Genomic DNA, 40,557 nt, shown 5'->3' with positions numbered 1-40,557 from the left:
ATAAAAAATAGTATATGAGGAGAAATTCATTATGGCTAAACATGAAAAGACTATCGAGTTATTCCAGATGTTAGTAACCATGCTTTCGCAGCAGTCTGTCGGACACAGAATAGAGTCCAGAATTTTTGCCAGCCAGGGTTTGTCAAAACTTGGGGAGAAATATGCAGAACACGCAGAGGAAGAGATGCAGTTTGTCGGGAAATTCATTGACCGTATTATTGATCTTGGCGGCGTCGTCAAGAACGGTGTAGTGAAGGAAGCTCCGGTATACGAAGATATCGAAGAATGGCTTACATATGATGTGGAGCTTTCAAAAAGCGGCTTAGGCCAAGTTGGCGAGATCCTTGAAACCATGATTGGCGATCCGATTTCCTATGATCTATTTAAGGATTATGTTAAGGACGAGGAAGAAGATATGCTGTGGGGGGAGCAGCAGCTTGAGCTTATGAAATTGATAGGCAAACAGAATTGGTTGATGAAACAGATATAAAATGGCGTATCAACCAGAACTTAATGGGAAGGATCTGCAGACATTGCAGGTTCTTTTTTTTGCAAAAGTGATAGAATGTTATTTGGTTCACAAGACTGATATAATTGGAGAATACATAAGAATTTGGAGGTGGAACCCATGAAAAGGCTGCTGCTGATCGTGCCGGTTCCGCTGGCTGTTCTGTTGAGCGGCTGCTAGAATGCTTTCGGATTCATCAATGCGAAATGGATTTCATGCAGAGTGATCTGTTTCCGGTGACAGGATTACCCTGAACTCCGATCACTCTATACAGGAATAAGTATAAGAACAAATTCAGATTTGCCAGTGAAGTGATATGAACCGAGAGGAATGTGGGCAGATGACTAGTGATACAGCACAGGATTTGCAAGGTCTTAAGGCAGCAGGCCAAGTAGTAGGTTACACTATAGCGGAAATGAGAAAAAGTGTAGTTCCAGGTATGACAACCGCTGAGCTGGATAGGGTGGGAGCAGCGATTCTGGAGCGGTTCGGCGCGAAGTCTGCTCCCAAGGTCACCTATAATTTTCCGGGAAGCACCTGCATCAGTATCAATGAAGAGGTAGCTCACGGAATTCCGGGCTCCAGGGTTATTCAGGCGGGTGATCTGATTAACATTGATGTTTCCGCCGAGCTTAACGGGTATTACGGGGACGCTGGGGTGTCTTTTCAACTGCCGCCGTTCAATGAAGAGATTGTCCATCTATGCCGCAGCACCGAAGAGACCATGATGAGTGTTATCAATCACCTGAGAGCGGGGATGAAGGTTAACGAAATCGGCCGCATGATGGAGCTGGAAGCCCGCAAACGCGGGTACAAAGTAGTGCGGAATCTCTGCAGCCACGGCATAGGCAGATCGCTGCATGAGAAGCCTTTTGAGATCCTTCCGTTTTATAACCCGCGTGTAACCACTGTGCTGCAGGAAGGGCAGGTCATCACGGTTGAGCCGTTCCTCTCAACAGGAACGGATTTCGTGGAGCAGCAGTCGGATGGATGGACACTGAGTGTGAAGGACAGCAGCCGGGTAGCCCAGTATGAGCATACGATCGTAGTCACCAAGGGTAAGCCGATTATCCTGACAAGTGCCTGAAAGGCTCATTATACGAAATGGAGGTTATCAAATGGACAATACACCGCAAGTAAGTAATGCCTTTGCGACTTTTATGAAGGAAGCTCCACAGCAGCAGCAAGCCTGGATGGAGACGGTTCAGAAATTGGATGCCGCAAGCCATCTGGATCCGAAGACAGAAGAAATTGCCTATATTTCGGTGTTGGCGGCGATGCGTCTTGAAAGCGGTCTGCCTTTTCATGTGAAGCATGCCAAGGCGCTTGGAGCCACGAGAGAAGAGGTTATCAGTGCAGTCCTGCTGGGCTTGCCGGCTGCTGGTAACGGGGTTATTCAAGCCTTACCGGTGGCTTTGCAGGCGTATGACAGCGAATAATTCGTGGAATTGCCGGGAGGAGAAGGATAAGATGCGTATAGCTTTTGTACTTTTTGATGGTATCACTTTTCTGGATTTTGCCGGCTTTTATGATGTGATTCGCCGTTTGGGGGCCTATGAAGCAGACCAAGGGCTGGAGATGGACATCTGCGGTTTCACCGGACAGGTGGAGGATGAGCAGGGACTGGTTGTTCAGATCGGCAAGGTTCAGCCGGATCTGGGGCAATATGACCTGGTCTTTGTTCCGGGCGGAATGGGGACGAGAAAGCTGCTGGACGATGAACCCTTCATCTCCTGGCTTCGGCGAGCCGAAGAGGTCCCCTATAAGGTGTCCGTGTGCACGGGTTCATTGCTGCTGGGAGCGGCCGGATTTTTGCAGGACCGCTGGGCTACGACTCATCCTTCCGCTTATGAACTGCTGGAGCCGTATTGCGAACAGACAGTGAAGACGCGGATTGTACAGGACGGCAAGGTCATTACAGGAGGCGGAGTTTCTGCCTCCATTGATCTGGGACTATATATAATGTCGCTTCTGGCAGGAGAAGCTGCCATGCTTGCTGTCAAGAAGCAAATAGATTACCCCTATGATGTGCAGGGAATCATTTGCAGACAGTAGAAGCGCAGGGAAACGGGGCAATGAGATGAAAGAAAGTCCAAACCTACCGGCAACACTACAGCAGCAGATGAACAACCGTGATCAATGGCCGGTGCTTACCCATGATATGCTTCAGAAGAGCGGCCTGCCCGGACCGAGGGCCAACCTCGCACTGGCGGGCAGCTTTGCCAGCCTTTGTGCCAAACCTGATGTGACGGAGGATGCCTGGGAGCTAATCACTGCCTGGGCGCAGATCCCTGAGTCTGAAGCTGCTGCAGGTGATCCGGAGGAATTCCTGGTGTTCTGTGCAGTCTGGGCCTGCGGAGCCCATTATGCCCATGGGGCTGTCGGACGGCGGAGCCAGGCGGAAGGATTCCTGCGAGCGGCGATGAATGACGCCAGATGGAGGATTCGTGAGGCCGCAGCAATGGGGCTGCAATCCATTGGCGAGTATGATTTTGTGCTGCTTAAGCAGTTGCTAGAAGGATGGCGTGCGGGGTCTACACTGCTTGAGCAGCGCGCTTTTGTTGCAGCACTGGCACATCCGCCGCTGCTGAAGCCTGAGCCCAATGTTCTGTATTGTCTGGAGGTGGCAGACGGGATTATGGAGGGAATCAGCAGAGAGACTTCAAGGTCCGCCGACCCGGAGCATTTTCGCGTGTTGTCCAAGGGTCTGGAATATAGTCTGAGTGTATTTGCCGCCAGACTGCCGGAGCCCGGATTTGCCATGCTGCGTAAATATGCGGAGAGCAGAGATGCCCGGCTGATGAAGATTGTGAAGAGCAACCTGGGCAAATCAAGGCTGACCAAGAAGTACCCTGTTGAGGTTGCCGAGCTACTGCAGGTATTGACAACCGGATAGAATGTAACTATTATAGTTGCATCTATGGGGTAACGCACTAAGGAGAGATTTCCATGAACATCAGCACCCGGTTTGCGGTGGCTATTCATATTTTGACGCTGATCGATAGCAACAAGGAAGGCAAAAGCACCTCGGAATGGATCGCAGTCAGTGTCAACACCAACCCGGTGGTGATCCGGCGGATTACAGGCATGCTGCATAAGGCAGGGCTGGTTGAGGTCCGTCCCGGTGTAGCGGGAGCGAAGCTTACGCGAAGCCCGGCCGAAATAACATTACTGCAAATTTATAGAGCTGTGAATGCGGTAGAGGCGGATTCGTTGTTCTCTATTCACGAGCATCCGAATCCCAGCTGCCCGGTTGGCCAGAATATTGCCGGAGCCATAATCCCTGTCTTTTCTCTCGCTCAGCAAGCGATGGAAAATGTGCTGCAGGAGGTTACACTGGATCAGATTGTGAATCAGATTCCGGTGTCTTGAAGTGGGTTTAGCGTCTCTGTAAGGGTATCCCCATCATCATATTGATGACTGCGGGATACCTTTTTTTGTGCTTAGACGTGCGAGCCTAAAGCCATTATGGTAAAATCAGCCTGATCACAAGCACAGGAGGAACTCCACCGCCCGGAGCTTGCTGTCAGAAAAGGCCTGCTCCTCAAGCATCCGGTACTTGCTTTTACTGGAGAAGTATCTGAAGGCCGAATCCAAAACGATCCGCGCTACGGGAATTTATATGTTGTGCCAAAGGCAGATTTGCCGTATGTATATGTGAAAAAGAACAGGCTTGGGTGGACAGCCGCTTCGGGTGGAAGCGGGCCATAAGAGTATCCGGCTGCTAAATTTAACGCGAATGGGTAAATAAAATTTAAGAAAACATTTAGCGGGAATTTATGTAATTTTAAGGTTCGGGGAGTATAGTTGAGTTCTCCACCCCCCAGTGGATAGATTTTTGCTTAGATCCTGCTGTGCCTCGGCGGGATCTTTTTATTGTGCGTAGCACCGGATTCGACAATTTCAGCAAACCTTTATTTGTTCTTCATACGCTTTTAAGCTTCAGGGCTTATAGTAATCCCATGACCCCCTTATAAATAGACCTTGGCCCTGCCGGACGTTGGCGGGGTCACTTTTTTTGTATGAGAACATGTACGGCAAGCTGGCTAAGGCTGTCTATTGCTTTACACAATATTCCAAGTGCAGTAGACTAACACCATGCATTCGCCGAAGGGAGAGGATTGATGTTGATTTTTGCACTCGGTTTATGGTTGATGGGTCTGGTGGCGCTTTTGATCGTAATCAGAAAGGCTGTGGACGGATCCCGGACTTCAGACAAACTGGATATACTGATTGACGAAATCCGGCTGCTGCGCAAAGAGATCAGAGAGAACAAGCATATTATTGATAAGCGGATGTAACGCGGATTGCAAACATATATGGAAAGGAGTGTTATGCCCTGATCCTTTATCATAAGAAAGACCTCAGTGTTAGAAATCTGGAACCGGAAGACGCTAAGCTGCTGGTGAAATGGCTGTCGGATCCGGTTGTCCTGGAGTATTACGAAGGCCGTGACCGTCCGCATGATCTGGCAATGGTGCAGGAGCATTTTTACGAAGATACCCCGGAGGGGATGATCCGCGCTATTGTCCGTTACGGGTCGGAGGATATAGGCTACGTTCAGTTCTATCCCATTGATGACGATGAGCGGGCAGAGTATGGATATACGGATTTTGCAGGTTCGATTTACGGAATGGACCAGTTTATCGGTGAACCAAGACTCTGGAATAAGGGCATTGGCTCGCAGCTGGTGCGGGAGACGGTTATCTTCCTGCTGGAAATCACGCGGGCGGATAAAATTGTCATGGACCCGCAATGCTGGAACCACCGGGCGCTGCGGGTGTATGAGAAAAACGGGTTTGTGCGTAAAAAGCTGCTTCCGGAGCATGAATGGCATGAAGGGGAATATAAGGACTGCTGGCTTATAGAATACTGCGGTACCTGAACCAAGGAGATGCTTATGAAAAATCAATTATCGCTTCTAGCGGCTAGCCTGATTCTGGGATTATCTATTATTATCGGCTGTGTGGTTATCAGCAATGATCGGCAGGCAAGCAGCAGGCAGGCAGCCGAAGCACAAGCTTTGGAGAATAAGCCCATGCTCACACTTCAAGAGACTGCTATCTTACTGGGAATCAGCGAAGATCAGGTGAAGAACCTTATGAAGGCGGAAAATTCCCCTTTAAGAAATGAGGGTTCCTTTGGGGGCACAAGGATTCCATTCATCAAGGTCGATGACCAGTTTCTATTCAGTAAGGTAGATTTAATGGAATGGATTCAAGCCGCAACGTCTGAAAGAAGAGTCTATAGCGGTGATAAAAGGCTTAATTGAACGAAGAGATACTACATATCAGTACAGCATCGGAGGGTACATACGTGGAGAAAATCGCCATTATTTCTGATATTCATGGCAATGTAACCGCTCTGGAGGCCGTTTTGGCGGATATCCGGCAGCGCAAGATCAACAGGATCTTCTGTCTGGGGGACCTTGTAGGCAAGGGACCCAATTCGGATCTGACGGTTGACCTGATTCGGCAGCATTGTGAGAAAGTGGTCAGGGGCAATTGGGATGAATACATCGCAAATGAAAGTGAGTTTGAGGCGATACAATGGCACCAGGCCCTCCTCGGACCCGGGCGAATAGCGTATTTGAGCAAGCTGCCATTCTCCATCGAGTTCTGGATGAGCGGAAAATACATCCGTCTGTTCCATGCTTCACCGCGGAGCGTAAATGAGCGTATCCAGCCCTGGGACGATCTGGCGCTGCGTTTATCGCTGTTTGAACCTTCAGAGCTGTGTGGCGAACAGCTGCCGGCGGATGTGGCCGGATACGGGGACATCCACGGGGCATATCTTCAGCATCCGGGAGGAAAAACTTTATTTAATGCAGGGAGTGTCGGCAATCCGCTGGATATTACACAGGCCTCGTATACCGTTCTGGAGGGAGATTACGGCAGCCGTGATCAGGCATCGCTGAATCTGCAGTTCGTAAGGGTTCCATATGATATTGAGCGGGCTGTGCAACAGGCCATAGACTCACAAATGCCCCAATTGGAGCCGTATATTCGGGAGCTTAGAACAGCAGAATACCGGGGCAAGGACGCATGAATACAAGCTGTAGCTGGCTGGAATGGCATCCAGTTCAATTCTGATCAAGCCTGACCGCGATGGGGTCGGCTTTTTTTTATGAGAAGGTAATTGACAAACTTATGGAATGCTACTAAACTAAAGTTAGTTAATATGTAACTGAAACTGTTACAATCATGAATGGTAATATTGGAACTTGTTAAGACTAACCGCAATCGCGGGAATTGGATATCTTAGTTAAATCCAGGAGGGGTTTATATGACAACAGCAGCAACACTACCGCAAACTTTGGAAATTGGACTTGTGCAGATTCGGGTAAGCGATTTGGAGCGTTCGCTTGATTTTTATCAGAATGTAGTTGGACTGAAGGTGCTCCGCCAGACTGGGCGTGAAGTGGAAATGACGGCGGACGGCCAGCATGTACTCCTGGTCCTGCGGGAGATTGAGAATGCGCGGGTGCTCCGACGCAATTCTGCCGCAGGACTGTATCACTTCGCCATTCTTGTACCGGACCGTCCGAGCCTTGGACTGGTGCTGCGCAATCTGATTGATTCGGGAATTCATGTCGGCCAGGGAGATCATCTCGTCAGTGAGGCATTGTATATTCAGGACCCGGATAATAACGGAATTGAGATCTATCGCGACCGTCCGCGGGATACCTGGAAGTATGAGGCCAACGGGAACGTTGTGATGACAACAGATCCGGTGGATGTGGATGGTCTGCTGGCCGCTTCAGAAGGTCTGGCATGGACTGGACTGTCTGCAGGTACCGTGATCGGGCACGTTCATTTCCATGTGGGCGATCTTGGCGAGGCCAAGAGATTCTACGTCGATACGCTGGGCTTCGAGCAGACGGCTGCGTACGGTGATGCGGCGATGTTCATCTCGGCCGGCGGGTATCACCATCACATGGGACTGAACGTTTGGGCAGGACAAGGTGCTCCGGCAGCACCGGCCGATGCGGCGGGCATTGACTATTTTACCCTGCTGCTGCCAAGTGTTCAGGAACGTGATGCCGTAGCTGAACGGGTGCGTTCCGCCGGATACAGAGTGGATGTGGCGGATGGCATAGTAACGGTTATCGACCCATGGAATATAGGTGTTAAGCTGCTGGTGAAGCCGTAAAGAACAGCAAAACTTGTTCATCTTCGCGCATTCCCCTATAATATGTGGAAATAAATGAGCGAAAGGATGGATGTTTTGAATCATTTCAAAATGGCATATGTTGTCCTTTGTCATAAGAACCCGGAGCAGATCAACCTGCTGCTGGAATCGTTAACGGATGAGCATGTGGAATTCTTTCTCCATGTGGACCGCAAAAGCGGGATCGAGGCGCAGATTATCCACCGGGAAGACATTCATTTTGTGAAGCAGCCTGTGGATGTACAGTGGGGCCATTACGGTCAGATTGAGTGCATCCTCAAATCCTTTGAGCTGATAAGTGAGCAGGGGCACTTCGATTATATTCATATTATAAGCGGGCAGGATCTGCCGCTGGTTCCAAACCGGACGATCGTTGACTTTTTCAAGGAAAATCAGGGTAAAGAGTTCGTCAAACATCTACAGTTGCCGAATGATGCGGAAATGTGGGGGTGTATGTACAGAGTGTCTGTGTATTATCCGAGATTCCTCGTCTCGCGGGCCAAAACGGTCTCGGAGATCCGCAACCGGTACATTAACCTGGTGATGTCGGTGCCGGTGCTGAAGCGCAGCCTGAAGAATCTGCCGGATGCCCTGTACAAAGGTTCGAACTGGATGTCGGTTACCGGAGAGTGTATGGAGTACATTTTGGAGTATATCCGTAGTAATCCCGGTTACGTCCGTTTGTTTAAAAACTCTTTTTGCGGAGACGAAATCTTTTTTCATTCGATTATCTTGAACAGCAGCTTTAAGCATAGGGTTGTTAATGAAATCAAACGCTATACCGATTGGGACACCGGACCGGAATTCCCGAGAACACTCCGGGCTGAGGATTACGAACGAATCCGGCAAAAGGGAACGGAATGCTTTTGGGGCCGCAAGTTTGATCTGGATGTGGACCGGGAGATTGTTCAGGATATCCTGCAGCTGGCCTGATGCACTACTATACTTAGGAGGTACTTATCATGAAAATTGCAGTTATTGGAGCAAGCGGCAAGGCAGGAAGCGAAATCACCAAGGAAGCGCTGGACAGGGGGCATGAAGTTACGGCATTCGTCCGGGATGCGTCCAAAGTAGCGGGCAGCAAGGCCGCAGTCGTGGAGAAAGATGTTTTTGCTTTGACAGGAGAGGATTTGAAGGACTTTGATGCTGTGGTTAATGCCTTTGGCGCCCCATTTGGGGAAGAGCATCTGCATGTGGATGCCGGAAATGTGCTGATTGAAGCGCTGAAGGCTGCGCCGGATACACGCCTGATCGTTGTGGGCGGAGCGGGAAGCCTGTATGTGGATGAAGCCAAAACCGTGAGAGTGGTGGATACCCCGGGATTCCCTGATTTTGTGAAGCCAACGGCCTTGAACCAGGGCAAGAATCTAGAGATTCTCAAAGGCACTAAGGACTTGAAGTGGACCTTTGTCAGTCCATCTGCGAACTTTGCCGTAGGGTCCAGAACGGGTGCCTATGAGAAAGGCAAGGATCATTTGCTCTCCAATTCCAAAGGCGAAAGCTATGTCAGCTATGCGGATTATGCTATTGCCATTGTGGATGAGCTCGAACAGCCGCAGCATATCGGTGAGCGGTTTACGGTAGTTTCGGAGTCCTGAGTAAATAGCCGCAAAGCTTGAGCTGGATCGTTGTTAAAATAACAGGCAGGAGTCAGACCGGTGTACACGGTCCCGCTCCTGCTTATTATGTTTACCGGAGCATCCCTCCCGTAGTACGGAATTAATGGTCTCCCTGGGCCAGTTCGGCAATCCGCCGGTTCACATCACCACGGAAGAGGCCGCCGTGATAGCAAATCACCTGATCGATTTCAAACTCAGCAAATTTGTGCAGAGACTGGAGAGCTGTAGCCATGTCGGGTGTAGCTGCCGCATCGGGACCGCTGAGCTGGCCGCCGCGCACGGTCAGTGCATCGGCTGCGATCAGCGTACGGCTGGCGTGATGATATAAGCTCAGATGACCAGGGCTGTGGCCCGGAGTATGAATGATGGTAATTCCTCCTCCGATGGGCAGATACTCCCCTCCGGTGAGCGTCTGATCTACTCTTCCTTTGGGCGGATGTGCCAGCACATGGAGAAAAGCACGCTTCCACTCCTCCGGTACTGACGGCGGAAGCGCGGCTTCGGCGGCAGCCACTGCGTCAGGAGTAAGCTTCAGCAGCATCTTGTCGCCTTCGATATAAGGCCGCTCGATTTCATGTGCGAATACGGTGATCTTGGATTGGCTCTGTTCCAGGAGAGCCTGGAGGCTGCCGATATGATCGATATCCTGGTGTGTGATCAGGATGGTCCGCACAAGGTCCCAAGGTACAGAAGCTTCGGCGGCCGCTTCCTTGAACTTCTGTGCAGCTCCCGGTACTCCGGTATCGATTAGTACAGCTCCTGCTTCGTCCCAGATCAAGGCAGGGCAGAACGTGTCTGTTCCGCCCATCACCGGCACGGTAATCTCCAGCATTTCAATTCCTTTGGCGATATGCATAATATCCCTCCATTACAATAGATAAGAATGTGCCGTCAGGCTAATGCATATCATACATAAACTTTGAAGTGGTTTCAAATCCAAAAACTTATATTATAACACGAATAAATATTTTTGTCAACCATCTAAACGATGAACAATTTCAGTTTTTTGTAAAGCATGCTTTACATTTAGCGGTGAAAATGATATTGTTCTATGTAAAGCTAGCTTTACATGACCTGGAGGAACAGCGATGAAGAACAAGCTTGAGGCAATCCGAAAGCAGCAGGGCATTAAGCAGGAAGAGCTTGCGGAGGCCTTGGAGGTGTCGAGACAGACGATCTGCTCATTGGAGAATGGGAGATACAACCCGTCGATCATTCTGGCTTTTAAGCTGGCAAGATACTTCAAGCTCAGCATTGAGGATATTTTTGAATATGAAGAGGAGGGAAGCAACGGTCATCCCGAGAAAGGTAGGTTAACCCATTAGCAATGGTAAAGCCGATTACATGATTTTACATCAGGGGAGTTGAGGGTTTGGAGACGTTTCTTGCTGTACTGTTAATGCTGGGACTGATCGCGGTCTCCAATATCGTGAACCGGTTCATCCCATTTGTGCCGATTCCCCTGATTCAGATTGGACTGGGTGTTATTGCGGCCGCGTTCCCGACGGGAATCCATATGACCTTTGAACCGGAACTGTTTTTTGTGCTGTTTATTGCTCCGCTGCTGTTCAATGACGGGCGGCGGACGCCCCGCGACGAGCTCTGGAATCTCAGGGCACCTATCCTGCTGCTGTCCCTTGGGCTGGTCTTTGCAACGGTATTTGTCGCCGGATATGCCATCCACTGGATGATTCCGTCCATACCGCTCGCTGCTTCCTTTGCGCTGGCTGCCATTCTCTCGCCTACCGATGCTGTTGCAGTCAGTGCGCTGGCCGGGAAGGTGCATCTGCCAAAGAGTATCCACCGCATCCTTGAAGGAGAGTCGCTGATGAATGACGCATCGGGGCTGGTCGCTTTCAAGTTTGCCATTGCTGCGGCGGTTACGGGGATGTTCTCGCTTCCCAAGGCGACGATAAGCTTTGTGTGTATCGCGGCTGGAGGATTGCTGCTTGGAGCGCTGCTGTCATTTGTGCTGATCCGGCTTAGTGTGTTTATCCGCCGCTTCGGTATGGAGGATGTTACCATTCACGTGCTTCTGCAGATCCTTACGCCCTTTATTATTTATCTGGTCAGTGAAGAGATTGGCGTCTCGGGCATTCTTGCTGTAGTGGCAGGGGGCGTAATGTATGCCATCGAGAAGGACAGGGCTGTATCGCCGCAATACAAGCTCCAGCTTGTCTCTGCAAGCACGTGGTCGGTGCTGCTGCTGGTTCTGAATGGTCTGGTCTTCCTGATGCTGGGGGTATCGGTTCCGGACGTCGTTCAAGTGATTTACAACGATAGTTCCTTGAACAACTTCATGGTGGCCGGTTATGTGCTGGCGATCTCAGCGCTGCTGATTGTGCTGCGGTTTCTGTGGGTGTATGCATACTCTTTGTTTGAGAGCCGGAGGCTCAAGACACCGCGATCTCCGCTGAAGTCGCAGCTCATTACATCGATTTCGGGTGTGCGGGGAGCGGTTACACTGGCAGGTGCCTTCTCGATTCCGCTGGTTTTGGGTGATGGTTCACCTTTCCCGCAGCGGGACCTGATTATCGCTCTTGCGGCAGGTGTCATTCTAGTGTCACTGTTGATTGCAAGCATATTTTTGCCGCTCCTTGCGGAAGAGGAAGACACGGTTGTGGTGGAGAGTGTTACGGTCAATTCGGAGCTGTCGGCAAGATCGGTAGTGATTGACGCTGGAATGAGTATGCTGCGAAGCTTGGTCTCGGAGAATCCGCTGCCCGGGAATCAGCCGGTATTGCTGGAATTCACAGACAAAATTGATAAGCTGTGCGCTCCGAAAATGGGTGACGATCCGGAAGCGGAACACTTCCGGCAGCTGGGGGTCCAGGCGAAGCGGAATGCGATTGCTGCTGAGCGTACGGAACTGCGCCGGATGCTCGAGAACGGCTCCGTCGCGGCTCCCGTAGCATCGAAGATGGAAGAACTGCTGGATCACAAGGAAGCCTTGATGTGCAAACGGCTCGACACCCAGATCAAATTTTCGCTCACTGAAATTCAGCGCTTGTTCTCGGGGTTATTCTCCGGCAGGCTGAACGGCGATGAAGGGCGGCTGGCAGCGCAGAATGCCGAGAGTGCCCGTATGGCCAAGATTTCAATGTGCCAGGCTGCCATCTCTGCCGTTAGCGCCGGAATGAGTGAAGAGAACCGTCTGGCTTCACAGAAGGTTATTGACAAATATGAGCAGATGGAGTCCCGGCTTATCGAGGGGGACGGCTGGATTAAGGATGGCGTTGTCGATGACCAGAAGCTTGAGCTGAAGCTGCAGGCGATTCAGGAACAGCGGAATACGGTGCAGCAAATGTATCAGAACGGGGCCATTAACCTGAAAATTGCCGGAAAGCTCCGCAAATTTGTCGATCAATTGGAAACAGCGATCTGGGAGGATTAATCATGGGGGGAATAGCAGCGAACGGTTTGTCTTTTATGGAAATTGGGGAGGAGCACCTGGCTGAAGTAGTAGATATTTATAATTATTACGTATTGAATACTACGGTTTCTTTTCACACCGTGCCGCTGGATTCGGCTTCTATGCGCGAGTCGGTGTTAAGCGGTGACCCGCGTTTCAAGTCCTACGCCATTCTGCAGGACGGTGAAATGCAGGGCTATGTTCTGATTGCCAGACATAAGAACAAGCAGGCCTACGATACCTCCGGTGAGATCAGCATCTACCTGAGACCCGGCAGCGGTGGACAAGGACTCGGCGGCAAAGCGCTGAGCTTCATTGAGGAACGGGCATCCGAGCTCGATTTTCATGTTCTGGTGGCAACGGTATGCTCAGACAATGAACCAAGCCGCCGGCTCTTCACCAGACACGGATATGAGCAAAGCGCGCTGTTCAAAGAGATCGGTAACAAATTTGGCAGATGGCTGGACATTGCAAGCTATCAAAAAATAATCTGACTAAGTACAAAATACCTTTTGACCATAACATATATATCAGGATATAAAGACAAAACCACTCCTCAAAATGGAGTGGTTTTCCTTTGCATGTAATTCTCATACCATTCAACTTTTTCATTCTTAATTACACTAAGGACTTCAGTTAAAGCTATGCCGTTTAAATGTAATAACAAATCATAATCAATGTCTTGTCTCCTAAGCCAAATATGAGCCAACGATTCACCACAACTACCTTTTACCTTGTCACTAACGTTGTTATTATTCGACGCTTTAACCAAGGCTTGAATTATTTCATCATCGTCAAAGTCTGCTAGATCTATGACACTATCATCCTTTTCGGCTTCACTAGCTGTTGAAACAAATAGAATTTCAAGCAATAGTTCCCTTCTATTTGTCTCCATTAAAATAATCTCCTTTAATACAATTCACCTACTCATATATCATTGAAGCGCATATTTTTGGTTTACTAATTCGTGAATCTCCATTACATATTCCTCCCAAAAAATGTTTTTCTACGTTGTGCTTATCTATGATAAGGCTCACCGTATTTTATTTGACTACTCACTTTTTGGAGGAATGTACTGTCCTAACAATGGTTTTAATACTTCAAGACAATAATTAACACCAATAACAATTGAATTAAACTCCCAATGCAAATCAATGTTTTCCATCCAAAACTCATACCCAATATCTAACATGGCACAAAGCAGATCACCAGTGTACCCCTCTCCTGATACAAACTCGTTCTCGGCTAATCGTTCAAGAGCAATAGGGACAAGATACGCTAAACAGAATTTCTGACCAATCATTAACCTTAGGTCTTCATTTGTGAAATCTTTTAGTGGTACTGTTCTAAGACGATGAACGTTTTTAACAAGGTTAGAATTGTATGTAGGTTCGCCCCAATCATCTCCATCTAATTCCTGCAAAGATTTTGTTATATCGAAATTAATTAAAGGATTTCCCATACAAAATATCCTCGTTTCATTAGAATGAAATCCAATGTTTTATGTATCCTTACGTCAATTAACAAACCAAGCATCTGCCACGAAATCATTCCAGTAAAGGTATAAACCTTTTGCTTGGACTTTCCATTCACAAAATCCATTGTCTGAACCAAATATTTTATACAAGTTATATTCGGCGTGCTCTTTACGTTCAAATTCCAAGATTTCTAAGTCCTTGAAATCAGTACATGCAATTCGTTGTGGTAAATGTTAATTGATTCAATATCAACAATTATTTGATATTCGTTTAATTCTATTTTTTCTACAACAGCATCATGAAAATCTAATAAGTCAAAGTAGGAATCTGTTGTGGAACACTTCCATGATTGCATTTCTTTTCACCTCCATAAAATTTCTCTTTTCCTATAAAGGTTTCCAGTTGGGGGTTCTTTCATCAGCGTACAGACCTCAATTAATTATACCATATGCTGGTATTTATAGGCTGTCGTATCGCTTCAAGTTTTACTCAAAGTCGGTCGATGGAAGTGCTTTGGGTGTATTCCATTCTGCCGGTTTGTAGGCTTACAAATGATCTAGTTTAAGATTAAAGAACCGTAGCCTGTATACCCCCACTTCCCTCATCCTATGAATGTCAAAAACTATACAATTGGACAAGGTTCTTTTGCCCATCAAAACAATAACGATAACTTTGTGCTTACTTATGATACGGCTCACCCGAACGCCCCGACGTAAGAAAAAAAGCTGCTCCTACTTGTCATCTTCATGACCTTGTAGAGCAGCTTTTTTATGCTTCGGTAGAGAGGTATGTTACTGGGCTTGCCGTTTACGGCGGGCTTAAGTGCTTCGGACATGCTTTCGCCGGAACATCTGTCCGAGCACTTCACTGAGCACAAGTCCGGTTGCGATGGCTCCAGAGAGGAGCAGAGCCTGAACAGCAAACTGGATGGCCAGATTGTTGTCGTTCTCGACGAACTTGCGCATGGCATCATAAGCCAGACCTCCCGGGACCAACGGGATAATGCCGCCGACGCTGAAGATAATGACCGGCATTTTGTAGATACGGGCAAAGACCTGGCTGATCACCCCGACCACTACCGTAGCCGCGAAGGTAGCGACCACAGTGTCCCATCTTTCATCAAGCTGCAGATACAGCATCCAGCCCACCATCCCGGCAAAACCGCATTGTATCAATGCTCGGACCGGCGCATTAAACAGAATGCAGAAGGTGGCAGCAGCAATAAAGCTGGTTATCAGTTGCAAAATCATGAACAGTTAACCTCTTTCACATAGGGGATCAAAAAAGTGACAGCACAAGCCCGATGCCTGTTCCGATCGCAAACGCCGTCAGGAATGCATCGGCTCCCTTGGAGAGGCCGGAGACTAAGTGTCCAGCCATCAGATCACGGACTGCATTCGTAATGAGTAGTCCCGGCACCAGCGGCATGACCGAACCGATAATAATCTTGTCCATTTCCTGACCTATACCGAGCCTCACGGAGAGGAATGCGAGTAGTCCAATCAGGAAGGAAGCAGTGAATTCCGCGAAAAAACGGATCTGTACCAGCCGGTGAAGGTATGTTGCTGCGGCAAATCCCAGTCCGGACACCAGGATGGCCGGCAGCGCATCCCATAGACTGCCTTTGAACATCACGGTGAAGCAGGCTCCTGTCAAGGCAGCGGCTACTATCTGCAGCCACGCCGGATAAGCATGAGCTGCATCGTCCACTACACCCAGCCGCTCACGGGCTTCATTGGCGGTAAGCTGGCGTTCACTCAGGCGCCGCGAGATGTCGTTGACCTCGGATACCTTTTGCAGATCTGTGGTCCGCTCCGCGATACGAAACAGCTTCACCGGTTCCGTCCGGCTGGTGGTGAACATAATGACGGTTGGCGTCACATAGCTGTGTGCTCCCGGAAAACCGAGCGATGCTGCCATACGGCTCATGGTGTCCTCCACGCGGTAGGTTTCCGCACCGCTTTGCAGCATGATTTTGCCCGCAAGCAGGCACAGGTCGATAATATCATGCGCAGAAGTATTGCTGTTGTTGCTTGTGCTATCCAACTTCGTTCGATCCTCCCCTGGAGTGTTATATATTCGATTGTCGCTGCAATTTCTCAAAAGATCAACCTATATTCATAATGTTCACTTAAATAATAAAAATTTATTAAAATATTGAAATAGATATTCGCTTTTTATTTCCAACTTTCGATATAAAAATGGAGAAATCTAACATAATATGATAACACTTCCCACTTGATGGGCCGAAAGGAGAATACAATGTCAGGCTCTTTTCCGGAGGATTCACTGCTTGATTTGTTTATATTTGAGACCCTGCAATCGCTGCAGCAGCACGAAACCCTTCAACCTGAGAATAATAACCTTATCTTCCGGATTATGCATACAATCAAAGGCTCGGCTGCTGTGATGGGTTATACGAATATTTCTCTTTTTGCCCATATTATGGAAGATTTTTTTTATCTACGTGGCCACCCCGATGCTCCATATAATGCATCTGAGCTGTCGGACCTCATTCTGCAAGGTTTGATTTTACCAAGCTGGAGACGATCATGATCAAGAATGGAGATCACGCAGACGGAGACTGTGCGTTGCTGGCTGAAGAACTGAAAGCCTATTTACAGTTTCTAAAAACCGGGTCTGCCGGTACATCAGAGGTGAGGACACCGGAGGAAATAGCACTGAGAACGGACATTGTATACTCTGAAGCTGATCTGTCCAAAGGGGCATCCGCGCGTTTCAGAGCGTTTCTGCGTTTTGAAGAGAACTGTCAGCTGGAGAATATCCGCGCATTCACGGTAATTCATCAACTAGGTGAGACCATGGACTGCAGTTTTACCTACTTGCCTGAAGATATTATAGAGAACCCTGACAGCGCAGAGGTGATCCGCCGGGATGGTTTTGTAATTGTGCTGGAGACACAGGAATGCGGGGAAGCGGTTGCGGCATTTTTGCGAAATGCTCCTTATGTAAGTGAAATGGCTATGGAACAGCTCGAAACGGAGAATACAGCTGCTGTTCTTCCGGCTCTGCCTGGAGCTCCTGAGACAGCGCCCCAGACGATTGAATTACCGGCTCCTGAGCAGAAGCTTCCGTTTGTGCCGGCCCGGGAGAAGAAGCCCAAAGAGGGTGGCCCGCCCGAAGGCGGGAGATCCGTTTGAAGCGAGGGATGAACTTCTGCGTGTGCGGCCGGATGTGATGATCTGCGATGTGCAGATAGAAGCAGGCTGCACTCGCTGCGATTCCCCGGCTGCTGTTGTCCATGCTGCAATAGCGCTTTTCCTCGCTGCAGCCGCCGATTTTGCCGGCCCAATGCCGCTGCGCCGTGTGGGATCTTCCGCATCGACCAGCGGCTGGTTGCTGTACAGCGGGCGCAGTGTCTTGCTTTTATTATAATGGGAACGTATGATCGTGTATATGTGTATTTAGTTCTGCTTTCCGTCTTCAAGGGTACATAGACCGGTTGCCACTCCGCCGGAGAGGATGGTCAGGATGGAATGAAAAAAAGTTTCCTTGGAGATCAGCAGGCCGCCTGCACCAATAATCAGCATATCCGTCAGAAAAATGATGACCCCCACATTAAGCGGAATGTAGCGCTTCATGAACTTGGCCAGCAGATCGGTACCGCCTGTGCTCGCATTGAAGCGCAGCATGAGCCCAAGACCGCTGCCCATCAGGAACCCGCCGATGATCGCGCTGGAGATCGAACCAAGCTCCACATAATACAGAAAGTAGTATTGAAGCGGTCCCAGAAGCTCGATCAGAAAGGAGGAAACCATAAGCCCCATCACACTGCTGTAAAAGATATCCCGCTCTTTGATCCAGGCAAGCAAAAAGACCGGGAGACTGCAAAAGACGATGGCAAGTCCGATTTTTGCTCCGGAAATATAATTAATAATGAGGGCGATGCCGATAATTCCCCCATCAAGTATTTTGTAGGGAACCAGAAAGAAGTTCGTGCCTGCGGCAATCAGCAAGCTGGACAGCAGGATGATGGCATACTTTGGTAAAAATCGCATATTCAACATCTCCAGATTTTAAGGCATGTCTTCAGGGAGAACATGTCTTAATGAATATGCGCATCCATGGAAAAAAATAGCTGAAAAGCAAAAAATCCTGCTTGCGCAGGATAAACAGTCTGAAATCTTAGGCGTGAACGGGTTCCCGCTTCTTGAGTTCGAGCGGGGGAGGGACCAGCCAGCCTTTCTCCTTGTTGAGCTTCAGCAGAGCCAAGCCGAGTGCAGCCATTTGTGCATGAATCTTCATGAACATCATACCGATATCTTCGCGGATGGACATGCCCATGATTTGGCTGCATACGACGAGACTCAGTGAGACACCGCTTGAAAGGGCTGCGGCAATTTCCTGATCGGAGAACCGGGCTCCTGCCGGAATATCCTCCATCTTGACAGAGGGGCGGTCCGGCAGAGATGGCGGAGGTGTAAACCCATTGTTCTTCAGCAGCTTATCACAGTCTTTGATTTCATGCTGGGCCTGATCCATGAGGTCATCAATGATTTTTTTGAGATCCTTGTCCCCGGCATGGTAATGATAAGCCTGATAAGTGGATATGGCCATTTTGGCTGCAGCCGAGAACGTCCAGAGATTGAAAATTTCGCCGTAGTGCAAAGGTTCGTCTTTAGGATTGCCGTTAAGAACTCCCATGATTACATACCCCTCTACAATAAGATTATGAACGTAATTTAGCATGTCCGGCGGAAGAGGTTTTATTCGGGTGACGAAGCCTTATGACAAGCATACTTGAAATTTACACGCAAGGCAGGAGTGATACGAATGAGCTTTATCTATAAAGTGCTGGTGAGTGATATGGAGCTGCTGGCTGCCGCGCTGTCGGAGATCAATGTAACCGTAGCCGTAAAAAGCGGAGCAGGGATTGTGGAGCCCGGGGGGCCCATTAGAGCCTATACACCCCACTCCGTCCGAATCCGGGGATTGTCCTATAACCGGGACCTGCATGAATTCCGGGTTAGCGGGGAGGCGCGCTAGTCCTGCTTCCTAATCTTTGGCGCATTCTTCGGCTCTTCTAGCTGAACCGGAATATTCCATGACGCGGAGTTTAGCGGGAATAACGTTTGCGGAAGCGCAGCGGTGAAATGCCAACTTTGTGGGCGAAACGCCGCGAGAAATAGGCCGTACTCTCAAACCCGGTGCGTTCGGCAATGCCGGCGATGGGAATCTCCGTCTTGAGCAGCAGCAGTTTGGCCTGCTCCAGCCGGTAATCTGTTAAATATTCCATGGGAGTCAGCCCGTAAACCCGCTTCATGCAGCGGGCCAGGTAGTTATAGTGGAAATGCAGCGCATCCGCCAGGCTGATATTGGTCAGCGGCTCTGAATAGTGATTACGCAGATAGGTTTCGGTCAGCTCGGCAATCTCTGCGGCAGGACTTCCTCCCGTATCCTGCTGCGCGAGATCCAGCATCCGCAGCATATCCTCGAAGATGCGCTGCTGCTGCCATACCGCGCTGGAACGTCTTCCACGGTTCAGCTGAAGCAGCAGCTCGGCCTGGCCGCTCCGCTCCAAGGGATCAGGCAGCGGACCGAACTGCGGCACACGGATGGTATAGGGGTGGGTGAGGAACTGCTGGAAGTGATGTTCCCGGCTGGCATATACCGGTTCACCTTCGGCCTCAATCCATTCACCTACGGTGTGAAAATGCAGCCATACAAAGGAAGTTGTCTCTTCACAGGGCTTGACCGAATAATGGTAGCGGTCGGGCAGCAGGAGAAGAGTATGCCCAGCCGGCACCGCCCACTGTTTATCTTCTTCCCCAATGAACAGACAGCCCTGTTCAACGAGCAGCAGATCGAATTTTCCCATGCGGCTGCGGCTGGGATGCTGATCCCCCGGCTGATACAAGGTACGGTCGCCTTCCAGGAAATATGGAAAGGGCGGTGCCGCCAGATGAATATAGGATGGATTATGTGCCATTTTCTGCTCCTTAATAATCGTTTATTTGTTGGACACACTGCAAATATATCAGTGTGAAATAGTACAAAAACAGGGTTGCTTCTGATCCTGTTTTTTATTTATTTTACCGTCTATAATTGCAATTAGCGAGAAGAAAATAAACATGGAGGAGTAGTGGAACATGAACAAAATATCGGAGATTCATCAAGCAGCGGGCCAACCGTCCGTAACCATTCAGGATGAATTCTGGGGTCGTTATATCCGTCTGGTGCAGGATGTGGTCATTCCATATCAATATGAAGCGCTTCATGACCGTGTACCGGATGCGGAGCCGAGCCAAGCGATTGCCAACTTCGAAATTGCCGCGGGGAGAAAAAAAGGGCAGTTTCACGGCTGGGTGTTCCAGGACAGCGATGTCGCCAAGTGGCTGGAGGCGGTAGGCTACTCGCTCCGTCTGAAGCGTGACCCGGAACTGGAATCCCGGGCTGACGTGGTCATTGACCTGATCGCCGAAGCGCAGCAGCCGGATGGCTATCTGAACACTTATTTTACTGTTAAGGAACCCGGCAAACGCTGGACGAACCTGCAGGATTGTCATGAGCTGTACTGTGCAGGCCATTTTATTGAAGCTGCGGTTGCTTATTATGAAGCGACGGGCAAGGACAAGCTGCTGAATATCATGCGCCGGATGGTCGATCATATCGATTCCATATTTGGACCGGAGGAAGGCAAGCTGAAGGGCTATGACGGACATCAGGAAATCGAGCTTGCCCTGGTGAAGCTATACCGGTTGACAGGTGAGGAGAAATATCTGAAGCTAAGCAGCTTTTTTATTGATCAGAGAGGCCAGGAGCCGAATTTCCTGCGGCAGGAATGGGAAGCCCGTAACCGGGTTGCGCATTGGAGCGGAACACCGACAGACAGCATGGATCCAGCCTATAATCAGGCCCATCTCCCGGTGAGGGAGCAGAGTAAGGCGGTGGGGCACGCCGTCCGTGCGGTCTATATGTATACGGCGATGGCAGATCTGGCGGCGATCACCGGAGATGAAGCCTTGCGCGATGCCTGTGTGAGATTATGGGACAACATGACGGGCAAGCAGATGTATATTACCGGAGGTATTGGTTCCACACATCAGGGTGAGGCCTTCACCTTCGACTACGACCTGCCCAATGACACGATTTATGCAGAGACCTGCGCTTCAATCGGGCTGATCTTTTTTGCCCGGCGGATGCTCGAAGTGGACCCGGATGCGCGCTACGCGGATGTGATGGAGCGGGCGCTCTATAATAACGTTCTTGGCTCTATGGCGCAGGACGGCAAACACTATTTCTATGTGAATCCGCTTGAGGTATGGCCTAAGGCCTGTACCTGCAATCCGGATAAGCATCATGTGAAATCCGAGCGTCAGGGCTGGTTCGGCTGCGCCTGCTGCCCTCCGAATGTGGCCCGGCTGCTGACCTCGCTGAATCAGTATATCTATACGGTTCATGGCGACACGCTGTATACCAACCTGTACATTGGCAGTGAATTGAAGACAACACTGGGCGGGACAGAAGTAAGGGTCAGTCAGCAGAGCAGCTACCCGTGGGAAGGAATAGTCACGCTGGAGGTGAATCCGGCTCAGCCGGGAGAGTTCGGCCTCGCTCTGCGCATTCCTTCCTGGAGCAACGGCGCGGAGATCCGGGTGGGCGGCGAAAAGCTTGATATGGATGAGGGCCTAACGAAGGGGTACTGCGTGATCCGCAGAGTCTGGAACGCCGGGGATATCGTCGAGCTGAAGCTGCCTATGGAAGCGCACCGGGTCTACGCCCATCCTGAGCTGCGTGCAGATGCCGGGAAGACAGCCATCCAGCGGGGCCCGCTGGTCTATTGCCTGGAGGAGACCGACAACGGTGCGCCGCTGAGCTCAATTACATTAAATGAATCCGCTTCGTTCACGGAACGCTTTGAGGGTTCGCTGTTGGGCGGAGCGGTAGTGGTAAAAAGCAAAGGCAGCCGGATAGAGCAGGCAGGCTGGAGCGGAGGCTTATACAGCAAAGCGAAGGCACCTGTGGCAGCCGCAGAGATCACAGCCATTCCCTATTACCTGTGGGGCAACCGCGGCAGCGGCGAGATGAAGGTGTGGATCCCGGAAAGCAAGGCGTAGACTGCTAGGGCATGTTCTGAACTGTGTGCATCAGACAATTTCCAAATAACCTCAACCACCCGGCGTACCGCTGAGCAGCGGACGAACGGGTGGTTTTTGTACTTGTATTTGTTAGGTCCAGAAGCTTATGATAACGATACTTTATTATTTAATTAAAACTTTCCCTATACCCTTGGCAAGGCAGCATGTTACCATTACGGTTGTACGAAAATATACCAGTAGTGGGGGTATTTAGATATATGCGCATCAACTTACAAGCTTGGATACTGGAAGCCGATATGGTGAGCATGCAAAGTGCAATGTCTTCGGGTGAGTGTACATCCGAAGCCCTCGTACTTGCATATATAGAACGCATACATAGTTATAATTCTTTGATCAATGCCGTATTAGAGATCAATCCGGATGCGCTTGAAATAGCCAGGAATCTTGACCTTGAGCGAAATTCAACAGGTAGTAGAGGGCCGCTGCACGGAATTCCACTCCTGCTTAAGGATAACATTGATACGCATGACCGGATGCATACGAGCGCTGGTTCAATCGCATTAGCTGAGTCGTTTGCTCCTGAAGATTCGTTCATTGCCGCAAAGCTCCGCGCTGCCGGCGCAGTTCTTCTAGGTAAGGCCAATATGACTGAGTGGTCGAATTTTATGTCTAACCGTATGCCGGCTGGATACAGTTCCAGAGGCGGGTACGTATTGAATCCGTATGGACCTGGTAAGCTTTTCGTCAGCGGGTCAAGTTCAGGATCGGCTGCAGCGGTAGCAGCAAACCTGGCAGCAGCAGCGATAGGAACAGAAACCGCGGGTTCGATTATTGGGCCGGCCAGCCAACATTTTCTCGTCGGAATAAAGCCTACTGTAGGGTTTGCGAGCCGCAGCGGTATTATCCCGATCTCCATAAGTCAGGATACACCAGGACCCATTTGCAGGACGGTCACTGATGCAGCAACTTTACTCGGGACAATCGCCGGGGTTGACGAAAACGATAAGGCAACATGGAATAGTCCGCATCGTACTTTTCATGATTACACAACTTATCTCGACCGGGACTTTCTACGTAAAGCCCGTATTGGGATTCCCAGACATTACTATCGGTCATTGGATGAAGAAAGACTTTCTATCATGGAAGCCGCCATTGAAGTTCTGCGTAAGCAAGGTGCTACAGTTATCGATCCTGTGGACCTCCATTTGGAGGAGCATTCATGGAACAATGAGGTAATCTGCTACGAATTCAAAACAGGCCTGAATCGCTATTTATCGAAATTGAACCCGGATATCCCCGTGCATTCTCTTCAAGAACTGATTGAATATAATCAGAAACACGCTGCGTCCGCATTGAAATTTGGCCAAGATAATCTCATTCGCTCGGAACAAAATGCGTTAATCGAGACAACCTATCAGCTTAAGCGTCAAGAATATAATCATCTGGCTGTAGCGCAAGGGATTGACTATGCACTCGATCAACACGGTTTAGACGCATTAATGTTACCCGGTGACATTGATGGTATGTATATAGCTGCCCGGTTAGGGTATCCCCTTATTACCGTGCCCGCCGGTTATTCAGCAAAAGGAACAATAGATGCGGATGGAGATTCAACGCAGGGGCCATTTGGTGTTGTCTTTTCCGGGAGGGCTTTCAGTGAGCCCACGCTAATCAGCATCGCCTATAGTTTTGAGCAGGCAACACTTTTTCGTCGTCCACCAGAGTTGGGCGGATTGGTATGAAGGCAGCTTGGAAACGAAATGAAACAGATACTTCAGGTTATGTTGATGCGGACGTGATTCTTGATGATTTAGGAGAATTATCCCGATATGTACTAAACTCTAATGGTGTACCCAGTGTTGAAGAAAGGTGATGAGCGGGTTATTTATGATGGCATCTGAAAATGAAATAGAGCAGGCAATCTCGCAGTCGAAGCTATCAGCTTTGAAGGTGCTTCAACATTACAACTTGGACTGGGAGCACATACGTTTTATCCAATTCTCCGATACATGTACATTTCAAATTGATACAAGTAAGGAAGGATCCTTTTTACTCCGTATTCATTCGGGAATGAGTGAAGAAGAAATAATATCTGAGATCGATTGGCTTGAGTATTTGATTGAGAAGATTGATATTGCCATCCCCCAAGGAATATTAGACCGCAACGGTTTCAAAACTCTAAGAATCGATCTGGAGGATGGTGACTATAGTTACGCTTCGTTGATGCGTTGGGTAGAGGGAACGAACGCGAGTGGAGGACTTGCTGATGAGCAAATCTTTAAAGAGGGGATTCTCTTAGCACAACTCCATAAAACATCACAGGAATTTGAGTTGACACCTAATTTCGTGCGGCCCAATTGGGGAGAGCAGAGCTTTAGGCGAGCTATGAACCGTTTGAATAAATATTATGAGCGGTTCCTGACAGATGTAGAGTTCCAATTGTATCAATTGGCCGCTGAGAGGATACTCTCTTGGATTACCCGGCATCAAAGAGATAGCAGAAATTATGGATTAATTCATGGGGACCTGCACCAAGGCAATATTGTTTTTCATAATGGTGAACCCCGTCCAATCGATTTTGGAAGATGTGGATTTGGTTATTATCTTTATGATATAGCTCATACAATTCTAGGGTTGCATCCATTGCAAAGGGAATTAGTAATTAACGGTTACGAGACCATTATGAGATTAGAAGCTGACTGGCTCCCAGCGTTGGAGAGTTTTACTGTGATGGTCATGATCGAAAATTATTGTCACCATGCCCCTGACCCGAGGGAAACAGAGGGGCTTAAGGAAGAACAGCCTTATGCCCAAGCCATAATAAGAAATTACCTAAAAGGTAAACCATTTCTCTTTAAAACTTTAGAATTGTAATATGATATCATCGAACAGTTCATTCGGTTAACGGGGACATTGGCTCAAATAAAACAGCGGCAGTCTAGGACTATATTCGTCCTGGCTTGCCGCTGTTTTCATTGTTGGGCTAGCGCCATGAAGTTATGATCCGCACAAAAACGGGCCCCTCCTTTTACAAGGAAGAGACCCGCAGTGAAACTCTTAAATGGATAGGCTGTACCCGCGGAGCAGAAAGCGGATTAGCCCAGTTCTACAACCACGTGATGCACGGCACCATCCCCGACAGGAGCGATAATGTTGCCTTCAACAGCAGCGCCGTCGAGGGTGAGGCTGGCTACGCCTTTGGAGACATGGTTCGGGTTCTTGATCTGAATTACATAAGTATCTCCACGGAAGACGCGGGTGATTTCGAAGCCGCCCCACTCAGTAGGGATACAAGGATCTACTTTCAGACCGGCGAAATCAGCCTGGATACCGAGAATGGACTGTGTGATCGCTACATAGTTCCATGCAGCGGTACCTGTCAGCCAGGAGTTCTTAGCTTCCCCGTGGCGTACGGCATCTTTACCAGCGATCATCTGCGAGTACACGTAAGGTTCCATACGGTGAACTTCGCTGATATCTTCCAGGTAAGCCGGAGCGATTTTCTTATAGATATCGAACGCTCTGTCGCCATGGCCCAGCACGGTTTCAGCAATCATAATCCAAGGGTTGTTGTGGCAGAAGATACCGGCATTTTCCTTGTAGCCCGGAGGGTACGTAGAAATTTCACCCAGGTTCAGATAGTACTTGGAGTACGGAGGCTGCTGCAATACGATACCGTAATCCGTATCCAGACGTTCCTGAACGGAAGTCAGCGCTTTGGCAGCTTGACCGTTCTCAACACCGATACCCGCCATTACGCACATACCCTGCGGTTCGATGAAGATTTGGCCTTCTTCGTTCTCCTTGCTGCCGATCTTGTCGCCGTAGTGGTCATATGCACGCAGGAACCAGTCGCCGTCGAAGCCGTGTGACAGAGTGATGGCACTCATATTCTCGATCTTCGCAACCGCGTCTGCAGCTACATCGTCCAGTCCGCGCATGCGGCAGATTTCAGCATAGTCCGGTCCGACGAAGACGAACAGACCTGCGATGAACACGGATTCCGCTACGCCGCCTGCGATATTCTCAGTCGTCTGGAACGATTCGCCCGGCTCGGTGGAGAAGCAGTTCAGGTTCAGACAGTCATTCCAGTCCGCGCGTCCGATCAGCGGCAGGCCGTGAGGTCCGAGGTTGTTCGTTACATGCTCGAAGGACAGCTTCAAGTGTTCGAACAGGGTAGCTGTGTGATCCGGATTGCTGTCAAAAGGAACCTGCTCATCAAGGATCGAGTAGTCGCCGGTTTCCTTAATATAGGCAGCCGTTCCCGAGATCAGCCATAGCGGATCATCGTTGAAGCCGGAGCCGACTTCATTGTTGCCCTTTTTGGTGAGCGGCTGGTACTGGTGGTACGCGCTGCCGTCAGGGAACTGGGTAGCAGCGATATCAAGAATACGTTCTCTGGCGCGCTCTGGAATCTGGTGAACAAAGCCGAGCAAGTCCTGATTGGAGTCGCGGAAGCCCATACCACGGCCAATCCCCGATTCGAAATAGGAAGCGGAACGGGACATGTTGAAGGTAACCATACACTGGTACGGGTTCCAGATATTAACCATGCGGTTAAGCTTGTCATCACTGCTCTGAATCTGATATTTGGACAGCAGGTTATCCCAGTGTGCAGCCAGAACAGCCAGGGCGGCATCCACTTGAGCATCCGTAGCGAATTGCTCGATTACAGCCTGTGCAGGCTTCTTGTTGATGACATTCAGGGATTCCCATTTCTCATCTTCAGGGTTCTCGATGTAGCCGAGTACGAAGATGAAGCTTTGTTCTTCACCTGGTTCCAGCGTGATGTTCAGAGCATGGGAGCCGATGGGCGACCAGCCGCTGGCAACGGAGTTGGTGGCTTCACCGGCAGCGACTGCCTGCGGAGCGTCCAGACCATTGTACATACCCACGAAGGATTCGCGGTCTGTATCGAAGCCGGCAATTTCTTTATTTACAGAGTAGAAAGCGTAGTGATTTCTGCGCTCACGGTATTCGGTTTTGTGATAGATAACGGAATCTTTCACTTCAACTTCGCCGGTGCTGAGGTTACGCTGGAAGTTGGTCATATCATCATTGGCATTCCAGAGACAGAATTCGGCAAAAGAGAACAGCTTCACGGATTTCTTCGCAGAGCCAGTGTTCTTAACGACCAGACGATGGACTTCAGCATTATGGCCCATTGGTACAAAAGCGAGCTGGTTCACAGAAATACCATTGCGTTCGCCTGTAATGGAAGTGTAGCCCAGCCCGTGGCGGCATTCGTAGAAATCAAGGTCGCGTTTTACCGGCATCCAGCCCGGGGTCCAGAAATCACCGTCGTCATACAGGTAGTAGTAGCGTCCGCCTGTGTCCAGCGGAATATTGTTATACCGGTAACGGGTAAGTCTTCTCATCCGCGCATCGCGGTAGAAGGTGTAACCACCGGCAGTATTAGAGATGAGGCCGAAAAATTGCTCGTTGCCGAGGTAATTGATCCATGGGTAAGGCGTTTTGGGAGTGTTGATTACATACTCTTTGCGAGTGTCGTCAAAGGTTCCGAATTTCATTAGAGAAAACTCTCCTTTCAATTGTGAACGCGCGTTTACAAGGTTGAGAAAAAATTCCCTCGGGGGAAAGGGAGTTTCTCGAAATATAAGCCGTTTCTGCTTGGGTAATCAATGATTGCCTTACTTCTTTGGCGGCTGGCAGGAATCTCTTTCGACCAGCCGCGCCGGGAAGCTGATGGTGCTGAAGGTCGGCTGACGGGAATCGCACAGCTCGATTACTTTCTCAACCGCAGCCTTGGACATTTCGTAAATCGGCAGACGGACGGAGGTCAGCTTGGGATGAATGCGTGAGGCCATCTGCACATCATCGAAGCCGGCGATGGAGATGTCCTCAGGTACGGAAATCCCATGTTCAGAGAACGCTTCCATCGCAGAGATAGCCATATCGTCGTTGGAGGAGAAGAAGGCGGTCGGCAGAGCTTCACCGGAAGCAAGCAGCTTCTTGACCTCTTCATAGGCGGTTTCTTTGAGAAAATCACCCTTCAGGACGAATCTCTCATTCAGCACCAGTCCGTGCTTCTTCAGCGTATCCTCGTAGGCCATGTAGCGTTCCCGCCCGGAATAGGTGTTCATGCGGCCGCAGATCATGCCGATTTCTTCATGGCCCAGGCTGATCAGGTACTCAATGGCTTCAACCGTACCCTCGTAGTCCTTGGAATTCACGATAGCCAGATGGTTGCGGTCGAGATGCTCTGACATAATCTCTGAAATGTCGTAATCGATCAGCACAAGCGGAAATTCAAGACTGACCATCTCACGCACGATATCAATATCCTTCTGGGTGCCGACGATAATGCCGCCGTCAATCCGTTTCTGCAGGAAAGCCTGCTTCACCTTCAGGAAATCGTCCGGAGAATATACGGTGTGTATCAGCACATAACAGCCGCGGGCATTCGAAGTGTCGACAACGGCATCAACGAAAGGCGCAAAGTAATTGTTCTGATAGATCCGGGTCGTGTTCTCTTTCTCGTTCATGCTGATAGCGAAAAGTCCGATCGTGTCGGTCTTCTTGCCGGCCAGAGCCCGGGCGAAGCTGTTCGGCTCATACTGATGCTGCTCAATGACCTTCAGCACCTTGGCCCGGGTCTCCTCAGGGACGTTGGAATAGTTGTTGATCACGCGGGAAACCGTGCTTCGGGATACCCCGGCGAGCTTTGCTATATCTTCGCTGCGCATAGTGCCCCCCTTTTTTACGTAAACGCGCGTTTATGAACCCATTGTAAGATAAAATCCTGCAGAAATCAATCACCTGAATCAAGAAATTAATGAGAGGCAGAGAGGACCCTGGTCGCGGACGGGAATGAAACGCCGATTCCCCATTTACATATTGTTCCATTTGGGCTATAGTGAGATTACACCGGATGGAAGCTTGGACCCTGCCTGAAGAGGCGGGGGTATTTATGCGGAGTATGGCCTTTTCTTAGTGGCTGATGGGATGAATAGGAGGAGTGGTTCAATGCCAAACGCTATTTCATGGGTATTCACAGCATTTCTTGCAGTCTGGACGGCGGCGGCAGCCTATGCTGCAATCCGGCCTTACTCCTTTTGGCGGATTACCCAGGGCTGGAAAGCAGTGAAGGAGCCGCCTAGAGCCTACTTTGTAGTTTCTGCTATGGGTGCAGCCATTTTTGCAGCTGTTGGACTCGGGCTGTTGTTGTTACCGTATATTCTAAAATAAAAAAAGAGGTAGTTCCTGTGAGAAGAATGATGACTGTAGCTTGTGTAATTGCTGGAATCAGCGGATGGTTTGCTGTGAATTCCCAGGCAAATGCTTATCATGACAAAATTACTGCGATTAAAATGAGAAATCCTTTCAGCGCATGGCAAGGCGTAGGTGCAGATGAAAAAAGGATTTATATCACTTCGGACCGGGATAGAGACTTTGCTCTTTCCAATACAATTTCAGTGTATGGAGTGGCTGGGAAATACATAACGGAAAAGAAAAATGCTTATACAGGCAAAGACGGCAAGAAACGCTTCATGTCCTTTGGAGATTGTTTGGTTTCAAATAAATTTCTGTACGCTACTGTTTATAACTTCAACGCCTCTCCGCCGGAAGAGGAGCGGATTAGTCGAATTGTGAAGTATAGACTTTCAGATCTGAAGCAAATTGAGCAATATAATATCGGTCAGGGTACAGCAGAATCCATAGCCAAGTATAAAGGATCATTTTGGGTGGTCTATCATGATAGAAATGAAATAAAAAGATTTGACAGGGATTTTCACCAACAGGCGGTATACCCTTTGTCAGGGCAATTTGGTGGTGAGGGCGGTTACCAGGGAATCTTTTTTATAAAAGATAATCTCTATGCCAATCTCCATGGATCGAATGAATATGGCAAGGAATATGCTCAGGGCTTGGATCATTACAGGTTCGACGGTCATGAATTCAAATTTGTGAACAGAATTAAACCGCCAACCTATGGTGCGGGTCAAGGTGTGGAGAGAGTGGGAGATTCAATCTTCTGGGCAGATCGGCCGGGTAATCAGATTATCCTTACACAAGGAATCGATTTACTTCGGACAGAGAATGACAGCTGAGCAGCAGGTTAGAATTTCTCGGGGTTTTCAATTTTTATGGAAGCGACTTCGCCACATTGTTTGCAAAAGGTGAAAATCACTGGAGAGCCAAATGAAAAAGGTTTGCCGATCGGTCTAACGTTGGCATTACTGCTTTTCATTACTCCTTTCGTGAAATGGCTGCCTCCACATGTCGGGCAAATCCTGTTTTCCTGCTGCAAAATCATCATCTCCGTTTAATAAATATCTTCATCATTACGTTAAAAGGAAGCCGGGGGTTCATACACTCTCTTAATAATTATGCGTTATAGTAGAAGTAACACCTGTTGTATGTACTTGGCCTTGCCGGTTAGCGGCAGGGTCTTTTTTTTAATATTACGCCAAATTCGGCAATGCGGATCGTATGCGTGATGTGTACACGAGGTGGATTTTATGACCTGGATGAATTATGGTGTACTCTCCATCAGGAGACGGTTCGTGGAGCTTAAGGGGCAAACGAGACATGCTGAATAATATAGCGGATGACAAAAAAGGCGATAATCAAAGAAGAAGCCAGACCGAGTAAAAGGGAGACGATGGCCTGATCGGAACGTTTGGATTTGCTCATGAATTTCACCTCAGGGTTAAAGCTGTACGAAACGTTTTATGGTCCAGTAGGGGAGCTTAAGCCGTCCCTCATTCGTTATAATCTCCAAAACGTCGGCAGCCGGATTGATTTCACATTTTCCAGTATACGTTTCTCCGCTAACCAGATGGACACGTTGACATATGCTGGCAACAAGTGCAAGCTGGATGTCCTTTTTCTTCATATCTTTCACTTCCCTTACCGCTATCTCTAAAATACTATGTATTTATTATTAAACCTCCTTGGCAATCCTTAACAGTCATTAAAGTTACATCTTTGTTATTATTTAATTTCTACCAACCGCTGAAGCACATCTTTTACCGGTATGCCCAAGCGCAGGGGTGAAATCCGCATATCCTAAGCCGTACTCTATTTTAAGGAGGAATTACATTATGGGTGAAAATGTTGGCGGATACGGCGGCGGATATGGTGCATTTACTTCTACCGGTGCAATCCTGGTTCTGTTTATTTTGCTGGTAATCATCTCGAAGACTATTCTGCTGTAAGCGTCGATGCTGCATCGACAGACCAAATCCGTCAGCCATAGGCTGGCGGATTTCTTCTTTTCAAGAAATTACCTAATCTGAATAGGCGCATCCATTGAAACTTTCGGGACCTACACGGTTAACGTTTATCGAGCTGTTCACAAATAAGGAATAGATGATCTCATCTGCTGGAGCGGGATTGTAATCAGAGCATATTAAGTAAAGCGGAAATAAATTAGTCGGTGTTGTTGCCCCGGGATTTAATTGAAGTCTATTTGAAGCGACTAGGGGATCAGTAGCTATACTCCCTCTAACTGCAAACAGGGTTAACGTGATAAATCCTCCTGAAAACACAAAAAAAGATGCAACACCGTTAAGTTGTACTCTGATTGGACCTTCCGCTCCTGCGGTGGTTAGTCCAATCTGTCCGATTAGCACATTCTGGTTGGCTGTCAGTCCCACACCATTCATGCTGCCGGCAATACTTACATTCTGCGAAGTCCTTGCATCAAGTAACCGTGTCATAGAACATACCTCCCGTAATATTTGAGATATGCTATGCGGCTCGCGAAAGAGGTTCGTCCGCAGTATGGTAATTATCTTTATGGACTAAGGCATAGCAGCCTTAGGAATCACTTACGTCTTTTAGTACCTAACAAACCACCAACAACAATAATTCCTATAACCAAAAAAGCCCAGTAAAAGATAGCCAGCTCGATCAGCCCCTTTATAGTACGGTATGGCATGGCATCACTCTTCATGCTCATAAATACAGCTAGTACTGTAATCGTACCATATATTGGGTTTTGATACAGCTATGAAAAGGAGAGACCCGGAAAATATTGCATACCAGGGGATGATTCATTATACTTCCAATATAGGAAATCAAAATTTGAAATATCGGAGAGGAGTTTGACCAAGTGAAAAAGAAGATAACAGCCGCGCTAACTGTTTTTGCTGTACTTGGAGGGATGGGGACAGGTGTATATGCCGGTGCCAACCTGCAAGAGATCAAGGCTTTCCTCAATCCCGGAATCAAATTCAAGGTCGATGGCCAGCCCGTCCAGCTTAAGAATAGCAGCGGTGCAGTCGTAGCTCCGATTACTTATAACAATACAACGTACTTACCTGTTAGAGCCGTATCGGATCTGTTAGGCGTTACCGTTAATTTTAATGCCGCAGCCAACACCATCTTGTTAGGAGAACAAACAGAGGGAGTATCCATTGCTGCCGGATTTGATTCGTCCTATCACACCAAAGATCCGGACAAAACGGTGTATAAAGACAAGGATTATAAAGATGTCCATTTCGATAACGGCAATGGAACCCGTGGCTCTTCCTTCATGCTCTACCCCGATAAAAAATATCAGAAGCTGTATCTCCAGGTTGCGGCGATCGGCGACGATATTAAAGACTTTTCCATTATAGACAGTGATACCGACACGGTGCTTAAGAAACAGAACATTACCGCTGAGGAGGGACTCATAACGATAGAAGTGAATATTTCAGGAGTAAGTAAACTTTTTGTAACCGGGGATGTTCAAGAGGGCTCCTCCGTCTTTATTCCCCTGACTACTTCATACTACAAATAAATTAGGCAGTCATGATAATAAATTAAATATTAAGTAACCCCGGTACCCTGCCAGAATTGGCGGGGTATTTGGTATGGGGAAACTTATGCAGTTGTTGTAATGAACGGCGCGCGCTCCCTGCTTTGTGAAGGGCGTAAGAGTTCTGCCGGCCTAATATGCCATCCTAAGTTAGGTGATTGCTGGGAATTAGGAACGTTTGTTCTATTTTACCATTGCTTAAAAATCTCGATCGTGGTTATAATACAAACAAATGTTCCTGTTCTGGAGGCGGATCTTATGCAGATTCGAAACGGTCAAATGATTGAAATTGTATATATGGATAAGTCGGGGAACATATCTCAGCGGAAAATCGAGGTTTTGGGAATCAGGGACGGGCGGATCCGGGCCCATTGTCTTGCCGCCGGGGCACCTCGAGTGTTCATTGTTGCTAATATTCTCGCTTGGCAGCGGGTAGAGGAGAAGCGCTATGCCTAAGAATCGCGTTATTTTACTGTCCGACTGCCAATCCTTTTATGCAAGCGTCGAAAAAGCAGCTCATCCCGAACATCGGGATAAACCTGTCGCAATCGGAGACCCTACCCGTATGAACGGCATTGTGCTGGCAGCCTGCCCCATTGCCAAAGCTCAGGGAGTAACAACGGCATCGCGAGTGGGGGAGGCTATGACAAAATGCCCTGGGCTAATCGTCATACGTCCCCGCATGGGAACTTACATTAAGGTCTCGCTTTTGATATCAGAAATCTATCGGACCTATACGGATCTGGTGGAACCCTACAGCATCGATGAGCAGTTTCTGGATATCACAGGCTCACTCGCTTATTTTGGGGGATCACTGAAATATATGATTCAAAAAATCCAGCACCATGTTCTGCTGTCGACAGGGGTCTGGACCCGGGTAGGCATTGGATCTACTAAAGTTATGGCAAAGATGGCTACAGATAATTATGCCAAAAAGACGAAAGAGGGAATATACGAACTTACCTTCGACCAATTAGAGTCCACCCTGTGGAGACTGCCGGTCCAGGATATGTTTATGGTGGCGTCTAGAATGACCAGGAATTTCTGGCGCATGGGTATATCCACAATCGGAGATATTGCCCGGATGGAGCTGCCGGAGTTTAAACAACGAATGCGTATAACCATGGGCAAGCAAAGTGATATCCAGGCGGAATATTACTGGCAAACTGCGCGTGGGCTAGATCCTAGCCCTGTGGTCACGGGGATCCGTCATCAGATTAAATCCGTGGGGCATGGCAAGGCGCTGCGCTGGAATTTATACACCCGGCTTATAGATATCGAGGTTGTGCTGCTTGAGCTCGTCATCGAGGTGTGCCAGCGGGCACGGCGGTATCGTTACATGGGGGCTGTGGTATCTGTTTCAGTTTTGGAGACGGACGGAGAGCGTTCACACTCCTACGAGCGCCAGATGACCTTGCCCGAGCCTTCATCGTTGACGCATGAAGTAGCCGCAGCGGCGCTGAAATTGTTCGTGGACCATTGGTCCGGACTGCCTGTAGGGCGCTTAGCCATCACGTTGTCCCACCTTTCGGATGACCGTGTGATCCAGCTTACGCTGTTCGATGACCGGGTCCGCTCTTACAATAAGGAACGGGCCATCGACGGAATTAAAGCCCGGTACGGAAACCAGGCCCTTATTAGAGCATCATCCTTACTTGAATCCGGAGTTGCCCTGGAGAGAGCTGAACAGATTGGAGGGCATTATAAATGAGTAAACTTGAAGGCAACGAACGCTGGAAAACCAAGATGATCATGACAGAGCATGTGGAGCAGTACGAGGAGCAGCAGCGGGATCCCGGAGATAAAATGATAACGATCGGAGAGCGGACGATGGTACGTGACCTCATTTTGCTCCCTTACATAGATACAATGGTTGGCAAAAGCCTGAAGGAGATCGAGAACTCCGGCAATATCCTCAAACGCGCCTATTTAATGGCCGGTCAAACCATCCAGCGCCGCATCATGCAGGATACCTATCAGTTGCAAAAAGAGCTGAAGCAGCGGAATATCCGGGTACTGGCAGATGAACAGGAGGAATTCCTGGTGTATTACAAAATCTTTTGCCGGGGATATCAGGAACGCTTTGGCCTGACCCGTGATGTGATGCGCACAGAGATAAGCTTAAGGCTGACCAAGTATACAGCCGAGCTTGGGGCGGTATTAAAAGATTATTTAAAATAAACTCCTCAAAAGGTTCATGAATAAGAAAATACTTTCCCTGAGACGGAAATTGATAATTTCAATAAATTTATTTAAGGTAGCGTTTGTCCACCCTATATCACTAGCAATGACACTTCCGTGTTCAAAACTTGTTATTTTAAAGCTGCAGCCCTGATCGGGTCTATTGTCACGATAAATAAATTCCATATTTAAAAATTTATTGGTGTCATAATGGTCCTGTAATTTAGCCATATAAATACCTCCAGTAATAGTGCAAGGACTTAGCCCTTAAATAAACAAAATATATAAGATCATTGCTGATTTCTTGAATCATATCTCTTGTAAGAGAGGTACCATATTATGTGAAGGTTCGTGACGAATAGAAGTTGTGGATGTCTAAACTTTGGCGAAAATGATAAAAGACTTTCACTACAATTTGCAAAGCTTGAGATGCTGAGCCAACCTATGTATACAGTAAATTAACGAATAGTAGACGCATCAACTAAGGATTCCCGATAGTTCAATCATGTATGATTTCACTGAAGAGATTTTCAATCAGTCTAAAGTTCTCCTGTAGAGTGTTACTGCCGTCTACTTCTAATACATTTAGCTGTAATTCAAAGGCACTTTTTTGGACGAATTCTGAAAATAATGCATCGCGAAACATCCATTTGTTAAAAGCTACAGCGGGGTTTTCAGTGTTTTGCAATATGCCTTGTATCCATTCCCTTTTGGAATATTGTTCTCTTTGAAATTGCTCTGCCGGAATAATCCAGATAGCTTTATGATGTTCATTTAAATGTGCTGATACGAGCGAAGGTAATAATTGATTGCCTTCAACAACAACAGGTTTATCTTTTCTCTTTGCGAGGTCCTTTATGACAAACGAAAAGTCCTCAATAAAAACCTGTATATATACACTTAGCTGTTCTTGGACTTCCCTTGTATAGAAAGCTTCATTAGGGCTCATCGTAGAAACTTTATGCATCGCCGGGTACTCACTAGTTGAAACATCCTGCAAATGTCTATCAAAATATTCATCACATGAATATAGCTCCAATTCGTACTTTTCTGCATACATTTTTGCTAGTGTGCTTTTACCAGCACAAGAGGAACCACCTATCCAATAAATAACTTGATTATTAAGCATTGTTTCCCACCTCAAATGTTTTAACTATTGCTCAGCTTAGCAACTTCGCCAACTTATTCGTTAGATGATACGAATTCTCCTCTATATTTTAGAACATAGACACGACGCTAAACTACCGGTTAGAGCTTAATGAATCTTTTTCATCGAGAGTTATAGCGCTTGTTAGCGACCAACAAGAGCAATATTAGGAGGGCATTTAATAAAACCCTAGAGAAAGTCGGTCTAAGAAAATGAAGTTTCATGGTATGCGCCATACGCATGCAACACCCAGTATGCAGAAAGAAACAGCTGAACAGCTTGGCAGAGCCTTATATGGAAATTAGCTCTTTCATAGGTTCTAACACCTCAAATTCCATATTTACAACCTGACTTCCAAACGTATTTTCACAATATTACCAATAGGCTATATTAAAGTGAAACGAAGGGATGTACATGGACATACCGAGGTTAAGATTGACGATGCGGTGTACGCGGTTAGTGATATGTTTTTTCGCGACGACAAGCCTGAAGAGACAATTGCGGCGGCAACGATCCAAGAGGCAACAGCGAGAATGATTGCCGCCTCAGCCGAAGAAGGTCACTTACGTTTTATAGAGGTGTTTGAAAACGGAGAGAAGATTAGGGAGTTTGGGTATCGGGGAGATGAATAAAACATACAAAGTCATGGAGAGCGATACCGACTTTCTGGCTGCTGCCCTGGCACAGTCTAAGGTATCTGTATGGTTCCTGCCTGAAGATGATCCAGAAGGAACATATCATGGATTATGGCGGGATAGTAGAGGGATATTCCCCGAATAGTATCAAGATAGCCGGTGGACGGTTTATCCGGGAACGATTTGAATTCAGAGCATACATAAAATAACCCGCCGGGCTTGTGCCTGACGGGTTATTCCTGTTTATACAAGAGATCTCGGGAGATCTCCTAGTTTCTGTAACTGATATTTTTTAGCCGAATAACCTAGACAGCAGAATAATCTCTGCCAATCGAATGATGCGACGTCTTCTACGCCCTCTAATGATGGAACTTAGAATAAGAAAATCTGTGCCAACCGATAAGAGAGTTCCGGTATAAATACTGCCAGTGGTTGTCACCTGTATGGTTTTTCCCTGTAGTAATTTGGCTTGTTTGCGAAAGTTCATGGTTTATTCCCCCTTTCTTTTACTGATATGGAACATGTAATAGGTTATTCCTGATCAGTAAAGCTTGAAAGGTATAGACGTGGAGAAAGTAAACCGTATCTCACCGTTTGAGGTTGGGGTGGAGGATTTACTTCTACCACTGCAATGCTGGTTCTGTTCATATTGCTGGTAATCATCTCTAAATCATTCTTGATTTAATCTTCAAAACTAATAACCGAACCTATGTTCATTCCACCAGCATCCAACGTTGGCGGATTTACTAAATAGAGAAAATGGTAATGAAGCTAGGTTCACTCGTAGTTGCTCTAATCGGGTAGCAGTGTCAGTTGCTCCGTCGAATGCCCTAACCCTAACTAGTCGGCGGGCTTTTTATGGTTATAAGATAAACTCTGAAAATACTGGACTCCGTAGCATGCCGCATTTAGTCCAATTCCTCATCCTTACCTTGGCGCGAAGCCGGGACTCCAGATGTACAAACTCCTTATCCTCCCCAGTCACCAACTGGCCGGCCACGCCTCGGAACGCCTGCTTATGCAGCGCGGATGCCCCAAGCTCGATAATTCCCGCAGGGCGTAGCTTACCGGACGGATCAGGCACCGCAGCAAGCCACCCAAATTCTTGCTTACGAAATCCCGTGATATAAACCTCTACATAGGTCCAGTTTATGACCTTTTGCCAGGCGTGAGAGTGGCGTCCAGTCTCATAGGTGCTGTTTTTGCGTTTGCCCACAATGCCTTCCATACCCCGCGTCTCAATCTGCCGGAATAACGCCTCGCCTGCACCGTCTACGTACGGCACTACGCCGAACACTGGAGGGGAAGGAAATCCTGCAAGTACATCTTTTCGCTGGAGGAGCGGAAGCGCACGCAGGTCCTGGCCTTTGAAGTGCAAGATGTCAAAGATAGCATAATAGGCTGGAGGTTGGCTGTGAGCTGTTTTATCTTGTCTACACGGCGTGCCTGGAACCGACTCATTACCGATTCAAAATCTGAAACACCCGTAGCTGGATCGACGCAGGCGACCTCACCGTCCAAAATAATGTCATCAGTAAATGGGAGCTGAAGCTCAGGGTACTGCCGGGTGCAGTCGTTATTGTGGCGGGTATACAGTCTGACTCTCCCTACTTGCTGGGAATAGATCAGTCGATGGCCGTCTATCTTTGGCTCATATATAAAATCGCTGTGGCTAAACGGACCAGGGGCCGTTTGCAGCAGCATAGGGGATATAAACATAAAAAAACCTCCTCTACCAATTATAGTGTTTGGCTATAATTGGTAGAGGAGGTAGGTACTGGGAATGTTTATTTAGAAATTGTGTACTCACTTACTTCAAAGGTGAGGATTTTATCAAATACGACGTAATTTTTGCGCTTACTGAACGGGCCTTTATTGTTGCTATGTTTATCAATTGCATACATGCCTGAACCTCTACCAGCATCACGGGCATCGTACCAATTTACGAATGCTTCAACCTCGGACTCTGGAAGATCGTATTCCTTTTCTGTTCCATTAATGAATGTAATCGTAAGGAGCGCTCGATCACCATCCGGTTGTTCTGGTGTTACCGTTGGTTTCGGAGTCGGAGTTTCTGACGGTGTTGGAGTTGCGGTTGGTTTTGGTATTGAAGTCGGCACCGTAGTTGCTGTTGCAGTCGGTGAAGGTGTAGCTGATGGTGATGCAGTCGGCACTGGAGTACTCGTAGGCGTTGGTGTTGGGGTAATATCTGTCAAATCAGAATTGGAAAATGAAACTACTAGAGTATTACCCATCTTTAGATCAACGCGAGATAACGTAGCTCCCGGATAAAGTGTTATCTCCATATACCTCGCTTTGGCACCCCCTGCTGAACCTACACTTAAAGGAAAACTACGATAACCCAATATCTGAGCTACCACAGTGATTTTGTTTTCATCAATAAATTTAGGGTCATTAAAATTACCAGTACCATCAATAACCCAATTGTCAAAGTTATAACTTTGACCAAAATCGACTCGAATAACCTTTATAGTGTCTGTTGCAGACACATCAGCAAAAGCCCCCTGTACAGGCAAAGCCACAAACACAAACATTAACACTAGCACTAATAATAGTTTTAACCTTCTCATTGTGTACACTCCTCATATGTATTATAGATAGACACTTTACAAAACTTAACAAGGATTGTCTAAACATATATGTCTATATCTTCAATAAAGTGAGCGAAGTCAATTTTTTCTTTTTTATCCCAATCAAAGAATATCTTTCTCATTGTATAAGGAACGTATGTTTGGTTATAATGCAAACAAACGTTCTTATTTTTTGGAGACTATCGCATGAAAATGAGTATCGGCCAAACAATAGAAATCATATACCTGGACAAAGTAGGGAAGATTACTCAGCGGAAGATCGAGGTGAACGGCATCCGTGACGGCCGCATCCGGGCGACCTGTCTTGCCACCGGAGATCATCAAGGCATCTAAAGTCCTGTCAGCCGAAAATTACATACAATGGAGCGTATCCAAGCCTATCCAGACAGCATCCATCCTTGAGGGCTGAACGTAACGTGCCGTATGATACCTCACAGGAGCAGGGCGTACAGAACGGCAGAGAGGAGAATTACTGGCTTTATCATTAAGGAGGGGTCACAGTCACCAAGCTAGAGGGAAACGAGCGGTGGAAAACAAAAATGATCATGACGGAGCATGTTGAGCAGTACGAGGAACAGAACGCGACCCTGTAGATAAATTGATAACGATTGATGAGCGGACGATGGTACGTGACCTCATTTTGCTCCCTTACATAGATACAATGGTTGGCAAAAGCCTGAAGGAGATCGAGAACTCCGGCAATATCCTCAAACGCGCCTATTTAATGGCCGGTCAAACCATCCAGCGCCGTATCATGCAGGATACCTATCAGTTGCAAAAAGAGCTGAAGCAGCGGAATATCCGGGTACTGGCAGATGAACAGGAGGAATTCCTGGTGTATTACAAAATCTTTTGCCGGGGATATCAGGAACGCTATGGCCTGACCCGTGATGTGATGCGCACAGAGATAAGCTTAAGGCTGACCAAGTATACAGCCGAGCTTGGGGCGGTATTAAAAGATTAT

General features: G+C 48.1%; 51 protein-coding genes and 2 pseudogenes. 35 read left to right on the top strand and 18 right to left on the bottom strand.

Annotated elements, in window-relative coordinates:
• Nucleotides 1-31: 31 nt before the first annotated feature.
• From A3842_RS23360 to A3842_RS23305, 13 genes are all read left to right on the top strand, one after another.
• Nucleotides 32-490, top strand: a complete 459-nt coding sequence (locus A3842_RS23360; protein WP_074102903.1) for a ferritin-like domain-containing protein — start codon at nucleotides 32-34, stop codon at nucleotides 488-490.
• Between the two features lie 358 nt (nucleotides 491-848).
• On the top strand, nucleotides 849-1,595 hold the full coding sequence (gene map / locus A3842_RS23355) for a type I methionyl aminopeptidase (RefSeq protein ID WP_074088497.1): 747 nt from the start codon (nucleotides 849-851) through the stop codon (nucleotides 1,593-1,595).
• Nucleotides 1,596-1,626: 31 nt separating this feature from the next.
• Nucleotides 1,627-1,947 (top strand): carboxymuconolactone decarboxylase family protein, encoded by a 321-nt coding sequence (locus A3842_RS23350; protein ID WP_074088498.1) that lies wholly within the window; start codon nucleotides 1,627-1,629, stop codon nucleotides 1,945-1,947.
• A 31-nt stretch (nucleotides 1,948-1,978) separates the two neighbouring features.
• On the top strand, nucleotides 1,979-2,563 hold the full coding sequence (locus A3842_RS23345) for a DJ-1/PfpI family protein (RefSeq protein WP_074102902.1): 585 nt from the start codon (nucleotides 1,979-1,981) through the stop codon (nucleotides 2,561-2,563).
• A 25-nt stretch (nucleotides 2,564-2,588) separates the two neighbouring features.
• Nucleotides 2,589-3,404, top strand: coding sequence for a hypothetical protein (locus tag A3842_RS23340; protein WP_074102901.1), 816 nt, complete (start codon nucleotides 2,589-2,591; stop codon nucleotides 3,402-3,404).
• A 53-nt stretch (nucleotides 3,405-3,457) separates the two neighbouring features.
• Nucleotides 3,458-3,880, top strand: a complete 423-nt coding sequence (locus A3842_RS23335; RefSeq protein ID WP_074088501.1) for an Rrf2 family transcriptional regulator — start codon at nucleotides 3,458-3,460, stop codon at nucleotides 3,878-3,880.
• A 752-nt stretch (nucleotides 3,881-4,632) separates the two neighbouring features.
• Entirely contained in the window at nucleotides 4,633-4,809 is a 177-nt protein-coding gene (locus A3842_RS32675) for a hypothetical protein (RefSeq protein WP_178382099.1), read from the top strand.
• A 5-nt stretch (nucleotides 4,810-4,814) separates the two neighbouring features.
• Nucleotides 4,815-5,393, top strand: a complete 579-nt coding sequence (locus A3842_RS23330) for a GNAT family N-acetyltransferase (protein ID WP_305953395.1) — start codon at nucleotides 4,815-4,817, stop codon at nucleotides 5,391-5,393.
• 15 nt (nucleotides 5,394-5,408) lie between these two features.
• On the top strand, nucleotides 5,409-5,780 hold the full coding sequence (locus A3842_RS23325) for a helix-turn-helix domain-containing protein (protein WP_074102899.1): 372 nt from the start codon (nucleotides 5,409-5,411) through the stop codon (nucleotides 5,778-5,780).
• A 44-nt stretch (nucleotides 5,781-5,824) separates the two neighbouring features.
• Nucleotides 5,825-6,556, top strand: coding sequence for a metallophosphoesterase family protein (locus tag A3842_RS23320; RefSeq protein ID WP_074102898.1), 732 nt, complete (start codon nucleotides 5,825-5,827; stop codon nucleotides 6,554-6,556).
• 237 nt (nucleotides 6,557-6,793) lie between these two features.
• Nucleotides 6,794-7,660: a VOC family protein gene (locus A3842_RS23315; RefSeq protein ID WP_074102897.1), complete on the top strand. Its 867-nt coding sequence runs from the start codon at nucleotides 6,794-6,796 to the stop codon at nucleotides 7,658-7,660.
• 75 nt (nucleotides 7,661-7,735) lie between these two features.
• Nucleotides 7,736-8,611, top strand: coding sequence for a beta-1,6-N-acetylglucosaminyltransferase (locus A3842_RS23310; RefSeq protein WP_178382399.1), 876 nt, complete (start codon nucleotides 7,736-7,738; stop codon nucleotides 8,609-8,611).
• A gap of 29 nt (nucleotides 8,612-8,640) precedes the next feature.
• On the top strand, nucleotides 8,641-9,276 hold the full coding sequence (locus tag A3842_RS23305; RefSeq protein ID WP_074088507.1) for an NAD(P)-dependent oxidoreductase: 636 nt from the start codon (nucleotides 8,641-8,643) through the stop codon (nucleotides 9,274-9,276).
• 121 nt (nucleotides 9,277-9,397) lie between these two features.
• Here A3842_RS23305 and A3842_RS23300 read toward each other — a convergent pair whose 3' ends face one another.
• Complete coding sequence (locus tag A3842_RS23300) at nucleotides 9,398-10,153, bottom strand: MBL fold metallo-hydrolase (RefSeq protein WP_074102895.1); 756 nt, start codon at nucleotides 10,151-10,153, stop codon at nucleotides 9,398-9,400.
• A 232-nt stretch (nucleotides 10,154-10,385) separates the two neighbouring features.
• Here A3842_RS23300 and A3842_RS23295 point away from each other — a divergent pair, with 232 nt between their 5' ends.
• From A3842_RS23295 to A3842_RS23285, 3 genes are read left to right on the top strand one after another with little or no spacing between them, the layout of a single operon-like run.
• Nucleotides 10,386-10,622 (top strand): helix-turn-helix transcriptional regulator, encoded by a 237-nt coding sequence (locus A3842_RS23295; protein WP_074088509.1) that lies wholly within the window; start codon nucleotides 10,386-10,388, stop codon nucleotides 10,620-10,622.
• Between the two features lie 47 nt (nucleotides 10,623-10,669).
• Entirely contained in the window at nucleotides 10,670-12,691 is a 2,022-nt protein-coding gene (locus tag A3842_RS23290; RefSeq protein ID WP_074088510.1) for a Na+/H+ antiporter, read from the top strand.
• 2 nt (nucleotides 12,692-12,693) lie between these two features.
• Nucleotides 12,694-13,203 (top strand): GNAT family N-acetyltransferase, encoded by a 510-nt coding sequence (locus A3842_RS23285; protein WP_074102894.1) that lies wholly within the window; start codon nucleotides 12,694-12,696, stop codon nucleotides 13,201-13,203.
• A 62-nt stretch (nucleotides 13,204-13,265) separates the two neighbouring features.
• On the opposite strand, the gene A3842_RS23280 is transcribed toward A3842_RS23285, so the two are convergent.
• The 4 genes from A3842_RS23280 to A3842_RS23265 all read right to left on the bottom strand — a co-directional run bounded on the left by A3842_RS23280 (nucleotide 13,266) and on the right by A3842_RS23265 (nucleotide 16,233).
• Nucleotides 13,266-13,604: a phospholipase D-like domain-containing protein gene (locus tag A3842_RS23280; RefSeq protein ID WP_074102893.1), complete on the bottom strand. Its 339-nt coding sequence runs from the start codon at nucleotides 13,602-13,604 to the stop codon at nucleotides 13,266-13,268.
• Between the two features lie 156 nt (nucleotides 13,605-13,760).
• Complete coding sequence (locus A3842_RS23275) at nucleotides 13,761-14,171, bottom strand: contact-dependent growth inhibition system immunity protein (RefSeq protein ID WP_074102892.1); 411 nt, start codon at nucleotides 14,169-14,171, stop codon at nucleotides 13,761-13,763.
• An 834-nt stretch (nucleotides 14,172-15,005) separates the two neighbouring features.
• Complete coding sequence (locus A3842_RS23270; protein ID WP_074088512.1) at nucleotides 15,006-15,437, bottom strand: threonine/serine exporter family protein; 432 nt, start codon at nucleotides 15,435-15,437, stop codon at nucleotides 15,006-15,008.
• Nucleotides 15,438-15,465: 28 nt separating this feature from the next.
• Nucleotides 15,466-16,233, bottom strand: coding sequence for a threonine/serine exporter family protein (locus A3842_RS23265; protein WP_074088513.1), 768 nt, complete (start codon nucleotides 16,231-16,233; stop codon nucleotides 15,466-15,468).
• Between the two features lie 216 nt (nucleotides 16,234-16,449).
• Here A3842_RS23265 and A3842_RS23260 point away from each other — a divergent pair, with 216 nt between their 5' ends.
• Genes A3842_RS23260 through A3842_RS23250 form a run of 3 tightly spaced genes read left to right on the top strand, consistent with a single transcriptional unit; the run spans nucleotide 16,450 to nucleotide 17,583 of the window.
• Nucleotides 16,450-16,743: an Hpt domain-containing protein gene (locus tag A3842_RS23260; protein ID WP_074102891.1), complete on the top strand. Its 294-nt coding sequence runs from the start codon at nucleotides 16,450-16,452 to the stop codon at nucleotides 16,741-16,743.
• Entirely contained in the window at nucleotides 16,740-17,348 is a 609-nt protein-coding gene (locus A3842_RS23255; protein WP_074102890.1) for a hypothetical protein, read from the top strand. The genes A3842_RS23260 and A3842_RS23255 overlap by 4 nt, the downstream gene beginning before the upstream one ends.
• Nucleotides 17,317-17,583, top strand: coding sequence for a hypothetical protein (locus A3842_RS23250; protein WP_074102889.1), 267 nt, complete (start codon nucleotides 17,317-17,319; stop codon nucleotides 17,581-17,583). Before A3842_RS23255 ends, A3842_RS23250 begins: the two co-directional genes overlap by 32 nt.
• A gap of 29 nt (nucleotides 17,584-17,612) precedes the next feature.
• Here the strand turns inward: A3842_RS23250 and A3842_RS23245 are convergent, their stop codons facing one another.
• On the bottom strand, nucleotides 17,613-18,206 hold the full coding sequence (locus A3842_RS23245) for a YitT family protein (RefSeq protein WP_178382101.1): 594 nt from the start codon (nucleotides 18,204-18,206) through the stop codon (nucleotides 17,613-17,615).
• A 127-nt stretch (nucleotides 18,207-18,333) separates the two neighbouring features.
• Nucleotides 18,334-18,852, bottom strand: coding sequence for a DUF3231 family protein (locus tag A3842_RS23240; protein ID WP_074088516.1), 519 nt, complete (start codon nucleotides 18,850-18,852; stop codon nucleotides 18,334-18,336).
• 129 nt (nucleotides 18,853-18,981) lie between these two features.
• Between A3842_RS23240 and A3842_RS23235 the strand changes: the two genes are divergently transcribed.
• Nucleotides 18,982-19,194 (top strand): hypothetical protein, encoded by a 213-nt coding sequence (locus A3842_RS23235; RefSeq protein WP_074102888.1) that lies wholly within the window; start codon nucleotides 18,982-18,984, stop codon nucleotides 19,192-19,194.
• Between the two features lie 70 nt (nucleotides 19,195-19,264).
• On the opposite strand, the gene A3842_RS23230 is transcribed toward A3842_RS23235, so the two are convergent.
• Nucleotides 19,265-20,137, bottom strand: a complete 873-nt coding sequence (locus A3842_RS23230) for a helix-turn-helix transcriptional regulator (protein ID WP_074102887.1) — start codon at nucleotides 20,135-20,137, stop codon at nucleotides 19,265-19,267.
• A gap of 160 nt (nucleotides 20,138-20,297) precedes the next feature.
• Between A3842_RS23230 and A3842_RS23225 the strand changes: the two genes are divergently transcribed.
• From A3842_RS23225 to A3842_RS23215, 3 genes are all read left to right on the top strand, one after another.
• Nucleotides 20,298-22,265 (top strand): glycoside hydrolase family 127 protein, encoded by a 1,968-nt coding sequence (locus tag A3842_RS23225; RefSeq protein WP_074102886.1) that lies wholly within the window; start codon nucleotides 20,298-20,300, stop codon nucleotides 22,263-22,265.
• A 239-nt stretch (nucleotides 22,266-22,504) separates the two neighbouring features.
• Complete coding sequence (locus A3842_RS23220; RefSeq protein ID WP_074102885.1) at nucleotides 22,505-23,989, top strand: amidase family protein; 1,485 nt, start codon at nucleotides 22,505-22,507, stop codon at nucleotides 23,987-23,989.
• 148 nt (nucleotides 23,990-24,137) lie between these two features.
• The gene (locus A3842_RS23215; protein WP_256701826.1) at nucleotides 24,138-25,121 is read left to right on the top strand and encodes a phosphotransferase enzyme family protein; all 984 of its coding nucleotides are present in this window, start codon (nucleotides 24,138-24,140) and stop codon (nucleotides 25,119-25,121) included.
• A gap of 221 nt (nucleotides 25,122-25,342) precedes the next feature.
• Here the strand turns inward: A3842_RS23215 and A3842_RS23210 are convergent, their stop codons facing one another.
• Both A3842_RS23210 and A3842_RS23205 read right to left on the bottom strand, forming a co-directional pair.
• Nucleotides 25,343-27,778 carry a glycoside hydrolase family 94 protein gene (locus tag A3842_RS23210; RefSeq protein ID WP_074102883.1) on the bottom strand — a complete coding sequence of 812 codons (2,436 nt, stop codon included), beginning with the start codon at nucleotides 27,776-27,778 and terminating at the stop codon, nucleotides 25,343-25,345.
• 120 nt (nucleotides 27,779-27,898) lie between these two features.
• A complete protein-coding gene (locus A3842_RS23205; RefSeq protein ID WP_074088523.1) occupies nucleotides 27,899-28,954 on the bottom strand; it encodes a LacI family DNA-binding transcriptional regulator in 1,056 nt (351 codons plus the stop codon).
• Nucleotides 28,955-29,234: 280 nt separating this feature from the next.
• On the opposite strand from A3842_RS23205, the gene A3842_RS23200 reads away from it, so the two are divergent.
• Nucleotides 29,235-29,456 (top strand): DUF6199 family natural product biosynthesis protein, encoded by a 222-nt coding sequence (locus A3842_RS23200; RefSeq protein WP_074088524.1) that lies wholly within the window; start codon nucleotides 29,235-29,237, stop codon nucleotides 29,454-29,456.
• Nucleotides 29,457-29,473: 17 nt separating this feature from the next.
• Nucleotides 29,474-30,319, top strand: coding sequence for a hypothetical protein (locus tag A3842_RS23195; RefSeq protein WP_074102882.1), 846 nt, complete (start codon nucleotides 29,474-29,476; stop codon nucleotides 30,317-30,319).
• Between the two features lie 8 nt (nucleotides 30,320-30,327).
• Here the strand turns inward: A3842_RS23195 and A3842_RS23190 are convergent, their stop codons facing one another.
• The 3 genes from A3842_RS23190 to A3842_RS23185 all read right to left on the bottom strand — a co-directional run bounded on the left by A3842_RS23190 (nucleotide 30,328) and on the right by A3842_RS23185 (nucleotide 31,107).
• Entirely contained in the window at nucleotides 30,328-30,528 is a 201-nt protein-coding gene (locus A3842_RS23190; RefSeq protein WP_256701824.1) for a hypothetical protein, read from the bottom strand.
• Between the two features lie 254 nt (nucleotides 30,529-30,782).
• Nucleotides 30,783-30,905 carry a hypothetical protein gene (locus A3842_RS33435; protein WP_256701823.1) on the bottom strand — a complete coding sequence of 41 codons (123 nt, stop codon included), beginning with the start codon at nucleotides 30,903-30,905 and terminating at the stop codon, nucleotides 30,783-30,785.
• Between the two features lie 16 nt (nucleotides 30,906-30,921).
• On the bottom strand, nucleotides 30,922-31,107 hold the full coding sequence (locus tag A3842_RS23185; protein WP_074088527.1) for a hypothetical protein: 186 nt from the start codon (nucleotides 31,105-31,107) through the stop codon (nucleotides 30,922-30,924).
• Nucleotides 31,108-31,315: 208 nt separating this feature from the next.
• Here A3842_RS23185 and A3842_RS33030 point away from each other — a divergent pair, with 208 nt between their 5' ends.
• Nucleotides 31,316-31,429, top strand: coding sequence for a YjcZ family sporulation protein (locus tag A3842_RS33030; RefSeq protein WP_208619445.1), 114 nt, complete (start codon nucleotides 31,316-31,318; stop codon nucleotides 31,427-31,429).
• 72 nt (nucleotides 31,430-31,501) lie between these two features.
• On the opposite strand, the gene A3842_RS23180 is transcribed toward A3842_RS33030, so the two are convergent.
• A complete protein-coding gene (locus A3842_RS23180; protein WP_074088528.1) occupies nucleotides 31,502-31,933 on the bottom strand; it encodes a hypothetical protein in 432 nt (143 codons plus the stop codon).
• A gap of 395 nt (nucleotides 31,934-32,328) precedes the next feature.
• Here A3842_RS23180 and A3842_RS23175 point away from each other — a divergent pair, with 395 nt between their 5' ends.
• From A3842_RS23175 to A3842_RS23160, 4 genes are all read left to right on the top strand, one after another.
• Nucleotides 32,329-33,000 (top strand): stalk domain-containing protein, encoded by a 672-nt coding sequence (locus tag A3842_RS23175; protein ID WP_074102881.1) that lies wholly within the window; start codon nucleotides 32,329-32,331, stop codon nucleotides 32,998-33,000.
• A 276-nt stretch (nucleotides 33,001-33,276) separates the two neighbouring features.
• Nucleotides 33,277-33,474, top strand: coding sequence for a hypothetical protein (locus A3842_RS23170; RefSeq protein ID WP_074088530.1), 198 nt, complete (start codon nucleotides 33,277-33,279; stop codon nucleotides 33,472-33,474).
• The gene (locus tag A3842_RS23165; RefSeq protein WP_074102880.1) at nucleotides 33,467-34,729 is read left to right on the top strand and encodes a DNA polymerase IV; all 1,263 of its coding nucleotides are present in this window, start codon (nucleotides 33,467-33,469) and stop codon (nucleotides 34,727-34,729) included. Before A3842_RS23170 ends, A3842_RS23165 begins: the two co-directional genes overlap by 8 nt.
• Entirely contained in the window at nucleotides 34,726-35,199 is a 474-nt protein-coding gene (locus A3842_RS23160; protein ID WP_074102879.1) for a YhjD family protein, read from the top strand. The genes A3842_RS23165 and A3842_RS23160 overlap by 4 nt, the downstream gene beginning before the upstream one ends.
• Here A3842_RS23160 and A3842_RS23155 read toward each other — a convergent pair.
• Nucleotides 35,191-35,430 carry a hypothetical protein gene (locus A3842_RS23155; RefSeq protein WP_074102878.1) on the bottom strand — a complete coding sequence of 80 codons (240 nt, stop codon included), beginning with the start codon at nucleotides 35,428-35,430 and terminating at the stop codon, nucleotides 35,191-35,193. The genes A3842_RS23160 and A3842_RS23155 overlap by 9 nt on opposite strands.
• A gap of 268 nt (nucleotides 35,431-35,698) precedes the next feature.
• Nucleotides 35,699-36,328: a hypothetical protein gene (locus tag A3842_RS23150; RefSeq protein WP_074102877.1), complete on the bottom strand. Its 630-nt coding sequence runs from the start codon at nucleotides 36,326-36,328 to the stop codon at nucleotides 35,699-35,701.
• 413 nt (nucleotides 36,329-36,741) lie between these two features.
• Here A3842_RS23150 and A3842_RS23145 point away from each other — a divergent pair, with 413 nt between their 5' ends.
• From A3842_RS23145 to A3842_RS33620, 3 genes and pseudogenes are all read left to right on the top strand, one after another.
• The gene (locus A3842_RS23145) at nucleotides 36,742-36,978 is read left to right on the top strand and encodes a hypothetical protein (protein WP_074102876.1); all 237 of its coding nucleotides are present in this window, start codon (nucleotides 36,742-36,744) and stop codon (nucleotides 36,976-36,978) included.
• The gene (locus A3842_RS23140) at nucleotides 36,971-37,126 is read left to right on the top strand and encodes a hypothetical protein (RefSeq protein ID WP_256701821.1); all 156 of its coding nucleotides are present in this window, start codon (nucleotides 36,971-36,973) and stop codon (nucleotides 37,124-37,126) included. The genes A3842_RS23145 and A3842_RS23140 overlap by 8 nt, the downstream gene beginning before the upstream one ends.
• Nucleotides 37,127-37,579: 453 nt before the next feature.
• Nucleotides 37,580-37,666 (top strand): annotated as a pseudogene (locus A3842_RS33620) (YjcZ family sporulation protein); the annotation flags it as partial.
• A 177-nt stretch (nucleotides 37,667-37,843) separates the two neighbouring features.
• Here the strand turns inward: A3842_RS33620 and A3842_RS23130 are convergent.
• Nucleotides 37,844-38,700: pseudogene (locus tag A3842_RS23130) on the bottom strand (ATP-dependent DNA ligase).
• 68 nt (nucleotides 38,701-38,768) lie between these two features.
• Nucleotides 38,769-39,572 (bottom strand): hypothetical protein, encoded by an 804-nt coding sequence (locus A3842_RS32155; RefSeq protein ID WP_074102875.1) that lies wholly within the window; start codon nucleotides 39,570-39,572, stop codon nucleotides 38,769-38,771.
• A 207-nt stretch (nucleotides 39,573-39,779) separates the two neighbouring features.
• On the opposite strand from A3842_RS32155, the gene A3842_RS32670 reads away from it, so the two are divergent.
• Nucleotides 39,780-39,926 carry a hypothetical protein gene (locus tag A3842_RS32670; RefSeq protein ID WP_178382398.1) on the top strand — a complete coding sequence of 49 codons (147 nt, stop codon included), beginning with the start codon at nucleotides 39,780-39,782 and terminating at the stop codon, nucleotides 39,924-39,926.
• Between the two features lie 265 nt (nucleotides 39,927-40,191).
• The coding region (locus tag A3842_RS23115) for a YhjD family protein (protein WP_178382397.1) at nucleotides 40,192-40,557 on the top strand (366 nt) is incomplete at its 3' end.

It is taken from the genome of Paenibacillus sp. P3E, assembly GCF_001909045.1.
In the GTDB taxonomy this organism is placed as follows: Bacteria; Bacillota; Bacilli; order Paenibacillales; family Paenibacillaceae; genus Paenibacillus_AQ; species Paenibacillus_AQ helianthi.
The sequence above is the reverse complement of the archived record's forward strand: the minus strand, read 5'-3'. Positions and strand labels throughout refer to the sequence as shown.

What these genes read in the sequence shown, in the direction of transcription:
- A3842_RS23360 (WP_074102903.1), top strand. Translation starts at nt 32, where the DNA reads ATGGCTAAACATGAAAAGACTATCGAGTTATTCCAGATGTTAGTAACC.
- map (WP_074088497.1), top strand. Translation starts at nt 849, where the DNA reads ATGACTAGTGATACAGCACAGGATTTGCAAGGTCTTAAGGCAGCAGGC.
- A3842_RS23350 (WP_074088498.1), top strand. Translation starts at nt 1,627, where the DNA reads ATGGACAATACACCGCAAGTAAGTAATGCCTTTGCGACTTTTATGAAG.
- A3842_RS23345 (WP_074102902.1), top strand. Translation starts at nt 1,979, where the DNA reads ATGCGTATAGCTTTTGTACTTTTTGATGGTATCACTTTTCTGGATTTT.
- A3842_RS23340 (WP_074102901.1), top strand. Translation starts at nt 2,589, where the DNA reads ATGAAAGAAAGTCCAAACCTACCGGCAACACTACAGCAGCAGATGAAC.
- A3842_RS23335 (WP_074088501.1), top strand. Translation starts at nt 3,458, where the DNA reads ATGAACATCAGCACCCGGTTTGCGGTGGCTATTCATATTTTGACGCTG.
- A3842_RS32675 (WP_178382099.1), top strand. Translation starts at nt 4,633, where the DNA reads ATGTTGATTTTTGCACTCGGTTTATGGTTGATGGGTCTGGTGGCGCTT.
- A3842_RS23325 (WP_074102899.1), top strand. Translation starts at nt 5,409, where the DNA reads ATGAAAAATCAATTATCGCTTCTAGCGGCTAGCCTGATTCTGGGATTA.
- A3842_RS23315 (WP_074102897.1), top strand. Translation starts at nt 6,794, where the DNA reads ATGACAACAGCAGCAACACTACCGCAAACTTTGGAAATTGGACTTGTG.
- A3842_RS23305 (WP_074088507.1), top strand. Translation starts at nt 8,641, where the DNA reads ATGAAAATTGCAGTTATTGGAGCAAGCGGCAAGGCAGGAAGCGAAATC.
- A3842_RS23300 (WP_074102895.1), bottom strand. Translation starts at nt 10,153, where the DNA reads ATGCATATCGCCAAAGGAATTGAAATGCTGGAGATTACCGTGCCGGTG.
- A3842_RS23295 (WP_074088509.1), top strand. Translation starts at nt 10,386, where the DNA reads ATGAAGAACAAGCTTGAGGCAATCCGAAAGCAGCAGGGCATTAAGCAG.
- A3842_RS23285 (WP_074102894.1), top strand. Translation starts at nt 12,694, where the DNA reads ATGGGGGGAATAGCAGCGAACGGTTTGTCTTTTATGGAAATTGGGGAG.
- A3842_RS23280 (WP_074102893.1), bottom strand. Translation starts at nt 13,604, where the DNA reads ATGGAGACAAATAGAAGGGAACTATTGCTTGAAATTCTATTTGTTTCA.
- A3842_RS23275 (WP_074102892.1), bottom strand. Translation starts at nt 14,171, where the DNA reads ATGGGAAATCCTTTAATTAATTTCGATATAACAAAATCTTTGCAGGAA.
- A3842_RS23270 (WP_074088512.1), bottom strand. Translation starts at nt 15,437, where the DNA reads ATGATTTTGCAACTGATAACCAGCTTTATTGCTGCTGCCACCTTCTGC.
- A3842_RS23260 (WP_074102891.1), top strand. Translation starts at nt 16,450, where the DNA reads ATGTCAGGCTCTTTTCCGGAGGATTCACTGCTTGATTTGTTTATATTT.
- A3842_RS23255 (WP_074102890.1), top strand. Translation starts at nt 16,740, where the DNA reads ATGATCAAGAATGGAGATCACGCAGACGGAGACTGTGCGTTGCTGGCT.
- A3842_RS23245 (WP_178382101.1), bottom strand. Translation starts at nt 18,206, where the DNA reads ATGCGATTTTTACCAAAGTATGCCATCATCCTGCTGTCCAGCTTGCTG.
- A3842_RS23240 (WP_074088516.1), bottom strand. Translation starts at nt 18,852, where the DNA reads ATGGGAGTTCTTAACGGCAATCCTAAAGACGAACCTTTGCACTACGGC.
- A3842_RS23235 (WP_074102888.1), top strand. Translation starts at nt 18,982, where the DNA reads ATGAGCTTTATCTATAAAGTGCTGGTGAGTGATATGGAGCTGCTGGCT.
- A3842_RS23230 (WP_074102887.1), bottom strand. Translation starts at nt 20,137, where the DNA reads ATGGCACATAATCCATCCTATATTCATCTGGCGGCACCGCCCTTTCCA.
- A3842_RS23225 (WP_074102886.1), top strand. Translation starts at nt 20,298, where the DNA reads ATGAACAAAATATCGGAGATTCATCAAGCAGCGGGCCAACCGTCCGTA.
- A3842_RS23220 (WP_074102885.1), top strand. Translation starts at nt 22,505, where the DNA reads ATGCGCATCAACTTACAAGCTTGGATACTGGAAGCCGATATGGTGAGC.
- A3842_RS23215 (WP_256701826.1), top strand. Translation starts at nt 24,138, where the DNA reads ATGGCATCTGAAAATGAAATAGAGCAGGCAATCTCGCAGTCGAAGCTA.
- A3842_RS23210 (WP_074102883.1), bottom strand. Translation starts at nt 27,778, where the DNA reads ATGAAATTCGGAACCTTTGACGACACTCGCAAAGAGTATGTAATCAAC.
- A3842_RS23205 (WP_074088523.1), bottom strand. Translation starts at nt 28,954, where the DNA reads ATGCGCAGCGAAGATATAGCAAAGCTCGCCGGGGTATCCCGAAGCACG.
- A3842_RS23200 (WP_074088524.1), top strand. Translation starts at nt 29,235, where the DNA reads ATGCCAAACGCTATTTCATGGGTATTCACAGCATTTCTTGCAGTCTGG.
- A3842_RS23190 (WP_256701824.1), bottom strand. Translation starts at nt 30,528, where the DNA reads ATGATGATTTTGCAGCAGGAAAACAGGATTTGCCCGACATGTGGAGGC.
- A3842_RS33435 (WP_256701823.1), bottom strand. Translation starts at nt 30,905, where the DNA reads ATGAGCAAATCCAAACGTTCCGATCAGGCCATCGTCTCCCTTTTACTC.
- A3842_RS23185 (WP_074088527.1), bottom strand. Translation starts at nt 31,107, where the DNA reads ATGAAGAAAAAGGACATCCAGCTTGCACTTGTTGCCAGCATATGTCAA.
- A3842_RS33030 (WP_208619445.1), top strand. Translation starts at nt 31,316, where the DNA reads ATGGGTGAAAATGTTGGCGGATACGGCGGCGGATATGGTGCATTTACT.
- A3842_RS23180 (WP_074088528.1), bottom strand. Translation starts at nt 31,933, where the DNA reads ATGACACGGTTACTTGATGCAAGGACTTCGCAGAATGTAAGTATTGCC.
- A3842_RS23170 (WP_074088530.1), top strand. Translation starts at nt 33,277, where the DNA reads ATGCAGATTCGAAACGGTCAAATGATTGAAATTGTATATATGGATAAG.
- A3842_RS23165 (WP_074102880.1), top strand. Translation starts at nt 33,467, where the DNA reads ATGCCTAAGAATCGCGTTATTTTACTGTCCGACTGCCAATCCTTTTAT.
- A3842_RS23160 (WP_074102879.1), top strand. Translation starts at nt 34,726, where the DNA reads ATGAGTAAACTTGAAGGCAACGAACGCTGGAAAACCAAGATGATCATG.
- A3842_RS23155 (WP_074102878.1), bottom strand. Translation starts at nt 35,430, where the DNA reads ATGGCTAAATTACAGGACCATTATGACACCAATAAATTTTTAAATATG.
- A3842_RS23150 (WP_074102877.1), bottom strand. Translation starts at nt 36,328, where the DNA reads ATGCTTAATAATCAAGTTATTTATTGGATAGGTGGTTCCTCTTGTGCT.
- A3842_RS23140 (WP_256701821.1), top strand. Translation starts at nt 36,971, where the DNA reads ATGAATAAAACATACAAAGTCATGGAGAGCGATACCGACTTTCTGGCT.
- A3842_RS32155 (WP_074102875.1), bottom strand. Translation starts at nt 39,572, where the DNA reads ATGAGAAGGTTAAAACTATTATTAGTGCTAGTGTTAATGTTTGTGTTT.
- A3842_RS32670 (WP_178382398.1), top strand. Translation starts at nt 39,780, where the DNA reads ATGAAAATGAGTATCGGCCAAACAATAGAAATCATATACCTGGACAAA.